Origin of the sequence: Castellaniella hirudinis (genome assembly GCF_047468865.1) — a bacterium.
In the GTDB taxonomy this organism is placed as follows: domain Bacteria; phylum Pseudomonadota; class Gammaproteobacteria; order Burkholderiales; family Burkholderiaceae_B; genus Castellaniella; species Castellaniella hirudinis_A.
In genome coordinates this window covers 55,211-110,696 of the sequence record NZ_JBLGTV010000009.1, presented here as the reverse complement: position 1 = coordinate 110,696, position 55,486 = coordinate 55,211, and the positions used below count along the sequence as shown (strand labels likewise).

Below are 55,486 nucleotides of genomic sequence, written 5' to 3'. Positions count from 1 at the left end.
TGCAGCGCACCCCGCGGGGCCGCATGGCCACCCGCCGCTGCTGGCAGCACCTGGGCCTGCAGGCGCCCTCCGGCGGGGCCGAAGGGCAGTTGTTCACCTGAAAAAATCCCCCGCGCGTTTTGCGGCGCGGGGGGTGTCCGGGCTCAGGTCTGCCGAAGAATCCGGCTGGCCTCGGCGGGCCAGCCGACGTGCAGCCAGACCCCGTCTTCCAGCGGCAGGCCGGCGCGTTCGCTGTGGGGGATTTGCGCTTGCACGTCCAGGCCGGTTTCCGTTCTCAGGTACAGGGTGATGAATGCCCCCACGAACTCCTCGCCCACGACGCGGCAGCGCAGTTGGTTGTCGCCGGGGTGCGCGTCGCCCGCCCGGGCGAAGCGCAGGTGTTCGGCGCCGACGCACACCGCCACGGCCTCGTTGCCGGACAGAGTCCGGCCGGGGGCGGCCTGGGCGGTGAAGCGTCCGTGCGGGGAATCGACCCGAACCTGGGTGCCCGAGATCTCGGCCACGTGGCCCTCGATGATGTTTTTCCCGCCGATGAACTCGGCCACGAAGCGGTTGCAGGGGGTGGTGTAGATTTCCTGCGGGCTGCCGACCTGCTCGACTTTCCCTTTGCTCATGATCACCACGCGATCCGCCATGGCGAAGGCTTCTGAATGGCTGTGGGTGACATAGACGAAGGTGATGCCGATTTCCTTCTGCAGGGCGGTCAGCACGCTTTGCATGTGGACTTTCAAGTTGGCGTCCAGGGCGCTGAGGGGCTCGTCCAGCAGGAGGATCGGCGGTTCGGTCACGAGGGACCGGGCCAGCGCGACCCGCTGGCGCTGGCCGCCGGACAATTGGGCGATGTTGCGGTGCGCGAATTCGCCGAGTTCGAGCTTGCCCAGCCAGTTCAGCGCCCGGCGGCGGCGTTCGGCCTTGCCGACGCCGCGCATGCGCAGGCCGAATTCCACGTTTTCCACCACGTTCAGGAAGGGAAAGAGGGCGAGGTTCTGCCAGACCAGCGGCGTGTCCCGCTCCCAGGTGCGCAAGGCGTTGATGGGCTCGCCGTTCAGGCGGATTTCCCCGCCGGTCGGCTGATCCAGCCCCGCCAGCATCCGCAGGGTCGTGGTCTTGCCGCACCCGCTGGAACCCATGATCGCCAGGAATTCGCCTTCCATGATGTTGAGATCCATGGATTGCACGGCGACGAAATCGTCGAAGCGTTTGGACACGCCGTCCAGTTCAACCAGAGGTCTGCTCATTGCTTGCTCCCGTCGGCCGAGGCCGGGTTTTGTTGTGGGCTGGGTTTCCCTCGCTTGAGCAGCAGCACTTGCGCCAGGATAACGAGGGTCATGGTGATGGTGAAGACGATGGAGCCGATGGCGTTGATGGTCGGGCTGACCCGGCCCTGCAGCGTCGTGAGGATGCTGACGGGGACGGTCGGATCCAGGCCGGAGACAAACCAGGCCACGGCGTATTCGTCGAAGGAGACCGCCATCGTCACGAACAGGGCGGCGCCGATGCTGGGGGCGGTGAAGGGCAGGATGATGTGCCACAGGGCGCGCCACTGGCCGGCCCCCAGGTTCCAGGCCGCCGCTTCCAGGTCTTCCGGCATCAGGGCCAGGCGCATGCGGATGACCGCCATCGCAAAGGGCGTGCACATCACGATGTGGCTGATCATGACGGCGCCGGTATCGCCCGACAGGCTGACCCGCGAGAGGAAGGCCAGCATCGCCAAGCCCATGATGATGACCGGAATCGTCGGCGGCAGCAGGGCCAGAACCAGGTAGACGGACTTGCCGAAGAAGCGGTAGCGGTAATCCGTATAGGCGGCGCAGAAGCCCAGCAGGGTCGAGGCGCAGGCCGCCGTCGTCCCCACCAGCAGGCTGTTGCGGAAGGCTTCCCAGACTTCCGGGTCGTCGAAGATGGCGCGATACCAGTCGAGGCTGAATTCGCCCAGCGGCAGCGTGGGGAAGCGGTCGGCGTTGAAGGAAAAGACGAAGCTGGCGACGATGGGCGTGAAGATGAACAGGAAGACCAGGCCCACGTAGCCGCGCAGGGTATTGTCGATCCAGCGGTTTTGGTTCATGTCGTTCTCCGGTAGGCCAGCCAGATGCCCGCGAGGGCCACCGCCAGCAGGGTCAGGATCATCGTCACGGCCACCACGGCGGCTTGCGGCCATTGCTGCCCGGACTTGACGGTGTCGATGATGACGGTGCTCAACATGGTCTGCAGTCCGCCGCCCAGATACAGGGGGCTGACGAAGTCGCCGAAGGTCAGGATGAAGCAGAACAAGGCGGCGATCACGATGCCGATCCGGGCCGAGGGGATGACCACGCGCCAGATGGTTTCAAGCCGGCCGCAGCCCAGGTTGTGGGCCGCTTCGATCAGGTTGCGGTCGACATAGATGAGACTGAGCAGCTGCAGCAGGGTGACCAGGGGCAGACACAGTGTGGCGTAGCCCACCAGCGTGCCGCCCAGGGTGTTCAGGATCGTCACGGCCGGCAGCCCGAACAGGCCCAGCACCGCGTTGATCACGCCGGAATCGGCCAGCACCACCTGCCAGGCGTAGATGCGCACCAGGTAGCTGGTGAAGAACGGCAGGATCAGCAGCAGAAAGGCCAGCTGCCGCGCGGCCGGCCGCAGCTTGAAGGCGATGGCGTAGGCGCAGGGAAAGGCCAGGCAGCTGATCACGGCCGTGGCCAGCGCGGCCAGCCCGAACGTCAGCAGGTAGGCATCCTGGAAATACGCCCGGCTGTAGATGAAGGCCCAGTTGGCCAGGGTGAAATCCGGCTTCAAGCGGAAGAATTCGACCGACCAGAAGGTGATGATGAACAGGAAGGCGACGGGCAGGACGAGAAACAGCAGTTGCCATATGAAAGGCGGCAGGCTGAGGAGGGCGGTATAGACGCGCCCGCCCAGGGCGGACGTGCGCTGGGGCTGCGGGAAAGCGCCGGCCCGGCCGCTTTCCTGGGGGATGAGAGTTTGTTTGGACACACGCATCTCGCTGATCATGGAAGTCTCCGGTAGCGGCGGCGGCCGGCCCGGCTCGCGCGTCGTGGCGCGGATCGGGCCAACCGCCGTCCTGGGCGGGGAATGGCGGGTGTATCGGCCCCCGTCCGTGGCGCCGGTTCACCCCTGGGGATGTGCCGATCAGGCGTTCTTGTATTGCTGCCAGAAGTTGTTCCAATCCTGCAGCGATTGCTGGATCGGCAGCTGGCGGTTGTGGATGCGGCCCTCCCGGATGACGTTCATCACGTTGTACTCGTCCAGCAGCATGTTCTGGTATTGCGCCGCGCCGTGGTTGACCTTGGCCAGCAGTTTCCAGCCTTCCTCGTTGGGGATCAGGGCCGGGTAGGCCCGCATGGTGGCGGCCCGAACCTGCCCCTCGGGCGACACCATGTACTGGAGGAATTTAGTGGCCAACTCGGCATTCTGGGTGTTCTTGCCGATGCACAGGCATTCGTTCCATTGCAGGCCGCCTTCTTTGGGGACGACGGTCTTGAACGGCCCGCCGCTGCGGGCCAGCAGGCCGGTGATCCAGTCGCCGATGCCCAGCATGGCATGGACTTGCTCGGTCTTCAGGGAGGACAGCGTGCCGCCGTAGCCGAAAAAGCCCGCGATTTGCGGCCGCAGGCTGGTGGTTCTTTCTTGCACCTTCTGCCAGGCGGCGGCGTCCAGATCGAAGGGGCTGGGGTTGCCGTTGAGCAGGCTGATCTGCCCGAGGTTGGGCAGGTGCCAGTCGAAGTGCGCCACTTTGCCCTTCAGTTTCTTGTCCCAGAACATCTCGTAGGAACTGGCTTGTTCGTCGGTGATGAACTTGGTGTTGAAGGACACGCCGAGAAAGCCGAAGCGCATCAGCAGCCCGTCCATGTCGTCGCCGTTCCAGAGGATCGGGAAACGTCGGAATTCGGGGAAAAAGTCGTTGAAGGGGTAATCCGCGGGGTTCAGTGTCTCGATGTAGCCGGCGGTGCGCAATTGCTGGACGTATTCACCGTCGGCCAGGATGATGTCGTAGGTGCCGGGCGGGGACTGGGAGATCAGCGCCAGCATCTCGTCGCCGCCGGTGTAGTATTTGGCGCGGATCTTCACGCCGTGCTGGCGCTCGAAGTCGCCGACCACTTCGGGCTCGGCAAAGCCGTTCCAGGTCAGCATGGTCAACCTGTCCTGCGCCCGGGCCGCCCCGAATGGCAGCAGGCTGGCCGCCGCCGCCAAGCTGGCGGCACCCCCCATTTTCTTGACGAATTCTCGACGGGATAGACTACTGCTCTTGCCAAAACCTTTTTGCATGGTTGTCTCCTGCGGGTTTTTCAAGCGCCCCGGGCGGTCGGCCTCTTGTCGATGGGCGCCTGCGATGAGGTCATCCCGAGCCCCGGCATGGCAGTCTCTGGATGACTATTTTGTCGTCGTGGCCATTTCCGTGTGGGCGGAAGGCCAGCAAGAACCAGTTTATGGAGTAAGCCGGGGGCGATATTGTCTGATAACGACCAAAAGCGTCGTAGAATCGACGTCAGCGCCGCCGGCGCGGCACGCGGTTTGCGGCGGACGGCTGCCCGCCCGGCTTGCCGGACTGGCCGGCGATCTACGCAAGAGGACGCCGCCGCGAGCCGGCCTCTCGGCGGCTTAGTCGCGGATCTGCTGCACGCAGTCGACCACATCCGCCCCGTAGGTTTCCAGCTTGCGCGCCCCCACGCCGCTGATCCCCGCCAGCGCCTGGACAGAATCCGGGTTGCGCAGGGCGATCTCGCGCAGGGTGGCGTCGTGGAAAATCACATAGGCCGGCACGCTGTGTTCGCGCGCCACCCGTCCCCGCCAGGCCCGCAGGTGCTCGAAGCGCGCCAGCGCATCCGGCGGCAGGGCATCCAGTTGGGCCGCCGTGGTGGTGCGTTGGCGGCTGGCCTTGGCTTTTTTCACCGCCAGGGGGCGCAGCATCAGCGTGCGTTCCCCTTTCAGCACCGCCCGGCTGGCTTCCGTCAGCGCCAGCGTGCCGTAGCCTTCCAGATCCACCGTCAGCAGCCCCAGCGCCAAGGCTTGGCGCAGGACGCTGCGCCAAGCCTCGACCGACAGGTTTTCCCCCACCCCGAACACGCTCAAGGTCTCGTGACCGTGCTGCTTCATCCGGTCGGTCGACTGGCCGCGCAGAATGTCGATGACGTGCCCGCCGCCGAAGCGCTGGCCGCGTTCGCGCCACAGGCGGTACACGGCGGACAGCAGTTTTTGCACGGCCACCGTGCCGTCCCAGGCGGCCGGGGGCTCCAGGCAGGTATCGCAGTTGCCGCACGGGGCGATGGCCTGGCCGAAATACGCCAGCAGATCCTGGCGCCGGCAAGTGACGGTTTCGCACAGGGCCAGCATGGCGTCCAGTTGGCGCACCTGGCGGCGCTGGTGCAGGGAATCCCCTTCCGAGGCGTCGATCATGCGGCGCTGCTGCACCACGTCCTGCAGGCCGTAGGCCAGCCAGGCGTCGGCGGGCAGCCCGTCGCGCCCGGCGCGCCCGGTTTCCTGGTAATAGCCCTCGATGGACTTGGGCAGGTCGATGTGCGCCACAAAGCGCACGTCGGGCTTGTTGACCCCCATGCCGAAGGCGATGGTGGCCACCATCACGATGCCGTCCTCGCGCAGGAAGCGGGCCTGGTTCTCGGCCCGTGTGTGGCTGTCCAGGCCCGCGTGGTAGGGCAGGGCCGTGATCCCGTGGCGCGCCAGGAATTCGGCCGTCTGCTCGACCCGGGTGCGCGACAGGGCGTACACGATGCCGCATTCGCCGCTGTGTTCGGCCTGGATGAAGTTCAGCAGCTGGCGGCGGACTTCCTGTTTTTCGACGATGCGGTAGCACAGGTTGGGCCGGTCGAAGCTGGCCACGAACTGCCGGGCGTCGTCCAGCGCCAGGCATTGGACGATGTCGCGCCGCGTGGCGTCTGTGGCGGTGGCCGTCAGGGCCACGCGGGGGACGTCGGGCCAGCGCTCGGCCAGCAGCCCCAGGCCCTGGTATTCCGGGCGGAAATCATGCCCCCATTGCGAAACGCAATGGGCTTCGTCGATGGCGAACAGGGCGATCCGGCCTTGATCCAGCAGATCCTGGCAGCGTGGCGTCAGCAGGCGCTCGGGCGCCACGTAGAGCAAGTCCAGCGCGCCTTGCAGGAAGGCGCGCTCTACCTCGCGCGCCTGGGACAGGGTCTGGCTGGAATTCAGGAAGGCGGCCCGCACCCCCAGTTCTTGCAGGGCGTCGACCTGATCCTGCATCAGGGCGATCAGCGGCGACACCACCACGCCCGTGCCGGCGCGCACCAGGGCCGGGATCTGGTAGCACAGGGATTTGCCCCCGCCCGTAGGCATCAGCACCAGCGCATTGCCGCCGGACACGATGTGCTCGATGATGGCTTGCTGTTCGCCCCGGAAGGCATCGTAGCCGAAGACGTCGCGCAGGGCGTCCAGGGCCGTGGCGTGGCGGCCGGACAGCGGTGCCGCGGCGGGATGCGCCGGGGCTGTCCGCGCCGGGGCGGCCGTGTCCGGCAGGGGTTCGCCGGTTTCGTCCCACAGGGGAATCGTCTGGTCGTGCATCGCGCCGCCCGCCTCAAGCCTTCGACAAGGCCTTCAGGGCCTGGCGGATGCTGTCCGATACGGTCAGGCCGTCCGGCAGGGCGGCCATGGCGCGGCGGGCCTCGGCGGTGGAATAGCCCAGGGCCTGCAGGGCGTTCAGGACGTCGCCCGAGCCGGCGGGGGCGGGGCTGCCGTCCGCGCGCGGGCCGCCCGCCAGGGCGGGCAGCTTGTCGCGCAGTTCCAGCAGCAGGCGCTCGGCCGTTTTCTTGCCGATGCCGGGCACCTTGATCAGGCGGCCGGATTCCTGCCGGTCGATGGCGTCGGCCAGGTCTTCGACGCTGAGGCCCGACAACACCGCCAGGGCCGTGCGCGCGCCGATGCCGGTGACCTTGATCAGCGCCCGGAACGCCAGGCGCTCGGCGGGCGAGGAAAATCCGTATAGAACATGGGCGTCTTCGCGGATCGCCAGGTGGGTGTGCAGGGTGACGGTCTGGCCGATGGCGGGCAGCTTGTACAGGGTGCTCATGGGGACGTCGAGCTCGTACCCCAGCCCGCCGGCCTGCACGCAGACGGTGGGGGGGCTCAGTTCGATCAGGGTCCCGGTGATGCGGCCGATCATGGCAGGCTCCGTGTGGTGGGTGGGGGAAAAACGGCGGGCATGTCCGAAAAAAGCGGGCGTGCCCGATCAGGATACCAGCCGGCCGGTGCGCAGACGCCGGCCCCGGGTTGAAAGTGTCCCGGGGGCCAGGGATTGCAGCCGGGCGGCCAGCGGGGCGCAGTGCGCGTGGCAGATGGCGCAGGCCAGGGCGTCGGCGGCGTCCGGGGCGGGGGTGCCGTCCAGGGTCAGCAGGTGACGCACCATGACCTGGATTTGTTCCTTGGACGCCCGTCCCGTGCCGACCACGGCTTTCTTGATCTGCAGCGCGGTGTATTCCTGCACGGCCAGGCCGCTGTCGGCCAGGGCGCACAGCGCGGCCCCCCGGGCCTGGCCCAGCAGCAGCGTCGAAGCCGGGTTGGTGTTGAGGAACACTTTTTCCAGTGCCGCCTGGTCGGGCTGCGCGTCGCGGGCGACCTCGCGCAGATTGTCCAGGATGACCTTGAGCCGGGCGTGCAGCGGCAGGCCGGGCGGCACCACGATAGTGCCGCTGGCGACATAGCGCAGGCGGCTGCCCTGGGCTTCGATAATGCCGAAGCCCGTGCGCCGCAGGCCCGGATCGACGCCCAGGATGCGCATCAGTGGCGGAAGTGCCGGGTGCCGGTGAAGACCATGGCGATCCCGCGCTCGTCGGCGGCGGCGATGACTTCATCATCGCGGATGCTGCCCCCGGGCTGGATGACGCAGGTGGCCCCGGCGTCGGCCACCACATCCAGGCCGTCGCGGAACGGGAAGAAGGCGTCTGACGCCACGGCGGACCCTTGCAGCGTCAGGCCGGCTTTTTCCGCCTTGATGGCGGCGATCCGGGCGGAATCAATGCGGCTCATCTGGCCCGCGCCCACGCCCAGCGTCATGCGCTGGCCGCAGAAGACGATGGCGTTGGATTTGACGTATTGGGCGACGTTCCAGGCGAACAGCAGGTCTTGCATCTGGGCGTCGGTGGGGGCTTGCTGGGTGACGACCCGGACGTCGGCGGCGTCGAGGGGACGGCCGTCGGGGTCTTGCACCAGCCAGCCGCCGCCCACGCGCTTCACGTCGTAGGCGTTGCGCGCCGTGCCGACGGGCAGCTGCAGCACCCGCACGTTTTTCTTGGCCGCCAGCACGGCCAGCGCCGCGCCGGTATAGGCGGGGGCGATCAGGACTTCGAGGAACTGCTGGCTGACGGCCTGGGCCGTGGCTTCGTCCACCGGGGCATTGAAGGCGATGATGCCGCCGAAGGCCGAGGTGGGGTCGGTCTTGAAGGCCTGCTGGTAGGCGGCCAGCGGATCGGCGCCCAGCGCCACGCCGCAGGGGTTGGCGTGCTTGACGATGACGCAGGCGGTGGCGTCGAAGCTGCGCACGCATTCCCAGGCTGCGTCAGCGTCGGCGATGTTGTTGTAGGACAGTGCTTTGCCCTGGATTTGCTGATAGCCTGCCAGCAGCCCTTCGCCGATGTCGCGGTCGTGGTAGAACGCGGCCCCTTGGTGCGGGTTTTCGCCGTAGCGCAAGGCTTGCTGGCGCTGCATCTGCACGGTCAGCACGCGGGGCCAGGGCTCGCGGGCGGGCACCTGGGCCGGGGCGGGTTCGGCGTCGGCCAGGCTGCTGAGGTATGTGGCGATGGCGCCGTCGTAGGCGGCCGTGTGGGCGTAGACCTTGGCGGCCAGTTCCAGGCGCAGGCCGTAGGCGGGCTGGCGGGCGGGGCCGTCCATGTCGGCCAGCACGCGGGGGTAGTCGGCGGGATCGATCACCACGGTGACGCCGCCCTGGGCCGAGCCGTGGTTCTTGGCGGCGGAGCGCAGCATGGCCGGCCCGCCGATGTCGATGTTCTCGATGGCGTCGGCCAGAATGCAGTCGGGCCGGGCGATGGTCTGCTGGAAGGGGTACAGATTGACCACCAGCAGGTCGATGGGCGGGATGTCCTGGTCTTTCAGGGTTTGCATGTGTTGCGGGTCGTCGCGGCGGGCCAGCAGGCCGCCGTGGATGCGCGGGTGCAGGGTCTTGACCCGGCCGTCCAGGATTTCCGGCGAGCCGGTGTGGGTGGCGACTTCGGTGACCGGCAGCCCGGCCTGCCGCAGCAGGCTGGCCGTGCCGCCGGTGGACAGGAGCGTCACGCCGCGCTGGGCCAGCGCCTGGGCGAATTCGACAATACCCGATTTATCGGACACGGAGAGCAATGCAGTCTGGATGGTCATGGTGGCAGTAGGGAAGTAAGAAATCAGGCGGACAGCTGGTGCAGCTGCAGTTTCTTGCGCAGGGTGCCGCGGGTGATGCCCAGCATTTCCGCGGCGCGGGTCTGGTTGCCGGCGGTGCGTTCCAGGGCAACCTGCAAGACGGTGCGCTCGACGCACGAATTGACCATGGACAGCATATCGCCCGGGATGGAGTCCCCGAGGTCTTCGAAGTATTGGTCCAGTTGGTCGCGGACGGCTTGTTCCAGAGGCGTGGTGGTAGACATGGGTGGCGGTTCAGGTAAAACGTCAGGAGAGTGTTGACAGGGCGGATGCCGTGATGGGGGCTTGCGCGGGCCGGGCATCCAGCCAGCGCTGCAGCGCCTGGGTTTGCTGCGCCGTGCTGTCCAGCGCCATCAGGGCGGGCATCAGGGCGTCGGCGCCGGGCAGGCCGGCCAGATACCAGCCGATATGCTTGCGGGCGGTGCGCACCCCGGTGTGCTCGCCGTAAAACGTGTAATGGTCTTCCAGGTGGCCCAGCAGGTGTTCGCGCAATTCGCCATAGGTGGGCGCGGGCAGGTGCTGGCCGTGCGCCAGATAATAGGCGATTTCGCGGAATATCCAGGGGCGCCCCTGGGCGGCGCGGCCGATCATGACGGCGTCGGCCCCAGTGTAATCCAGAACGTGCCGGGCTTTCTCGGGGCTGGCGATGTCGCCGTTGGCGATCAGGGGGATGCGGATGGCCTGGCGCACGGCGCGGATGGTGTCGTATTCGGCGTGGCCCTGGTACAGGTCGCAGCGGGTGCGCCCGTGCAGCGTCAGGGCGGCGATGCCGCAGTCTTCCGCCAGCTGGGCGATGCGCACGGCATTGCGGCTGTCGCGGTCCCAGCCGGTGCGGGTTTTCAGGGTGACGGGGATGCCCAGGGGGGCGCAGGCGGCCACCACGCGCCGCAGGATGCGCGCCACCAGGGCCTCGTCGCGCAGCAGGGCCGAGCCCGACGCCACCTGGCAGACTTTCTTGACCGGGCAGCCCATGTTGATGTCGATGATGTGCGCCCCCTTGCGGATATTGAAGACCGCGGCTTCGGCCAGCATGTCGGGGTCGGCCCCGGCGATCTGCACGGCGATGGGCTCGGCCTCGCCCGCGTGATCCAGCCGCCGGGATGTCTTGACGCTGTCCCACAGCCTGGGGTTGCTGGCCGCCATCTCGGAGACCGCATAGGCCGCCCCCAGGGCCTTGCACAGGCGCCGGTAGGGGCGGTCGGTGACGCCGGCCATGGGGGCGGCGAAAACCGGATGGGGGAGCGTCCAGGGCCCGATGCGCATGGGATGCCCGCGCCTACAGGCGCTGGCCCTGCAGCAGGTGGCGCGCCAGCGGGTTGCGCAGGGCCGGGATCAGATCCAGCGCCGCCAGCGCCAGGCCGCCCGCATGGCGCGCCAGCGGGTTGGCGGTGGCGAACAGGCGCGGCAGGGTGTCGGTGATGCCGATGGTCAGGCCGCGATCCAGGCGGCGCTGCCGGGCGTAGCGGATCAGCCGAGGCTGGGGGTCGGCCGCGGGGTCGGCCAGCCAGGGCTGCAGGGCGTGGGCCAGCTGCGCGGCATCGCGCAGCCCCAGGTTGAGTCCCTGGCCCGCCACCGGGTGCATGGTCTGGGCGGCGTTGCCCACTGCCACGACCCCCGGGCCTTGCAGGCTGGGGCCGGCGTGCAGAGACAGGGGGAAGGTGCTGGCGGGGCCGATGCGCCGCAGGGAGCCCAGCCGCTGTCCGAAGGCCTGTTGCAGCGCCTGGTCGAAGGCCGGGTCGGGCAGGGCGGCCAGGGCTTGGGCCTGGTCGGGGTGGAGACACCAGACCAGGCTGTAGAGATCCGTCCCCGCCGGGTGCGGCAGCAGCGCCAGGGGGCCGGTGCGGGTAAAGCGCTCGAAGGCGCGCCCGGCGATTGGATTGGCGGCCCGGATGGTGGCCAGAACCGCGCTTTGCCGGTATTGGCGCTGCAGTCCCTGGGGACGCGCGCCGTCGGAAATCAGGGCGATGCGGGCCTGGGCCGGGCCGTCGGCCAGCTGCAGGGTCACCGGCCGGCCGGGCAGGGGCCGGGGCGGGCGCTGCGGAATGCGCGTGACGCCGCTGGCCCGCACGGCCGCCTGCAGGGTGTCCAGCAAGTCGTCGTATGTCACGACGCAGCCCAGCCGGGGGACGGCCAGGTCGGCCTGGTCGATCAGGGTGCGCCCCAGGTGCCCCGCCTGGGAAACGTGCACCGTCAGGATGTCGGCCGCCTGGGCGGGCCAGGCGCCCAGGGGCTGCAGCATCTGCCGGCTGCCGTGGTTCAGCGCCAGGGCGCGGGGGTCGATGGATTGTCCCGGCCGGCGCGCCGCCGGGGCCGGGCCCATCAGGACGATGCGCCCGGGGTCGGGGGCGTGGCGGGCCAGGCTCAGGGCCAGCACGCAGCCGACCGGGCCGGAACCCAGAATCGCAATGTCGAAGGTCGGGGCGGACATGGAGGCGTGGAAAAATGGGAAAAGGGCATTTTAACGCGGCTGATCCATTACAATGGGCGGGTTTTCCGTGGCCATGCCGCATGGCCTTGTCTACGCCGGGCGGCGCCGATCCCCATGGGCGCGCCCCAGGCCGGCCGCCGGGCCGGTGTTTTGTGCCGATATGTTTCAACCCATCATGGATTTACTGGCCTGGCTGCAACCCTGGGAAGCCTCCCCCACACTGGTGCTGGCGTTCATCGCCACGGCCTGGCTGTTTGTGCGCGGCGCGGGCGCGCACCGGGTGGGCCGGCTGCGTCAGGGCCTGTTCTGGCTCGGCTGGCTGCTGTTGTACCTGTCCCTGCATACGCGCGTGGATTACTACGCCGAGCGCATGTTCTTCATCCATCGTATCCAGCATCTGGTGCTGCACCACCTGGGGCCTTTGCTGATCATGGCGGCCTATCCGGGCCAGGTGCTGCGGGCCGGGCTGCCGCTGGCCTGGCGGGCGCGGCTGGCCGGGGCGCGCCGCCGCGGGTTCGTGCGCGGGCTGGAACATCTGGCCACGCACCGCATCCTCATCCCCGTGCTGTTCGTGCTGCTGGTGCTGGTCTGGCTGGAACCCACCGTGCAGTTTTATTCCATGCTCGATTGGCGTATCTACCGTTTCATGAACTGGTCGGTCGTCATCAGCGGCCTGCTGTACTGGAATCTGATCCTGGATCGCCGGCCGCAGCCGCCCGCCGCGATGCGGCCCGGGGGGCGCATCGTTTCGCCCGTCCTGACCATGTTGCCGCAAATAGCGGCCGGCGTCTGGATTGCGTTTTCCAGCACAGACCTCTATCCCGTGTTTGATCTTTGCGGGCGCGCCCTGCCCGGCTTCAGCGCGTTGGACGACCAGGCCATCGGCGGGCTGGTGATGTGGGTGCCGGCGGCCCTGGTGGAAACCTTCGGGTTGCTGGTGGCGCTGGCCAGCTGGTTGCGATTATCATCCAAAGGGCGGCTGCCGCCGGCTCGCCGGCGGCAGCCGCGTGATGCCCGCCGCCTTGCCGGGGTGGCCTGAGGGCCGGCCCGCGTCCGTCGGCGCTTGTCCGCTGTTTTCATTCATCCGCTTGCTTATGGTTTCCATCCGACGCCGATCCATGGCCCAGGCCCTTTGCCTGGCTCTGGCCGTGTCCTGCGCCGGCCCCGCCCGGGCGCAGCCCGTGGGGCTGCCGTCCATGGGGGCGGCTTCGGCCGCCGAGCTCTCGCCGCAGGTGGAAGCCGCCCTGGGACAGGCCATCATGGCGCAAGGCCGCCACGACCCGACCTATATTGCCGACCTGGACATCAATCAGTATCTGACCGACCTGGGCCGCCGGCTGGCCGCCCAGGCCCCGCAGCCGCTGGCCCAGGCCATCACGGTCTTCGCGGTGCGCGATCCGTCCATCAATGCCTTCGCCCTGCCGGGGGGATACATCGGCATCCATAGCGGCCTGGTGCTGGCCGCGCAAAGCGAATCCGAGCTGGCCGGGGTGCTGGCGCACGAAATCGGCCACGTCATGCAGCGCCACATCGCCCGGGGGATTACGCAGCAGGCCCAGGGCACGGGCCTGATGGTGGCCAGTCTGATCGGGGCCTTGTTGGCCGCCCTGGCCGGGCAGGGCGACTTGGCCATGGGGGTGGCGACATTCGGCCAGGCCGCCACGATCGACCGTCAACTGGGGTTTTCGCGCGGGGCCGAGCAAGAAGCGGATCGCGCCGGTTTCCAGATGATGCGCCGCGCAGGGTTCGATCCCCGGGGCATGCCGGACATGTTCCGGCGCCTGATGAACGCTTCCCGCCTGAACGAGGGGACGGGGCGCGGTTATGCCGCCACCCACCCTTTGTCCATCCAGCGCCTGTCCGATCTCGAAAATCGCCTGGGGCCCGAGGCCGGCCCGGCGGCGGCCGCAGACCCCGAATTCTGGTTTGTCCGGGCGCGGTTGGCGCTGATTCAGGCGCGCAGCAACGAAGCCCTGCAGCGCCTGCGGCAGGCCTTTCGCAGCGATGTCCGCGAGGACCATGATCCTGGCCGCCGGGCCGCCGCTTTGTTTGGCCTGGCCTGGCTCGACTGGAAAGCCGGCGATCCCGCCGCGGCGCGGCGGCAGGCCGACCAGGCGCAGGCCATCCAGGGGTCGCCCCAGTTGGACATGCTGCTGATCCGCCTGGCGCAGCCGCAGGGCGCGGCGGCCGTCCTGGACGCTTCCGCGCAGGCCTGGAAACGCTGGCCCGAAAACCAGGGCGTTGCCGAGGCGCGGGCGCGGGCCTTGCAGGCGGCGGGGCAAAACCAGCCGGCGGTTGATTTTTTGCAGGCGGCCGTCCGGCAATGGCCGGACGTGCCGGAATTCCAGGAACTCCTGGCCAACGGCCTGGAGCGTCTGGGCGACAAGGTGCGGGCGCACGAGGCCATGGCGCAGTATTTCCAGCAGACCGGCGCGCTGCCGACCGCCATGGAACACCTGCAGCAGGCGCGCAGCCTGTCCCGGGACTTTTACGAGCAGTCGCGCCTGGATATGCAGATCCGCGAATTGCGGGATCAGCAGGAAAACCGCCGGGCGCTGCTTGAACCCTTCAGGAAATAAAGCCGGGCCGGGCGTCAGAGGCGGATGCCGGCCTGTTCGTGGCTGTGGGGGTGGTCGCCTTCGCGCAGCACGTATTCGGTGCCGCAATATTGGCACTTGGCCACGCCGCTTTTCAAGACTTCGATGTAGGTGCGCGGGTGGATGCGCCACAGCGGGGCATCCGGGCCGGGGCAGTAGACCGGCAGGTCGGCGGCGCTGACGACGATGCGCTCGGGGGTTTTGGAGGGGGTGGGTGTGCTGCTCATGATTTTCCTGTCAGACCTTAGAAAGCCAGTGATGATATTTTGGGGTTTTACCCGACACCGCGTCGAAGAAGGCTTTTTGCAGCTGGGCCGTGATCGGGCCGCGTTCGCCCGCGCCGATCTGGCGGCCGTCGATTTCGCGGATCGGGGTGACCTCGGCGGCCGTGCCGGTGAAGAAGGCTTCGTCGGCGATGTACAGGTCGTCGCGCGTCAGGCGGCGCGACACCACCGGGATGCCGAGGTCGGCGGCCAGTTGGTGGACGGACGCCCGGGTGATGCCGGTCAGGGCGCAGGCGATGTCGGGCTCGATCAGCGTGCCGTCGCGCACGATGAACAGGTTTTCGCCGGAGCCCTCGGCCACGAAGCCGCTGGTGTCCAGCAGAATGGCTTCGTCGTAGCCGTGATCCAGGGCTTCGGCGTTGGCCAGGATGGAATTGGCATATGTGCTGGCGATCTTGGCGCGCGGCATGGTGACGTTGACGTGCTGGCGCGCATAAGAGGAAATCTTGACGCGGATGCCCTGCTTGAGGGCTTCTTCGCCCAGGTAGGCGCCCCAGGGCCAGGCGGCGATGGCGACGTGCACCTGGGCGCCCTTGGGCGAGACCCCCATTTTTTCGGAACCGTAGAACACGATGGGCCGGATGTAGCAGGAATCCAACTGGTTGCGGCGCACGACCTCGATCTGGGCGTCGGAGATGGCCTCGCGGGTGTAGGGGATTTTGATCTGGTAGATATGCGCCGAATTGAATAGGCGGCGCGTGTGGTCTTCCAGGCGGAAGATGGCGGTGCCATGGTCGGTCTTGTAGGCGCGCACGCCCTCGAAGACCGACAAGCCGTAATGCAGGGAATGTGTCAGGACGTGGGTGGTGGCGTCGCGCCACGGCACGAGCTTGCCGTCGTACCAGATCACCCCATCGCGGTCAGCCATGGACATTGCCTTCTCCTGTATTGAGTAAGCCGATATTGTACCAATTGCCCGTCTTGCGGCGATGCACGGTAAAATGGTGGCTTCATCACGCGCAGGGCCAATTCGGGCACCTGTGTTGCCCTGGCTACGAATGACCCAATCCACCCCCATCGACCCCGCCACCGAACCCGCCGTCCAGTTCAGCCAATTCGGCTTGCATCCAGGCATCATGCAGGCCATCCAGGCCACTGGCTATGTGTCCGCCACGCCGATCCAGGCCAAGGCCATCCCCATCGCCCTGACCGGACGCGACGTCATGGGGGCGGCCCAGACCGGCACCGGCAAGACCGCCGCGTTTTCCCTGCCCATCCTGCACCGGCTGATGCCTTTTGCCAATACCAGCGCCTCGCCGGCCCGCCATCCGGTTCGGGCGCTCATCCTGACGCCCACCCGCGAGCTGGCCGACCAGATCCACGACAACGTCCAGCGCTACAGCCAGTTCGTGCCCTTGCGGGCGGCGGTGGTGTTCGGCGGGGTCGATATCCGCCCGCAAAAAGAACAGCTGCGCCAGGGGTGCGAAATCCTCATTGCGACGCCGGGCCGCCTGCTGGATCACGTCGAGCAGCGCAACGTCAATCTCGGCCAGGTGGGCATCCTGGTGCTGGACGAGGCCGACCGCATGCTGGACATGGGCTTCCTGCCCGACCTGGATCGCATCATGCGGCTGTTGCCGCCGGGCCGCCAGGGCCTGCTGTTTTCGGCCACCTTCAGCCCCGAGATCCGCAAATTGGGCCGCAGCTTCCTGCGCACGCCCGTCGAGGTCGAAGTCGCCCGGCCCAACGCCACCGCCGATACGGTCAGCCAGATCGCCTATTGCCTGGACACCGATGCCAAGCGCCGCGCCGTGGTGCATCTGGTCAAATCGCGCCAACTCAGCCAGGTGATCGTGTTTTCCAACACCAAGATCGGCTGCAGCCGCTTGGCGCGCCAGCTGGAACAAGACGGCGTGCGGGCTGAATCCATCCACGGCAACAAATCCCAGATCGAGCGCATGAAGGCGCTGGATGCCTTCAAAGCCGGCACGCTCGAAGTCCTGGTGGCCACCGATGTGGCGGCCCGGGGCCTGGACGTCGCCGGCATCCCCTGCGTCATCAACTACGATCTGCCGCGCAGCGCCGAAGACTACGTGCACCGCATCGGCCGCACGGGCCGGGCGGGCGCCCAGGGCGAAGCCATCGCCCTGTTCACGCCCGAAGAAGAACGCTACCTGCTGGATATCGAAAAGCTCATCAAGACCAAGATCCCGCGCGGCGAGCTCGATCTTCCCCGGCCCTCGCGCCGCCGTCCCGTGGGCAGCCCCCGTTCGGGGGGCGGCTGGCACGCGCCCGAACCGCCGCTGGATGACTTCTTCTCCAAGCCCTACGTGCCCGCCGCCCCGGCAAGCCAGCCGCCCGCCTCGGTGCGCCCCGCGGCGGCCTCGGCCAAGCGCGCCGTGGGCGTATTGCTGGGCGGCGGCCGCAAGCAGGCCTGACCCCTGCGCCGCCCGGGCCGGGCCTCGATAATCCTTATTTCGACAGCCTGACTGGACTGACCCCCGCGTCGCCGGGGCCGGGCACTGCGGGGCGTCTGTCAGGCGCTTGCCAATGCGTCCACCAGGCCGGGCCCGTCCGTTGTCACGGGCAGTTGCCCGGCGCCTTCCAGCAGGCGCCGCAGGTGCTCGGCATACGGCAGCTGCACGCCCCAGAACCGGGTGCCGCGGCGATCCTGCACCAGCACGGTGGGAAAATTCTCGATGTCCTCGTCGCCCAGCCATTGGGGGCTGTCCTCGACGTCGACCCAGATGAACGTCCACTCGGGCCACTGGGCGGCCAGGGCCTCCAGGGCGGGCCGGTAGGCATCGCAAGTGCGGCACCAGGCCGCGCAATAGCAGACCACGCGCTGGCCCTGATCCTGCCGCAGGCGGGCCAGCAAGGCGGGCAGCTGGGTGTGGGGGTTGTATAGTTCCATAGCCGCAATATAGTATGAAACTTCTCGCTATTCTGACAGGTGTGTGTTTCATGAGGCATCCAGTACCCGCCGTGCGGGACTCCCGGCATTCCAACGGGCTGGCCCTGGTCGGGCAGGCGTTTCGCCGCGCCCTGCGCAGCCAGCTGCACCCTCGGATGCTGGCGGCCCTGTTCTTGCCGTTCGTCATCGCCGCCCTGGGGGCGGTGCTGCTGTTGTGGTTTTTCTGGGCGCCCCTGACCGGCTGGCTGGATCAGGAAGCCTCGTCCTGGGGGGTGTTCAGCACCGTGGACGGCTGGCTGGTGGCCGCCGGGCTGTTTTCCTTGAAGCTCTGGCTGATCCCCTTGCTGGCCATCGGGCTGCTGCTGCCCATGGCGGGCATTCTGGGTCTGATCATCGCGGCGGTGTTTGTCATGCCGCTGGTGCTGAAGCACCTCGAACACCGCGATTACCAGGGGCTGGGCCGCCAGGGCCGGCATGCCACGGCCCTGGGCGCCTGGAACGCCGTCTGGGTGGGCATTCTGTTTTGCCTGGGCTGGGCGGTGACCATGCCCTTGTGGCTGATTCCCCCCATGCCCCTGATTCTGCCCGTGCTCTGGTGGGCGTTCGCCTTGAACCGCATGCTGCGGGTGGATGCCATGATCGAGCATGCCAGCCCGGCCGAGCGCCGCCTGCTGTGGCGCCGGCATGACCGCCAGTTGTGGCTGATCGCCGGTATCTTGTCGCTGGTCAACCTGATTCCCCTGTTCTGGCTGGTGATGCCGGTGTTCTCGGCATTGGTGTATGCCCATTTCTGCCTGTCGGCCATCGCGCGCCTGCGGGCCGAGACTGTGGTGGACGTCTAGTGTCGTCCCCGTCGCCCGTATCGCCGCGCCCGCGCCAGGGGCCGTCCAAGTCTTTCATGCCCGGAATGCCCTCATGACCGCTACGCCCCCCAACCACGCCTCGCCGTCCCGTTTCCCCCACCCGGAAGCCGCTTCAGCGTCCCCCGCGCCCGCCGCCGAATCGGCGGCCCATCCGGCGGCGGTCGTGCCCCGGGTGCGCCTGATCGCCATCGGCGATGAAATTCTCTCCGGGCGGCGCCAGGATCAGCATTTTTCCAAGCTGATCGACCTGCTTCAGGCGCGCGGCATGCGCCTGCATGCCGCCGAGTTCATCTCCGATGACGAGGACGATATCGTGGCCTGCCTGCAGCGCAGCTTCGCCACGCCGGATATCGTGTTCTGTTGCGGCGGCATCGGGGCCACCCCGGACGACCGCACCCGCCAGGCGGCGGCGCGGGCGCTGGGGCTGGGCCTGGCGCTGCACCCCGAAGCCGCCCGCCTGATCAGCGAACGCTGCGCCGAGACCGCCGCCAAGGGCCAGGGCAGCGCGGACATGTCCACCCCCGAGAACCAGCAGCGGCTGCAGATGGGGGTGTTTCCGGTGGGGGCGGAAATCATCCCCAACAGCTATAACCGGATTCCCGGGTTTTTCATTCAACGGCACAGCTTCATGCCGGGCTTCCCGGTGATGGCCCACGCCATGATGGCCTGGACCCTGGACACCCGCTATGCCCGCTGGCATCACCAGGAAATCCGCATCGAGCATTCTTTTCTGGTGTTCGGCCTGCCCGAATCCCGCATCACCCCCGCGCTGGAGTCCCTGGAACAGCGCTGGCCGGGCATTCGCGCCTTCAGCCTGCCCAATGTGGGTGACCGGGGCGGCCATCCGCACATCGAGCTTGGCGTCAAGGGCGAACCCCAGGCCGCCGCCCAGGCGCTGGCCTGGCTGCGCGACCAGGTGCTGTCCCTGGGCGGCGGCCTGAACCCTCCGGCATAAAAGGCTTGCCATACGGAATGATTTTTCATAATATGGAATTGTGGCAACGCAACAAAATCAAACCATGGCCCGTCTTCATAGCTCTCGCTCAACGCTGTCCTCCACCCCGCCGTCGCTCGGCGATGCGGTGGCCGAGTCCGGTTCCGTCACCATTCAGGTGCTGGATCGGGCCATGCGCATCCTGGATGCCCTGGCCGGGCAGCGCGATCCCATCGCCCTGAAAGACCTGGCCGCCGCCACCGGCCTGCACGCCTCCACCACCCACCGCATCCTGGCCGACCTGGCCGTGGGCCGCTATGTCGAGCGGGTGGACAGCGGCTTGTACCGCCTGGGGATGCGGTTGCTGGAACTCGGTTCCTTGGTCAAGGGGCGGCTGGATGTGCGCACCGCCTCGATCGGGCCCATGCGCGAACTGCACCGCCAGACGGGCCAGACGGTCAACCTGTCCCTGGCCCAGGGCGACGAGATCGTCTACATCGAGCGCGCCTGGAGCGAGCGCTCCGGCATGCAGGTGGTGCGCGCCATCGGGGGGCGGGCGCCTTTGCACCTGACCTCTACAGGCAAGCTTTTCCTGGCCACCTGGGACGCGCGCGCCGTGCGCAGCTACGCCATGCGCACGGGGCTGGCCGGCACCACGCGCAACAGCCTGACGCAGCTGGATCAGCTGGAGCGCGAGCTGGCGCTGGTGCGCCGTCACGGCTATTCGCGCGACAACGAAGAACTGGAACTCGGCGTGCGTTGCATCGCGGCCGGGGTGTATGACGATACCGGCACCTTGCTGGCGGGCCTGTCCCTGTCGGCGCCCGCCGAGCGCATGCGGGACGACTGGATTCCCCTGCTGCTGACCGCCACGGCCAGCATCTCCGAAGCCCTCGGCTACGAAGCGCAGCATTGATTTGTTGCGTCGCAGCAAATAATTCTTGACATCGCGGTTCAATACATTAAAATAGCATTTGTGCGATGCAGCAATTGTGCTGTCATCGGGAAGGCACCGGGCATCATGCCTCCAAGGCAGCCTTCAATCCACTGACTAGGAGTCACCATGACTGCAACCCCCCAAAACCTGCTGGCTTCGCAAAAAGCCGTCGTCGACAACTTCCTGGCCGTCCAGGGCACGATTTTCAACAGCTTTGAAAAACTGGTCGATCTCAACCTGAAGGCCACCAAAGCCGCCCTGGAAGACGTCGCCCAGAAATCCCAGGAAGCCACCGAACTCAAGGACGCCCAGGAACTCCTGGCCCTGACCGCCGCCTGGGTGCGCCCGGAACAGGCCGTGTCCTATGGCAAGGACGTCTACGAAATCCTGGCCGGCATGCAAGGCGAACTCAGCAAGCTGGCTGAAGCCCAACTGTCGCAAAACCAGGATCGCGTGGCCGAAGTCGTCGAACAGATCGCGCGCAACGCCCCCACCGGCTCCGAAGGCGCCGTGGCCATCCTGAAGTCCTCCTTGGCCACCGCCAACAACGCCTACGAGTCCGCCGCCAAGGCCGCCCGCCAGGCCGCCAGCGCCGCCGAGTCCAACATTGCGGCGGCGACCGACGCCACCCTGAAGGCCGCCGCGGATGTCTCCAAGGCCGCCAAGTCCTCCGGCGCCAAACGCACCGCCGCGAACTAAGCCGCGATCCCGTCGGCGTCCAGGCTTCGGCCTGGCCCGCCCGGCAAAAAAACAGGCCATGGCTTCCCAGGAAGCCATGGCCTGTTTTTTTGTGGTACGTCCAGCATGGGCCGCACGCCTGCGGATGCAAGTCGGTTTGCCAGGGATGGGCTTCCTGCCGATAATGGTTCTTTCCGCTGTTAGGCTTTTGCACGTCATGGCATCCCAGTTTTCTTCCCCGGCTTCTCAGCGCTCGGGGCATTTCGATCCCGCCGCACAACCCCTCTTGCCCGGGGTGCCCTTGCCCGCCTTGCCGGCGCAATGCCTGCAGCTGGACTACATCCGCGACGCCTTCCAGCGCCGCGTGTCCTGGCAGGTCGAACCCCTGTTTGCCCAGTCGTTCGTCCCCGGCGGGGCGGCGTATGCCGCCGCGCGGCAGGCGGCCGTGCTGATGCCCCTGGTGCAGCGCGACACCGGCCTGCAGGTGCTGTTTACCCGGCGGGCCGACCATCTGCACGACCACGCCGGACAAATCAGTTTTCCGGGGGGATGCATCGAACCCACCGATGCGGGGGTCATCGACACCGCCATCCGTGAAACCCAGGAAGAAATCGGCGTGGCGCGCCAATTCGTGCAGGTCATGGGGGTGCAGCCCAGTCTGCTGACCACCACGCAATTTCTGATGACCCCGGTGATCGGCGAGCTGCTGCCCGGGTTTCAATTGGCGGCGGATCAATCCGAGGTGGCCGAAATCTTCGAGGTGCCCCTGCATGTCCTGATGGATCCGGCGCAGCACCGCCTGCACCAGCTGCAGACCGCCTGGGGCCATGGGCGCTGTTATTTTTCGGTCAGCTGGCAGTCGTATTTCATCTGGGGCGCCACCGCCATCCTGCTGCGCAATTTTTACTATTTCCTGGCTGCTTCCGCGGGCCTGGACACCCGTTCGGTCTGATTGCTAATAACGGCTGGCGGCTTCGTTCTCGGCCAGGATGCGCTGGTACAGCGCGTGCCGCTCGGCGGCGATGCGGCCATCGGCCACGGCGGCCAGCACGCCACAGCCGGGCTCGTGCCGGTGCGTGCAGTTATAAAAGCGGCATTGGGCGATGGCCGGGGCGAATTCCGGGAAACCCTGCTCGATGTCGTGCGGGCTGAGATGCTGCAGGCCGAAGGCCTGGAAGCCCGGGGAGTCGATCAGGTCGCCCCCGCCCGGCAAAACATACAGCCGGGTATCCGTGGTGGTGTGGCGGCCGGCGCCCAGGGCTTCGGAATGGCTTTGCGTGGCCGCCCGGGCCTCGGGCGCCAGCGCGTTCAGCAGGGTGGACTTGCCCATCCCGCTTTGCCCCAGCAGCAAGGTGCAGCGGTTGCGCAGCAAGGGGGCCAGCTGGCGCTGAACCTGCGCGGCATCCAGCGCGCTGAGGGCCAGCACCGGCACACCCAGGGCTTCGGGGATGGCCAGGCGTTGCCGTGCCGCCGCCGTGCCGGGCAGGTCGGCTTTGTTCAGCACGATGCGGGCATCAATGCCCGCGCTGCCGGCGGCCACCAGGGCGCGCCCCAGCAAGTCGTCGGAAAACACGGGTTCGGCGGCCAGGATCAGCAGCAACTGGTCGATGTTGGCGGCAAACAGCTTGCTGCGCTGGGCATCGGAACGATAAAACAGGTTGCGGCGCGGCAGGGTCTGGGTGATGACGCCTTCTTGCTGGCCTTCGGGCAGCACCAGGACGCGGTCTCCCACGGCCAGGCCGGTTTTCTTGCCCCGGGTATAGCAATGGCGGGTTTGCCCCGTGGCGTCGAGCGCCACCCGATAGTGCCGGCCATGGGCGGCAACCACGCGCCCGGACAAGGTCTTGATGTCAGGCATGCTGGCGCAGGTGGGCGATGCGCACCACGGCGGGCGGATGGCTGTCGTACCAGGCTGAATGGAGCGGATCCGGGGTCAGGGTGGCGGCATTGTCGTCGTACAGTTTCACCAGGGCGCTGACCAGGGGCTCGGCCCCGCATTGCCGCACGGCATAGCGGTCGGCCTGGAATTCGTCGCGGCGCGACAGCAGGCTGGCGATGGGGGCCGCCCAGAAAGTAAAGACGGGCAGGGTCAGCATGAACAGCACCAGCGCCAGGCCATCGTTGGGCCGCCCCAGCTGGGGGATGACGCCCAGGTCGGTATAGAACCACAGCTGGCCCGATATCCAGGCCAGCAGTTGCAGGAACAGGCCGGCCGTGACGAAGCTGATGACGATGCGCCGCAGGATGTGGCGATGGGCGAAATGGCCCAGTTCGTGGGCCAGGACGGCCTCGACCTCGTCCGGGCCCAGCCGCGCCAGCAGGGTGTCGAAGAAGACGATGCGGCGGTGGCGCCCAAAGCCGGTGAAGTACGCGTTGCCGTGGGCCGACCGGCGCGAGCCGTCCATGACGAACAGGCCTTCCAGGCTGAAGCGGCAGCGCTGGGCCAGCCGGTGGATGCGCTGGCTGAGGTCGGGGTCGTCCAGCGGGGTGAAGCGGTTGAACAGGGGGGCGATGAAGCTGGGGTACAGCCAGAGCGTCAGCAGGTTGAAACCCACCCAGACGCCCCAGGCCCACCAGGCCCAGGCCGGCCCGGCCGAATCCATCAGCCACAGGATGGCGGCCAGCAGCGGGGTGCCCAGCACCAGGGTGACGGCCAGCATTTTCAGGGCGTCGCTGATGAACAGGCGGGGCGTCATGCGATTGAAGCCGAAGCGGGCCTCCAGCCGGAACGTGCGCCAGGCGGTAAAGGCCATGCCCACGGACCCCAGCAGGGCCAGCACACAGCCCACCAGGGCCAGCTGGCGCCAGAGTTCGGTGTCGATCAGGCGGCCCAGGGCCAGATCCAGCTGCTGCAGCCCGCCCATCAGCGTCAGGGCCAGCAGGATGGCGGCTTCGATGATGCGTTCGACCAGGGACAGCTGGCAGCGGGCGACCGTGTAGTCCGCGGCGCGCTGGTGGCTGCGCAGGGCAATGTGGTCGGCGAAGGCCGCGGGCACCGTGTCGCGGTGGGCTTGTACGTGGCGAATCTGGCGGCGCGCCAGCCAGAAGCGGATGCCAAGGTCACCGAGCAGGCAGGCGATGAAAAGGGGGGTCAGCATGTCGGGGTGGCCAATGTGCGAAAATCAAGGTTTTACAGTGAAGGATTATAGGTGATGGCCGCGAACGATCAGCGTCTGATCTGGCTGGACATGGAAATGTCCGGCCTGGACCCCGAAAAAGAGCGCATCCTGGAGATCGCCCTGATAGTGACTGAGCCCGACCTGACCGAGGTCGCCCAGGCGCCCGTCCTGGTGGTGCATCAGCCCGATGCCGTCCTGGACGGCATGGACAAATGGAACCAGTCCACCCATGGCAAAAGCGGCCTGATCGACCGCGTGCGGGCTTCCACCCTGGATGAATCCGGGGTCGAAGACATTCTGCTGGACTTTCTTGCGCCGCTGGTGCCGGCGGGCAAGTCGCCCATGTGCGGCAATACCATCGGCCAGGATCGCCGCTTCATGGTCAAGTACATGCCGCGCCTCGAAGCCTATTTCCATTACCGCAACCTGGACGTCAGCACCCTGAAGGAATTGTCCCTGCGCTGGAAACCCGAGGTCTACCGCAGCTTCACCAAGGCCAGCAAACACGAGGCCCTGGCGGACATCCAAGAGTCCATCAACGAGCTCAAGCATTATCGGGAACACTTCATCAAGCTTTGAATCCCAACTTGCCGGCCGCCCCAACGGGCGGGCAGGCGATGGGGCGCACAGGAGAACCGTCGTGTCCAGTATTGCCGGCATCGGCACCGACCTATTGCGGGTGGATCGCATCGCGCGCATCGTGGATCGCCACGGCGACCGCTTCGCCCAGCGCATCCTGGGGGCCGACGAGCAAACCGTCCATGCCCGCCGCGCCGCCCGCGATCCGCGCCGCGGGGTTTTGTACCTGGCCACCCGCTTCGCCGCCAAAGAGGCTTTCTCCAAGGCCATCGGCCTGGGCATCCATATGCCCATGACCTGGTCGCGTGTGCAAATCCTCAACCGTCGCGGCGGCGCCCCGGAAATCCACCTGTCCGGCCCCCTGAAGGACTGGTACGATGCGCGTTTCGGGGCCGCCCATGTCTCCATGACGGACGAATCCGATGTGGTGGCCGCCTTCGTCGTGGTCGAATCCCTTTCTTCCCAGTAAAGCCGATATGCCAGATTTTCTACCGCCCGGCCCCGTCATGGTGGACGTCGATGGCCTGGAACTGACCGAGCCTGAACGCCGGCGCCTGCGCCACCCCCAGGTGGGCGGCGTGATCCTGTTTGCCCGCAATTTCGCCGATCGCGGCCAGTTGGCCGCGTTGTGCGCCGCCATCCATGCGGCGCGCGACGAACCCCTGCTGATCGCGGTGGATCATGAAGGCGGGCGTGTGCAACGCTTTCGCACCGATGGCTTCACCCCCTTGCCCGCCATGCGCGACCTGGGACACTGGTACGACCGCGACCCCCAGGCCGCCTTGCATGGGGCGACGGAAACCGGCTTTGTGCTGGCATCCGAACTGCGCGCCTGCGGGGTGGATTTCAGCTTCACCCCGGTGCTGGATCTGGACTACGGCGTCAGTCAGGTGATCGGCAATCGCGCTTTTCACGCCGATCCGGCCGTGGTGGCGCTGCTGGCGCGCGCCCTGGTGCAGGGCCTGGCGCAGGCGGGCATGGCAGCCTGCGCCAAGCATTTCCCCGGGCATGGGGCGGTGGCGGCGGATTCCCACCACGCCATCCCGGTGGACGACCGTTCGCTGGACGAGATTCTGGCCGCGGATGCCGCGCCCTATGGCTGGCTGGGCGATCTGGTGGTGCCCGCCGTGATGCCCGCCCACGTCATCTATCCCCAGGTCGATCCGGCGCCGGCGGGTTTTTCGCGCCGCTGGGTCACCGGCGTGCTGCGCGAACAACTGGCCTACGACGGGGTGGTGTTCTCCGACGACCTGACCATGGAAGGGGCCAGCGTGGCGGGCGACATACGGGCCCGCGCCCGGGCGGCCCTCGCCGCCGGCTGCGACATGGTGCTGGTGTGCAACCGCCCCGACCTGGCCGATGAATTGCTGGCCGGCCTGGCGGGCCGCGCCATCGACCCCCAGGCGGTGCGTCGCATCCGCCGCCTGATGCCCCGCCTGCCCGCCCCGGCCTGGGCGGGCCTGTTGTCCGACCCCAGGTATTTGCGTGCCCGACGCCTTCGATCTGAAAACCTTCCTGGCTGATCTGCCGCACCTGCCCGGGGTGTACCGGCACCTGGATGCCGAGGGCGCCGTGCTGTACGTGGGCAAGGCGCGCGATCTCAAACGCCGGGTCAGCTCGTATTTCCAGAAAACCGGCCATGGCCCGCGCATCGCGCATATGCTGGCCCGCGTGGCGCGCACCGAAGTCACCATCACGCGCACCGAAGCCGAAGCCCTGATCCTGGAAAACAACCTGATCAAGCGCCTGAAGCCGCGCTACAACATCCTGTTCCGGGACGACAAATCCTACCCTTACTTGCACATCACCGATCACGAGGCCCCGCGCATCGTGTATTACCGGGGCAGCACCCAGGGCAAGGGGCATTTTTTCGGACCCTATCCCAATTCGTGGGCGGTGCGCGAAACCATCAACATCCTGCAAAAAGTCTTCAAGCTGCGCACCTGTGAAGACAGTGTGTACGCCCATCGCACGCGCCCCTGTCTGCTGTATCAGATCGGTCGTTGTTCCGCCCCCTGTGTGGGCAAGATTTCCCTGGAAGCCTACCGGGCGGACGTGGATCGCGCCATCCGTTTCCTGGAAGGGCGCACCACGGAGGTCATGGCGGACATCGAAAAACGCATGATGGCCGCCGCCGATGCGCAGGACTTTGAGCAGGCCGCCGTGCTGCGCGACCAGATGCGGGCCCTGGCCAAGGTGCTGCAGCAGCAGACCATGGAGCAAGTGGGCGACGACAGCGTCGACGTGATTGCAATCGAGTCCTCGGGCGGACGGGTGTGCGTCAATCTGGCCATGGTGCGCGCAGGCCGCCACTTGGGCGACAAGCCGCTGTTTCCCACCCAGATCCAGGACGAATCCGCCGAAGACGTGCTGGCCGCATTCCTGGCGCAGCACTATGCGGACAACCCCGCGCCGCCCGTGCTGGTGTGCAGCCACGCGGTGCCCGACCCCGATCTGGTCACCATGCTGGCCCAGCAGCATGGCCATAAAATCCGCGTCCTGACGCGTCCCCAGGGCGCGCGCCGCGCCTGGCTGGAGCAGGCCCAGCGCAATGCGCGCCTGGCCCTGGCCCAGCGCCTGACCGAATCCAGCGCCCGCGAGGCCCGCACCCGCGCGCTGGCGGTGGAACTGGACTTGGACACGGACGACGACGCCTTGGCCGCTTTGCACATCGAATGCTTCGATATCAGCCACACGGCGGGCGAAGCCACCCAGGCGTCCTGTGTGGTGTACCGGAACCATGCCATGCAGCATGCGCTGTACCGGCGCTTCAACATCGCCGGCATTCAGCCCGGCGACGACTACGCCGCCATGCGCCAGGCGCTGACCCGGCGCTACACCCGCGTGGCCGACGGCGAGGCGGCCATGCCCGATATCGTGCTGATCGACGGCGGCGAAGGCCAGGTGGGCGTGGCCCGCCAGGTGTTTGAAGAACTTGGCCTGGATGTCAGCCGCATCGTCGGGGTCAAGAAGGGCGACCACCGCAAGGTGGGCCTGGAAACCCTGGTCTTCGTGGATGGCCGGCCTTCGGTGGCGCTGGGGGTCGAGTCCGCCGCCTTGATGCTGGTGGCCGAAGTGCGCGACGAGGCCCACCGCTTTGCCATCACCGGCATGCGCGCGCGCCGCGCCAAGGCGCGCAATGTCTCGCGTCTGGAAGACATCGAGGGGGTGGGCCAGCACCGCCGCCGCAATCTGCTGGCGCGCTTTGGCGGCTTCACCGGCGTGGTCGACGCCAGCATCGACGAACTGGCCAGCGTGGATGGCATTTCGCGCCAGCTGGCCGAGCGCATTTATCACGCGCTGCGTTAGACCAGATCGGGTAGTATTACACCTATTATGCCGTTCAATATCCCGATCGCCCTGACATGGCTGCGCATCGCCATGATCCCCTTGCTGGTGTGCCTGTACTATCTGCCGGACGCCTGGACGGCCTCCGGCTGGCGCGATTGCGCGGCGGCCATTGCCTTCATCATCGCCGCCGTCACCGACTGGTTCGACGGCTACCTAGCCCGCCGCTGGAATCAGACCTCGGCCTTCGGCGCCTTCCTGGATCCGGTGGCCGACAAACTGATGGTCGTGGCCGCCTTGCTGATCCTGCTGAACCTGGGGCGGGTGGATATGCTGATCGCCCTGGTCATCATCGGGCGCGAGCTCACGATCTCGGCGTTGCGCGAATGGATGGCGAAAATCGGGGCTTCCAGCAGCGTGGCCGTGCATCGCCTGGGCAAGTTCAAGACCGCCGCCCAGATGATCGCCATTCCCTGCTTGCTGTACTGGCAGCCGATTCAAGGGCTGCCCATCCGCTGGGTGGGCGCTGTCCTGATCGTGGTGGCCGCCATCCTGACCGTCTGGTCCATGTGCTATTACCTGAAAAAAGCCTGGCCCGAAATCCGCAGCCGATCCTAGCGTCAGGGCCGCTCCATCTCATGGCAAGACGTCCTGCAAGCCCGGTGCGTCGCCAATTGCTGATTGCCGCCCTGATGGCCGGCGGCGGTCTGGTTGGGGGCTGCGCGGCGGGTGCTTCGTGGGCCGCCACTTTTTTTCAGCCCTGGAAGGCGCACCTGCGGATGCGGAGCGAAGACTGGCGCAAGATTGTCGTGGATATCCGGCAGCTTGGGTTTCGGCAAATCTATATCCAGTGGCTGGGATGGACGCATGGCGCGGATGATTGGGTTTTATCGGATCAAACCGTGCAAGACCTGCTGGATATGGCACAGCAGCTGGGGATGACGCTGGTCATCGGCTTGCCGCACGACGATCGCTGGCAAAAGCTGCTGGGCAGCGACAGTCTGCCGGACATCCTTCGGTTTTGCGCACAGACAGTGGCGGATGCCGGCGCACTGACCCAGCGGGTGGCCTGGGCCGGTCACCCTGCTTTCGGGGGGTGGTACATCCCTTACGAAATCGAGCAATATAGCTGGGACAGTGGGCGGAAAGTACGGCTGCTGGCCGATTGGCTGAAGGCTTTGGCAGCCGTTCTGTGGCGAAACAGCCGCATGATGCCGTCTATTTCCACCTATTGCAGCCAATTGGAGACTTCGCAGACGCTGGCCGCCGTCTGGGATGGCATTTTTCAGGGCGGTGCCCAGGTTCGTCCATTGATCCAGGATGGGGCGGGTGTCTACGGCCAGCCCGATCTGGACGAACTGGATCGGCTGCGGCTATTGCTGCAATCGCGGAAGGTCGAATTCGATCTGATCGTCGAGCTATTCCAGCAGCAGCGGCCCGCCAGTCTGGACGCCGGCGACTTCAGCGCGGTTACCGCCCCGCCGGACAGAATCCGGCAACAGATATGCCGCTTCGAGGCATCTGGCGCTCGCCGGATGATTGCCTTTGCCGCTTATCCCTGGCTGACCGACGAGACAGAAGCGGCCAGGACGCTGCGCGCCCACTGGAAGGCATTACGTTGTTCGTATGCCGTCTGACGGCGATTCGATGATTTCAATGAGGTTGCCATTCGGCAGCAGCAGGAATACGATGCGGCGGCCGCCGAATGCGATGGCGGGCGCCGGGTCGGCTGTCCTGCGGGCGCCGGTGGATTCCAGCGCAGTCAGGGCGGCGTCGAACCGCGGGGTGGTGAACGCCTGGTGGTACATCTTGGTTCGCCGCTTGAGAAAGCCGTCCACTGGAGAGTTTTCTCCGGCGGCGGCCAGAAGTTCCAGACGGGGGCCTGGACCTGTCAGGAATCGCCCTGTGATGTTCTGGATGGGATCTGTGAATTCCGGGGATTCCTGGCTATAACCCAGTTGTTCCCAGACCAGTTGCTCGCGGTCGAGGTTTTTGCAGGCAATCCCGATGTGGTGAAAAGCGCACTCAAGGCTTTGCAGGGATGTCTCGGCAGGCATGCTTGTCATAGGGGCTCGCTAAAACTGAAAATACAGGAACCGCGCGGTGGTATGCAGGTTGAACGCGGCATAGATCAGGATGGTCAGGGTCGGCAGCAGCCACGCGGCCGAAGGCCGCCAGCGCAGCCAGCGCGCGGCGCCGGGGATTTCGCCTTCCAGGGCGGGCGAATAAGCCCCCAGCAGTTGTACGGAGTTTGGCGCGAACCAGACGATCAGCAGCAACGTGGCGATCACGAAACCCTGGGCCCATCGTTCCAGCAGCAAATGCACCAAATCCAGGTTGCTCCAGCCTGCGGCGGGGTGCAGCATGAGCTGAATCGGATGCAGCAGCGGCGCCCATGGCTCTATCCCGTTGAGGCCCATCATGCCCTGAACCAGGGCCCAGGCATCGCCAGCGCTGTCGGCGCGAAAGAATAACAGGGCCACGACCGCGCATAAGAAAGTCAGCCCCACATAGGCTGCGCGCGACCAGCCGGCCGCCGCCGTGGCGCGCTTGGGGCCGAACTGGCGCCAGGCGTGGTTCACGCACAGGTAGAATCCATGCAGCAGGCCGAAAATCAGAAACTGCAGCCCGGCCCCGTGCCATACGCCAGCCAGGCCCATCGTGAACAAGGTGGGAAACAGAACCATCTCGGAGAAGCCCCTGGGCGTCTTGAGGCCCTTCTTGCCGACGGCAAGCCCTTTGCCGGCGCGCGCCCTGGTGACTGCCATGGCCACCGGGTTGTAAATGTAGGCGGTCAGGTAGCGGGTCAACGTCATGTGGAATCTCGTCCAGAACTCGATGATGCCGGTGGACTTGTAGGGCGAATTGAAATTAAGCGGAAAACGGATGCCGAACATTTTCCCCAGGCCCATGGCCATGTCGGAATACCCGGAAAAATCGAAATACAACTGCAGCGCATAGGCCAGGGCAACCCCCCAGGCGGCCAGGAACTGCAAATTGGCGGGGGCGTCGAAGCCGGCCTCGGCCCAGGGCGCGACGTTGTCCGCGATCAGGACTTTCTTGGCCAGTCCGATGACGAACAGGGTCATGCCGACGGAGATGTTTTCCGGGTTGAACCGGTAGATCCTGGCGTCCGCGAATTGCGGCATCATCTCTTTGTGGTGCAGGATCGGGCCGGCAATCAGGTGAGGAAAAAATGTGACGAACAGGACGTAGCTGACGAAGCTTTTCTCCCGGACGACGCCGGCCCGGCAGTCCAGCAGGAAACCCAGCTGGGTAAATGTGAAAAACGAAATGCCGAGGGGCAGGATGATGCTGTGCGCGCCGTGAGTGACCAGGCCGTATCCCGACAGGACGGAGAGCACCGCCATCATGTACTTGTAGTAGAACAACACGCCCAGGTTGACGACGACCCCTGTCACCAGGATGGCCAGCTGCCGCCGGGGATGGTCTTCCGTCGCCAATATCAGCCGCCCGATGCCGTAATTGAACAAGATCGACAACAGCAGCAGCAGGACGAAGGCCGGGTTCCACCAGCCGTAGAAAATCAATGAGGCGATGCAAAGCCATGCCGCTGCCCAGGATGGCCGGATATGCCCGGCCAAATAATACCCGCCCAGCGAGATGGGCAGGAAAAGCAGCAGGAATGGCAGTGAGTTAAAAAGCATGCCGGGGTGCCCGGTGCGTTCGACCAACCGGCATGATCATCCCTTGGCAAGCAGTTGCTTCTTGATCAGGGCGATCAATTCGCCGACGTTGCGCAGCCCTTCGACCTCCGAGGTGCGAAAACGCACGCCAAAGCGCATTTCCGCGGCCACGATCAGATTGACGTTGGCCAGGGAGTCCCATGAATCGTAGTCCGCGGCGCTGCTGTTCTCGGTGATGCGGATGTCATCGTCGTCCAGCACGTCGCGGAAAATATCGTTCAGTGCGGCAAGAATTTCTTGGTCGTTCATGTTGACTCCTTGATGGTCATCGGCACGGGGCCGTCGTTGAATTTTTCCAGGGGCAGGCACCATTGCGTGGCCGTGCCGTCGGTTTCCCGGATGCGGTCGAAGCCCAGGTCTTTGTAGTGGCTGGCAACCATGCCGTTTTTGGCGGTGGGCAGATATTCGCCAATCAGGTATTTCATGCCGGCGGCCCGGGCCAGCTGGATCAGCACGCGCAGCGTCGCGCGTTCTACCTGACGGCCCAGTACCCGGCAACTCATCAGCCAGGTGTCGATGCGCCAGGCGTCCGGCAGATCGGCGTGCGTGCGATCGGGCAGCGCCATGACGACAGCGATGATGCCGTTGTCGCCGAAACGGTCGACCAGGCGCAGACTCAGCAAGGCCCCCTGGCCGGCCCGCATCATCGAGTCGATGTCTTCCTCCGTATGGCGGCGGGTCGTCAGGTTGAACTGATTGGACTTGTGGATCAGCTGGACGATTCTCGGCAGATTGGTCGGATTGAAACGGCTCCATTCGAGCACCATGTCCAGGCTGTTCAGGTAGGCGCCCAGGTCGGTCTGGCTTTCAAGCAGCGCGGCGCGCTGCAGGTTGGCCTGGTATTGGACTGCGCGCTGGAGATCCTCCTGGGTCAAGGTCACGCTTTCGAAATAGCCCGACCGGGCCACGGTGTCGACATAAAAAGAAGGGTCTTCCGGCAGTTCGGGCACGCGAACCATGGGCAGCGCCTGCCGAACCAGGTTGCGTTCAAATGGGTTGTCATCGACGAACACCAGAGAATCCACGCCGATGTTCAGTGTTTTGGCGATATGCCGCAGATTTGTGGCTTTGTCCTGCCAGTTGGCGACGAAGCAGGCGATGTCTTCCAATCGCAACAGCATGTCGGGATGGGACTTGAACGGCTGCACGGCATTGGTCATGTCGTTTTTGGAACACACGGCCAGAATGACGCCTCTGCGCGACAGCGCCTGGACGTAGCGTTGAAAAGCCAGGTAAGCCTCGCCTTCGGCCGACCCTTGTCCCAGCACGATGCCCGCCAGCCCGTCATCCCCGATGACGCCGCCCCACAGGGTGTTGTCCAGATCCAGCACCAGGCACTTGGCACTGCCGCCACGCCGCGCCCTGATCAGGCGGGCAGCGTGCTCTCCGTAGCAAGGGCCCGCCAGGGGGGTGACATATTGTTTGGCCCGATGCCATAGGCGGATGTCGTGCCAGGCCGCCAGGCCGTCGCGTTCGGCCAGCATGTCCAGCGCAAGCACATCGACGCCGTGCGTGGGCGCGGATTCCCGGATCAGCCGGTTCAAGCGTTTGACAAGCCATAAAGCCGAATTGCTCATCAGGTGTTCGTTGTTCCCCATCAGGGGCGCCGGCGTCGGTAGAAAAGCCTGCTGGATCACTTGAGCGCCGAATTGTTCATGGGCTTTTTGCCAGAGCATGCGCAAGGTGTCCAGGGCCTCTTGCAGCCGGTCATCGGCCGCCTGGGGGGTGAGGGCGGTGGTGTCGTCGCCCAGCAGATGGAAGTGATCCAAGGCGCAAATCACGGCGTCGGGCCTGAACTGGTGCAGACCCGATGTCGCGTCCAGCGTTTCCTGGACGTATTGGCCATAGGCCGGCGTGTAGAACTCAGGCCAGAACCCATTGCGCACGGCGCCAACGCGCAGGCCCGGGATCAGGTGTTCCAGCGTGGCGCTTCCCAACAGCGCGATCTTGATGGCGGGCGGGGAATCGTCAGGGGCCCGGTGCGAAAACGCGGCGGACAGTTTCTTGTCGAAGCGCGCAATCTGGATGAAATCCAGGTCTTCATTGGCCAGGCGGATCAGGTCGGCCCACGCCGGCGGCTGACGCGTGAAGACGGCGTTCAGATCCCGGCTCCAGGTGCCGGATTTTGGCAACCAATCAAATTTCAGCATCATCGGTTCGGCTTGTCATACGGATGTTCTTGGAAATCATGGATTTGCAAGGGCGGTTTTTTCGTCCTCGGTCAGGGGCGCGTACAGGGACATTTCCGACATTTCCCAGATGACCAGTTCCAGGCTTTCTGGCCACTCCGCCTGGTCTTTCAGGGCAGCGGCCAGGGCATCGGCGAATTTCCCGCCATCGCGGCTCAGGTTCCAGATCGGCTGGCCCAGGTCGCGGCTGAGTTGTTCCGCGAAATTGCTGCGCCGTGAATTCGAGCTGCCGGCCAGCAGGATGCGGATCGGTGGGTCGTCCGCCAGCAGGCCGCCGCCGGCATCCGCGAGGGCAAAGGTTTCCGGGGTGTACCAGTCGGGCGCGGGCCGCCAGCCATCGGGGGCGTCGGCCAGGCCCGCGAGCGTCAATAAATCGCCCACGCGGGGTTCGGGATGCGGCGCCTGCGTGATCCGATAGGCGGTATCGCCCTGGCCGCCCGCCAGCGGTCGGGCCTGGGCCGCCACCGCCCGGGCCGCTCGGGCGGCGCCGGCCTGCGTCATGTGGACGTCCGTCCTGTAGTAGCTGTCGGCGGGTTCCGTGCCCAGGACATCGGTCAGCGGCGCGTAGGGAATGCCTTGCGCCATGACGGCCTGGCTCCAAAGGGGCAGGATGGCCTCGGTGCCGGGCGGGCGGTGAAGCCCGCACAATTGCCGGTGCAGAATCCGTGACTTGTCGGGTACGGCGACCACCAAGAGACCGATCCCTGCCGCGCGCAGGCGTTCCGCCAGCGATTGCATGAGCCGGATACGCTGCGCCAGGGCTTGCCGCGGATCGCCCAGCGGCGAACGCAGCCCGTCGGTGTAGAACAGCCAGCCCGGGCAGCCCTGTTGCACCTGCGGCCCCAACTGGCCGAGAACGCGATAGCGCCATGCGGCATCCCAAGTCTGGAATGTGTCGTAGCCGGGCAGCCGCAGCCGGTCATCCAGCTGTTTTTCCGCCGTGCCATCAAGCCAGGCAGCGGCCCCTTGGGCAAGCAGCCGTTGACCAGACACCTGGTAGACGCCGTAGACGAAGCCACACAGGATCAGGAGCAGGAAGCACAGGGAAACCCGCCTGTGCGCGGCCTGTTGCCCCGATGGCGCGGGATTCGGCGGGGTCGTCATGGCATCGGACATGCGGCGTTATTGCCGCAGGGCGTTCTTGACCCGGTCGCGCCATGCGGCGGGCGACATCAGAGAACTGGCGTCCCATTGCCCGCTGGCATCGGGGCCGTACAGCATCTGTGTTTCATTCAACTGCCAGACGATGACCTGGGGCGGCGCCTGCTTGAACTCGGGCGATTCCAGGTATTCCAGGAACACGGCCCAGGGCCCGAAGTTTCCGTATTTCCAGGTCAGGCCCACGGGACGATCCAGATCGGCGGACAGGGCTTGGGTAAATCCGAGATAAGGCTGCGCGAAGCTGTTGCCGATGACGTGAACCGGCGCTTGCTGGGTATCGAGCAAGCCGTTCGGTTGCGTGCCGGCCGTGCGGACGACGTATATCTGCGGCCCCACTTTTTTACGTTGATCCGCAGTCATCAACTGGGCAAAATCGGAGAAACGGCGTTCTTTGGTCCAGGCACCCAGTGTCTGGCCCGACCCGGCATTGCCTTGGAGGGTCCATTTTCCCAGGATGACTTTGGCTGTTTCGGCGGCTGCCGCCTCGGCGCTCCAGGCGGTCCAGTGCGAGTCTTTTTGCAGAAAGGCGGTTTGTCCGTCCTGCTGGACTTGTTGCAGCGGGGGCATGAGATCGGGCGCCGACAAACCTGCTGCGCCGAGGTTGCCGATGATTTTCGTGTAGCGGTCTTTCACGCCTGCCGCGATGGCGGTTCCGGCGGGCAGTTTGTCTTCGTGGAACCGGGCTTTCATGGGCGCCACCAGAATCACCAGGCCAATGTCCTTGGCCTGCAGGGCGTCGGCGGCCGATTTCATCAGGTTCACCGACTGGCTGATTTCGTTTTGACCCGCCTCCGTCATATTGTCGTGACCGTAGAATAGCCATGAATCCTGGCCGACCAGGACTGCCTGGGCATACGCCGACGGCGCGGCCGCGAGACCTGCGGAAAGGGCCGCCAAGGATAACCATTTCTTGAGTTGGTGAATCATCATTGTGCTAATCCTGTAGGGAAAAGAGCTGCATTACTGGCCGGACGGCATCACTTGGTTCAGGGCGCCGGCGAGGATGGGCGAGTGGGAGTCGCCCAGCAAGAATAGGCTGAAGTGGTCGCCGCCCTTTAATTCCGGCAGGATGAAAACGGGGGATTGTTCCGCCCCGCAGGCACCTGTCAGGCCCGTGCGGATGGGGTTGATGGCCCGTGCCTGTCTGCCTTGAAAAGCAACGTCGGTAAAGACCGCTTGCCCGCTTTCCAGCGAGATTTCGGCAGTGCATCCGGGGATGAGGTTGTAGATGGCCAGTTCGGCCTTCAAGCCGTCCGCGGCGACGCCTTTATCCACGATGGCTTGGGCCCGCAGGCCGTTTTCTCCGTCCGCCAGGACAAGCAGGGACACAAAGCCTGCGCCGGGTGGGGCCGGGTCGACGGAGAGGGCCTGCTGATTGGCGGTCAGGGAATAGGGCTGGTCGCCAGGGATCGGGTAGTATGCGGAAACCAGGGGTTCCCGGTCGGGGGGCAGTTGGATGTCCGCCTGTCCGGCCATCGAGATATCGAGGGCGTGGCGCGTGGCATTGACGACGCGGACATAGACCGATCCGGCGGGGGGCAAGGCATAGAGCCGCGCCATGTCGTCCGCCGGCGCCGCCTGGGTAAAGCCGGCGCCTGTGACCAGCAGCGCACAGGCGGCTGTCAGCGACGCTTTCAGCGCGTGGGTATGGATGCGGTGAATCATGTCGTTTTTCATGCAAACCTCAGTAGGCAAAATAGATGCCGGCGAATATGCCTTCCGACCGATCCCCGCCCAGAAGCTTGAATCGGTACTGTACGGTGAAATCCACAAACGAGCGTGGCGCGTGGTGGGTGTCTTCCCTGAACCATTGTCGGATCATCATGCCCGGCCCGGCCCCGACGGTGAGCCGGTCGGCCAGCAGATCGTCGTAGCCCGCATTGGCGGCAAGATAGGGGGTGACGACCAGATTCCCGGACAGTCCGTCCATCCGGTACGCCCGGCCATACCGGGCTTCCAGTGTGCCCAGCGTCTGGGGGTTTTCGACGAAATAATCGCCTTCGGCGTAGATGGACCAATAAGGCCAGTGCGCCTCGTCCACCCGCAGGCCGCCGCCTGTGCCTGCGGACCAGGCCGCCCGCAGCAAGGTGTCGGATCGGCTGTAGGTTCCCACCGGGAACAGGCGTTCGACGGCAAACACGAAATTCTCTCGCTTGAATGGCTTCCAGCGGGCGCCCACGGTGCCTTGCGAGGTGGACCATCCGGTCGCGCCGCCCGTCCCGTCGTACAGGGCCTGGTTCAGGCGGGCATAGACTTCGAATGTGCTGCCGTCGCGGTTGCCGATCACGGGGGGGCGCCAGTATATTTCCTCTGATGACTGCAGGGTTTTGCGGTCGTTGAGCGAGGGTGCGAAACTTGGATCCATCACGCCGACCGTGCCGTAGCCCAGGGCCAGGTTGACCCCCCAGCTGCGGTCGAGATCCGACACCGCCTGTCTGATGTTGAACTGCTGCTGGGGTGCCAGCTCGATTTCGCCCGTCTGCGCCGCGTCGATGGTTTGCATGAACCAATGCTTGGCTTGCTCGTTCTCGGACAGTCTCAGGGCGCTGTATGCCGCGCCCAGCAGGCTTTCCGGCGGGACTTGATCTGCGGCGATGGCTTGGTATAGGTCGCGTGCCCGGGATGTGTGCCCGGCGAGACCGAGGGCATTGCTTTCCAGCAGGCGGTAGGCGATGTTGTCGGGTTCGGCCTGGCTGGCTTCGTGGGCGGCCTGCACCGCTTCCTGGTAGTGCTGCAGGGCCAGTGCGGCATAGGCGCGGGATGCGGCTTCGTAGCCTGGCCCGCCACCGGCGGCGGTAAAACCCGCAGGCAGCAGGCCGCACAGGACGTCCCCACCGTTTTCCGTGCAAAACACGCCCGGCACCCGACCGGCGGCCGGGCCGTTGCGATTGCGCAAAGTATCCGCCGCGATTTTCTTGATGGTCGAGGTTTCCTGCGGGGTCAGCCAGTCCGCCGCAGTGGCGCGATCCAGGGCGGTGCGCGCTTCGGCCGCGCGTCCCAACTGCATCAGGGTGAACCCTTGCAGCGCAAGCGACATCGCGTTTTCGTCGTCCTGGTTGAGCGCATGATCGGCGGCATCCAACGCGGCCGTGAAGTTGCCTTCTTTGAGCAGAGCGCCGATCAGCAGGTAGGAATAGCTTTGGATATCCGGCGCTTCCTGGACGGCGGCACGGGCGTTGCGCGCCGCCAGGGGGTAGTTGCCGTCCTGGTAGGCTTGCCAGGCTTGGCGCGCGGGCTCGGGGGCCAGCAAGCGGTGCATCCGGTCTCGCAAGGCCCTGAGCGCCTGGTCTTCCGGGGCCAGACGGATGGCGGCATCCGCGGCGGCGGCGGCTTCCTTTGCCTTGCCCTGGCGCTCCAGCGCGTAGACCAGCAGGCCTTGCAGGCCGGGGTTTCCCGGTTTCAGGCGCAGGGATTGCCGGGCGCGGCTTTCCGCCACGTCGTATTGGCCTGCCTCGTAGGCTTTGTAGGCGGCGGCACCCGTTTGGTAAGCGGGCGAGGACATGGTTCCGGCTGTTTTTTGCGCCTGTGGCGCCCGGGCCGGATTGAGGAGTGCTTCGAGATTCTTTTTGGCGGCCAGAAGACCGTCGGTGCGATGTCCCCGGGCCAGGGCGTCGTTCGTGACATCCAGGGCCGCTTTGATTTTTCCGGCGTTTTGCAGGCCGTACACTTGCAGCAGCCAGATTTGCGCATTGTCCGGTTGCAGTTGGAGGGATCGGTGCGCCAGATCGGCTGCCTGTTGAAAGGCCTTTCGATCGTAGGCTTTGAAGGCTTGATCCGCCAGCGACCAGGCTTCGTCTTTCGCCGCGGCGGGATCCGGCGCTGCGGGCGCGGCGGTTTGAGCCCGCGCGGGGGAAGGCGTCTGGATCGCCGCCAGGCATGCCAGCGCTGCCAGGAAGCCGATAAAGGCCCGCTTCATGTTTCGGCTCCTGCTTGCTGGAAACGGACGGCTTCATCCAGCGTATCGTGGTCCAGCCAGCCCTTTTCCGTGAGGATTTCGCCCAGTCGGCGGCCTTCCCGGGCCTGGATGTCCAGGGCCTGGTTCAGCTTTTCACTGTCGATGGCCTGCCAGGACACCAGCAGATCGCCCAACAGCTGGCGCTGGGCGATCAGTTGGTCGGTAGAGGGGAAATCGTGCATGGTCTTGTCCCAGGCCAATCGCTTGCCGGTGATCAGGTGCCCGATATATAGGCGCCAGGCGCGTGCCGCCGCCATGGCGTTGACGAAATTCCCGACGATCAACCGGGGGATGGACAGCATGGCGTGCTCCCAGCCGTAAATGGCGTGGACGAAATAGCAGCGTTGAGCCATGCGCAGCAGCAAGACAATGGCGTTGGCCACCATGACGGGCACCAGCCAGCCGTTGGTAGAAAACATGGAAGGGTAGTACAGCGTCCAGGAGCCGGTTTCAAACAGGGTGAAAAACACCAGAAAATGGGCGAACAGCACATAGGCCAGCATGGTCACGAACGAGGTGAACAGCGCTTTGCGGTCTCGGTACAGCAGATACTTGACGCCCAGAGAGCCTTTCCAGCCGACCTGTTCCCATCCTTGGAATCCGATGCCCAGCAGCCAGCGCGCTTTCTGGCGATAGGCGGTGCGAAACGTATTGGGGAAATACTCGCGTACCCCCAGCGGCATGGACAGGGCTTTCGTGCGATCCAGATTGGGGTGGAACATCGAGCTGCGTTTGACCACATAGTCCACAGGAAACAGGGCGAAAATCTGTTTCATGTTCATTTTTCCCAGCCGAGCGCCAATGTCGTAGTCTTCTGTCAGGGTGTCGGAATTGAATGGTTGGTTGTTGGTCTGGGCAGCCAGCTCGGTGATGGCCCGGTGTGAAAAACAGGTGCCCACCCCCGCGGAGGGGACTTCACTGGCCAGGCTTTCGCGCACGACCAGATCCTTGGCGTGGGATTCGGCGAATTCGTCCATGTAGGTGCCCGCCACCATTTCATACCATTTGCGTTCCAGCGAGGTGACCGGCAATTGGATGAAATCCATGCGCGGCAGCAGGTAGTTGTAGTATTTCAGTTCCAGCGGGTGCAGGACATCTTCGCTGTCGTGCAGGATAAGGCCGGCGTATGGGCGGCCATTCTTTTTTTCATGGGCAAAAATCGCCTGCACCACCCAGTTCAGGCAGTCCGCCTTGCAAGTGGGGCCGTCGTGCGGCACTTCCACCCGCACCAGGTGCCGGTATCGCACCCGCATCCGTTCAACTTCGCGGATGGTTCGGGCGTCGTTGCGGTAGGTGCCGACGAAGATGCGGTATTCCTTGTAGTCCAGGGTGGACACCATGTTTTCCAGCATGGCGGCAATGACGTCGAATTCTTGCCAGGCGGGCACCATGATGGCCAGCGGCTGTTCAGGGTGGGCGCAGATCTGCTCGGTTGTCAGGGGCGCGTATTTACGCCGGACAGTGAAGTGGCGGTATATCCTGCGCGCCCAGTACCAGAGGTCGATGAATAAGTCGTCCAGACCCGACAGCAGGATGAGCACCCCGACGATCGCAGTGGCGATTTCGACACCGTGATAGTAGTCGGCGACCAGATAGGGCCAGTACAGTGACGTCATGGCGTCATCCGTCTGTCTATTCGGATCGCCGCTTGCCGCGCGCCCGATGCGCCATCAGCATGGTCAGCAGGATCAGGAACAGAATGAACGCCCCGACCGGAATGCCCCATGACAGATAGTTGCGCCATTCGAAGAAGGGGCTGCCTTCCGCGCCCGGCGGCAAGCTGGCCGATGGGTTGCTGCTGTCGATCCAGACTGCGGGGCCCGTGTTGCCGATCACGACCAGATCACCTCGGTTCAGGACGAAGGGCGGCTGGGCCGAATCGGCCTGCGTGCCCAGTGCATGCCAAAGTATCCCGGTGTGTTTCCCGGCTTTGGCGACTTCGGCGGCGCTGAGATTGTCCAGGCCGACCACGTCCAGCCAGGCGGTGGGCTTGCCGTTGATTTGCAGATGATCCTGATCCACCGTGATGCGGGGGGTTGCGCCGACGATGGAGACTTCCATCGACAGGAAGGGGCGTTCGGGCGCGATGGCCTCGCCGTCTTTCGCCACGATCAGACGGGTATTCCAGGGAGACAGCGCACTGGCGCTGGCCAGGCGGATGACGTGCGCCAGTGTGGCGGCGGCGTGCCGCAGGTATGTCTCGGGGATGATCAGGTCGGGGGCGTCGGCCATCTTGGGCAGGACGCCCGTAAAGGTGGTGTCATCACCGCCTTGCTTCAGGATGACGTGGCTGGTGGGCAGGACGTCCACCGGGAATCCTTGGGGAACCTCGTTGCAATCTACGGACACGGGCTGGCGCTGGAAAGAAACCCGCACTGAATTATTGACGCCCAGGACATACTCGGGCACTTGGGCAAGCAGGCGCTCCGGGTGGCCGGTCGCCTGCAGGCGTTGTGCGGATAGCAGGATGCCGTTCCAGAACACAGAGGCCACAGGCCGGGTCGAGGATGCGCCGGGGGCGGCCGAAACGTCGATGCGCAATTGGCTCGGGATGCGGCCATTGGCCACGACGGCGCCCAGCGGAAAGTTGGCGAACCAGTCTCCTTGGGCCACGACGTTGAAGCTGGCCGAGTCGCCGCCCAGGTTGCCCAATGGGATGCTGTGGCGGTCGTCGTTCATGGGGGCGCGCGCCAGGATGGCGTTCAGCCCGACGGTTTTCAACAAGCCCTTCCAGGCGGTATCGAACAAGCCCGCCGCTTGAGCGCCCGCGTCGGATTTCACAGCGATCACGCTGGTTGATCCCAGCAAAGCCACAGTGACGTTGCGGTTGGCCGCCTGGGCGGAGAAGGGCGGTTGCACGCGCTGTTTCATCCAGGCCCGGTATTGGGCAAGCGCGGCGGGATCCGCCTGCAACTGGGCTTCCAGCGCCGAGAGCATGGCCTGGATGCGATCCATGAATGCCGGGCTGATCAGTGTGACGTCGCCCACCACGGCGCGCGCCTGCAGAACCAGCAGCGCGGCAAGTTGCGCGTCGTCCTCGATGGTCAGGGTGCCGGATTGGCGCAGGGCATCGAAGGCCGGGATGCCCGCCAATGCCGGCGGCACGGGGACGTCTTCGACCTGTATCGGCGAACCGGTTCCGGGCAGGGTTTGCACCGTCACCTGGCGGCCGCTGCGTTCCAGGGCTGCGCCCAGGCGCCAAGCGCTGTCGTAGGCCGCCCGATCCAGCTGTCGCTCGGGTAGGGTCAGGATGACGTCATGCGGCAGGGTGTTCCAGGCGGATTCCAGCGATGGCGGGGTGTGCAGGTCGTAGCGGTAACGCAATTGCGTATCCGTTGCGATCGTCAGTGCATTGGTTCGGGCGCTATCGGCCTCGCAGACCTGCAAATCGGAGGTGAAGCTCCAATCGATGCCCAGGCGCACGAAACCGTTGCCGTGAGGGCCGGCCGGCACGGGCAGGCGGTTTTCCAGTTGACCGCTGTCATTGTCGATCCGCAGCCCTTGCATCGGCTGTCCATTCACCAGCATCGCCAGGCTGATCGTGCGCGCGGTGCCCTTCAGATAGGCCCCTTGAAAATCAATGTAGGCGTCCGACAGCTTGACTGTTCGCGGCACGGGGAAGAAGAATTCCTGGTGCGCAGCGTTGCTGCTGAGGGTGATCGGCTCAAGCAAGCCGACGTCTTGCAGCGTGATGGCGCGGTCGATCCAGATGTTTTCCCGGATCGCTTCCAGGGCCTCGCCGGCCGGGCTGGCCTGAACGGAGCCGGCTACCAGAATGGCGCAAGCCATGAGTGCGCCAGCGGCCAGGCGCTGTTGGAGGGGGACAAAAAGGCGTGAAAATGCGTGCATGGCTTTCCCATCAAAAAGTGGATGTGACAGTCATTGAGTCAGTCGTGTTTGGGCGGCTGGAATGTATTGACGGGTTCGCCAATGAGTGCGGAGACAATGCGGGCGCTGGCCATGCCGTCGCCATACGGGTTGATGCGGCGGCAGAAACTGGCATGGTGCGGCGCGTCGTCCAGCAGGCGGTTGACTTCGGACTGGATGCGCGCCGGGTCGGTGCCCACCAGGACGACCGTCCCGGCGCGCACGGCTTCCGGGCGCTCGGTGACTTCACGCATGACGAGCACCGGCTTGCCCAGGTAAGGCGCTTCTTCTTGGACGCCGCCGGAATCGGTCAGGATGATGTAGGCTTGTTGCATGAACCAGACAAAATCCAGATAGGACAGCGGGTCGATGAGTCGTATGGCGGGCCGCCCGTCCAGACGCGCCATGACCGTGTCGCGCACCTTGGGATTGAGATGGACAGGGTAGACGATTTGCACGTCCTGGCGGGCCGCCAGCGCCGTCAGCGCCGCGCAGATGCCGTCGAAGCCCTGGCCGAAATTTTCTCGGCGATGACCAGTCACCAGAATCAGCCGCTTGCCCGGCGCAAGCCAGGGATACTTGGCGCGCAGCGCCAGATCCCGCTCCGATCCCGGGGCCAGGGTGCCGCTGGTCCAGGCCAGGGCGTCGATGACGGTATTGCCGGTCACCAGCACCTGTCCGGGCGTGTTTTCCCGGGCCAGGTTGGCGGCGGACTGCGCCGTGGGGGCAAACAGCCATTGGCTGATGCCGTCGATGACCCGCCGATTCATTTCTTCGGGAAAAGGTTGGTTCAGATCGCCGGTGCGCAGGCCCGCCTCGACGTGCCCGACAGCGATGCGGCGGTGAAAGCTGGCCATGGCGGCGGCGCATGCCGTGGTGGTGTCGCCGTGCACCAGCACCAGATCGGGGGATTCGGCCGTCAAGACAGCGTCCAGGCGCTCCAGGGTGCGCCCGAACAGTCCGTTCAGGGTCTGGTTGGGGAGCATGACTTGCAAGTCGTGATCGGCCCGCAAACCGAACAGGGTGGTGACCTGATCCAGCATTTCCCGGTGCTGGCCAGTGATGCAGACGATGCTGTTCAGTGCTGGTGCACGTTCGATGGCTTGCACCAGCGGGGCCATTTTGATGGCTTCGGGGCGTGTGCCGAATATGGAAAGAACCTTCATGAAAGGGTCTGGCCTTTGGACTGGGTGTGTACACCCGAGCACAGATCGGAGCTACCAGCTTCTGGCTGGTATTCTTGAAGCATAAACCTGTACTTTCAATGCTTTCTTGTTCAGGACGTGTTCAGAACATATTCAGAACGGTTCGTATTGTATCGGCATGTATTTGGAATGCAAGGTCTTGACAGATGCCTGTCTGTATGCCTTTGGGCTGGGGCCTGCACCGCGGTTCCGATGCGCGGCCTTCGTATGCCGGCGCGGGGGTGTGTCGTGACATGGGCCGGGCCTTCACGTCCGAAGGACGGGATGCGAGTGTTGCCGGCCATGTTTTCTACTGCCGCAGCGTGCGCGTCTGCCCGATGTCCTTGGGTTGGAAATTGGCCCGCCAGGGGTTGATGTCGAGCCCGCCCCGGCGGGTGTAGCGCGCATACACCAGCAGTTCTTCGGGCTTGCAGCGCGCCATGATTTCCCCGTAGATTTTTTCCACGCAGAGTTCGTGGAATTCGCCGTGCTGGCGCAGCGACACGATAAAGCGCAGCAACCCGGCGCGGTCGAGACGCGGCCCGGCGTATTGGATTTGCAGGCTGGCCCAATCGGGCTGGCCGGTGACGGGACAGTTGGATTTCAGCAGTTCGGTGACCAGGGTTTCGCGCACGAACGGGGCGGGCTGCGACAGCGCCAGGGTGTCCGGCGCGGGGGCCGCCGCCGGGGCGAAGTCGATGTCCTGGTCGTCGATGCACGTGCCGCGCAGCGGGGCGCAACTGAGTTCAAAAGCCGGCCGCACCGACAGGATTTCCACGTGCACCGGCTTGCCGCAGGCGCGGCTGAGATCGGTATGCAGGCGCTGTTGCACGATTTCAGGGTATTCGAAGCGATCTTCGTTGAAGCTGTTCAGGTATAGCTTGAAGGACTTGGATTCGATCAGGTGCGGGCTGGCCGCCGAAAACGTGAACCGTCCCATGGCCACCACCGGACGGCCCCTGGCGTTCAGCCATGAGAGCTCGTAGGCGTTCCAGATGTCCGCCCCGTGGGGGGCCTGGGGCAGGTGCAGGCCCGCGCGGGTCTCGCTGCGGGCGATGGGAAACAGCAGGGCGGGGTCGTAGTGCGCCGATCCCTGGGTGGCGCGCCCCAGCGGGCTGTGTTCGAGAGCGGAGGTTTCCATGATGTCGACGGATGGGTTGAAGAATGCCACGGGCTTGCGGCCTGCATTGTACCGTTGCCTTGGGGGATATTTCATATGATGAAAGTATGGTTTTAAGATATGAAATGGAAATGCTGCAATGCGTTCAAGTTTGTTTCATGATCGGGAAATTAATTTCATAGCATGAAATTAATAATATAATCAATTGATATAAAAGAATAAAATTTATTGTCTTATATAAGACATGGTTACTATGTGCGGCGCAGCAATCGCGTAGACTGTTTCTCATCGAATCTTTTAATTGACGACACAGGAGCAACACCATGACCGCTCGAGAAACCGAAGTGCGCAACCTGCAACGCAGCTGGGCCGAAGACCCCCGCTGGCAAGGCATCAAACGGGGCTACAGCGCCGACGAAGTCGTGCGTCTGCGCGGCTCGGTGGTGGTGGAACACACCCTGGCCCGCCGGGGGGCCGAAAAACTGTGGGATCTGCTGCACAGCGAAGACTACGTCAATGCCCTGGGGGCGCTGACGGGCAACCAGGCCATGCAGCAGGTCAAGGCCGGCCTGAAAGCCATTTACCTGTCGGGCTGGCAGGTCGCGGGCGATGCCAACATCACCGGCGAAATGTACCCCGATCAATCCCTGTATCCCGCCAACTCGGTGCCCAGCGTCGTTACGCGCATCAATAATTCGCTGACCCGCTGTGATCAAATCCAGTGGATGGAGGGCAAGAATCCGGGCGACGAAGGTTATATCGACTATTACGCGCCGATCGTGGCCGATGCGGAAGCCGGCTTCGGCGGGGTGCTCAACGCCTTCGAACTGATGAAGTCCATGATCGTGGCCGGGGCCGCCGGGGTGCACTTCGAAGACCAGCTGGCATCTGTCAAGAAATGCGGCCACATGGGCGGCAAGGTGCTGGTGCCCACCCGCGAGGCCGTGGCCAAGCTGGTGTCCGCCCGTCTGGCGGCCGACGTGCTGAATGTCCCCACCTTGCTGGTGGCGCGCACCGACGCCGAGGCCGCCGACCTGCTCACCAGCAACATCGACGAAAACGATGCGCCGTTCGTCACCGGCGAGCGCACGGTCGAAGGCTTTTACCGCACGCGGGCCGGGCTGGATCAGGCCATTGCCCGGGGCTTGGCCTATGCGCCCTATGCCGACCTGATCTGGTGCGAGACCTCCACCCCCAATCTTGAATACGCCCGCCGGTTCGCCGAGGCCATCCACCGCCAGTTCCCGGGCAAGATGCTGGCTTACAACTGCTCGCCGTCGTTCAACTGGAAAAAGAACCTGGACGACGCCACGGTGGCCAAGTTCCAGCGCGAATTGGGGGCCATGGGCTATAAGTTCCAGTTCATCACGCTGGCGGGCTTCCATGCCCTGAACTACAGCATGTTCGAACTCGCCCACGGCTACGCCCGCACCCAAATGAGCGCTTTCGTCGAATTGCAGCAAAAAGAATTCGCCGCGGCGGACAAGGGCTTCACCGCCGTGAAGCACCAGCGCGAAGTCGGCGTGGGTTATTTCGATGCCGTGACCCAGGCCATCGAGGGTGGCCAGTCGTCCACCACGGCCTTGGCGGGCTCCACCGAGGAAGCCCAGTTCGACGCGGAAAAAGTGGCCTGAGCGGGCCGGGGCGGATGCCGGACGCATCCGCCTGGAAAGAACCGAGAGGACAGGGGATAAGCCAAGCGGCTTTGCAGGCCGCGCGGCGGATGGCAACAAGCCCGCCGTATTGGCTGGCCAGGGCGGCCCGGAGGGGCCTCCCTGAGCAGAGAGGGGTCCCCTGCGGTGTGTTTCGGGAAGGCATTGCCTTCCCGCTTTTTTTTGCGCCCAGCATGGGCGGCATGCGCCGATGTCAAGGGTCTCGCGGGCGACTGCAATCCTTGATCTGGGTCAAGGCTGGGTTGTGGGGAACTGGCTATAGTTCGCTAATGTCTACGCTATCTTTGCTGACGCCGCCCCCCTTCATGAGCGATGCCATGCGTCGTGCGCGCCGCCATATGCTGGCCCGCACCGGCTTGGCCTGGCTGGTCATGATGCAGGTCATGATGCTGGCTTTTCCGGGTTATCTGCGCCATGGCGTGCGTTCCGCCGAATCCCAGCAAGCGCTGGAGCAGGCCATCGTCCTGATGAACTGGATCAGCCTGGTGCTGTGCGTGCCGCTGGTGCTGTATTGCGCCTGGCCGGTGTGGCAGGGCGCGCTGGACAGCCTGCGCCGAGGACGGGTGGGCATGGACGTGCCGGTGGCCCTGGGCATTCTGGCCGCCTTCATCCCCAGCATATGGGCGACCTGGCACGATGCGGGCGAGGTCTATTTCGAGTCCGTGGCCATGTTCGTCGCCTTCCTGCTCAGTGCCCGGTTTCTGGAATTCTGCGCCCGCCAATCTTTCGATGCCCCCGATCCGTCAGCGGCGGCGGTTCAGGCGGCCTTGCCGGCGGCCGACGCCCAGTTGATGGCCCAGGCCGATCGTGTCGCCTTCTGGTTCGTCTGTGTCCAGATTGCCCTGGCCGCCCTGGTGGGCGCCTGGTGGTGGCAGGCCAGCCCCGATCATGCTTTGGCCGTGACCGTGGCGCTGCTGGTCATGAGCTGTCCCTGTGCCATGTCCATGTCGGTGCCGGCCGCCCTGGCGGCGCGCCGGGCCGCCAGCTTGCGCCTGGCGGCTCCGGCTTGCCCGGATGCTCTGCCGCTGGACGGGCCGTCCGCCCGGCAGGGCCGGGCGGATCTGGATCACGCCACCCGCCGCATCGCCCGCCAGAATCTGTATGGCTCCTTGATCTGGCATGTGCTGATGACGCCTCTGGCTGCCGTGGGCCTGGTGCAACCTTGGCTGGCGGCCATCACCATGCTGCTGTCTTCGCTGGCGGTGGCGGCCAATGCCTGGCGTCTGGCGCGGCACGCGCCGTCCGGCGGGCCGCGGGCGGCATTGGCCAGCCCGGTTTAGGCGAGGCGCGCCATGGATGGCCTGTTTTTGCTGTTGCCCATTTCTTTGTTGTTTGTCCTGTTGATCGGGGTGGCTTTGTGGTGGGCGATTTTCTCGGGGCAGTTCGACGATACCCAGGCGGCCGCCCAGTCCATTCTGGATGATGACGATCGCGGATGTTCGGATCAGGATTGATCTAAATCAAGGTTCTTTTGTGCTGCTTCAGGGAACATTCAGGTTTATAAAAATTTCGTTTTAACTTGTTTCGAGGGGAACACCTATGGGCACGACCGGGCGCTCCGGATCAACGGCCGAAACCTTCAATTATCGGATTGTCCGACAGTTCACGATTGCCACCGTCTTCTGGGGTGTCGTGGGCATGGCGTTGGGCGTTTTGATCGCCTCACAATTGATTTGGCCCGAACTCAATTTCAATACTCCGTGGTTCAGCTACGGCCGCCTGCGGCCTCTGCACACCAATGCCGTCATTTTCGCTTTTGGCGGCAGTGCTCTGTTTGCCACGTCCTATTACGTGGTGCAACGCACCTGTCAGGCCCGGCTGTTCTCCGATAAACTGGCGGCCTTCACCTTCTGGGGCTGGCAGGTTGTCCTGGTGGGGGCGGTGATCACCCTGCCCATGGGCTTTACCAGCACCAAGGAATACGCCGAACTCGAATGGCCGCTGGACATTCTGGTCACGCTGGTCTGGGTGGTGTATGCCATTGTGTTCTTCGGCACCATCGTCAGGCGCCGGGTCAAGCACATCTACGTGGCCAACTGGTTCTTCGGATCCTACATCCTGACCATTGCCATGTTGTATATATTCAACAACCTGGAACTCCCCGTGTCGGGCTGGAAATCCTATTCCATCTATCCCGGGGTGCAGGATGCCATGGTGCAGTGGTGGTACGGCCACAATGCCGTCGGGTTCTTCCTGACCACCAGCTTTCTGGGCATGATGTATTACTTCGTGCCCAAGCAGGCCGAGCGTCCCATTTATTCCTATCGCCTGTCGATCGTCCACTTCTGGGCCCTGGCCTTTACCTATATGTGGGCGGGCCCGCACCACCTGCTGTATACCTCGCTGCCCGACTGGACGCAGTCCCTGGGCATGGTGTTCTCCCTCATCCTGCTGGCCCCGTCGTGGGGGGGCATGATCAACGGCATCATGACCCTGTCGGGGGCTTGGCACAAGCTGCGCACCGATCCCATCCTGAAGTTCATGGTGGTGGCGCTGTCCTTTTATGGCATGTCCACCTTCGAAGGCTCGATGATGGCCATCCGCACGGTCAACGCCCTGTCGCACTACACCGACTGGACGGTGGGGCACGTGCATTCTGGGGCCTTGGGCTGGGTCGCCATGATCACCTTCGGGTCGCTGTACTACCTGATCCCGCGCCTGTATGGCCGCCAGTCCATGGCGCGCCCCGAACTGATCAATCTGCATTTCTGGCTGGCCACGCTGGGGGTGGTGCTGTACATCGCCGCCATGTGGATCGCCGGGGTGATGCAGGGTCTGATGTGGCGCGCCACCGGGGCCGACGGCATGCTGACCTACAGCTTCGTCGAAGTCGTCAAGGCCACCTATCCGTTCTATGCCATCCGCGCCCTGGGCGGGCTGTTCTTCCTGGCGGGCATGTGCCTGATGGCCTGGAACACCTGGCTGACCGTGCGGGGCCAGAAAGGCGTCAATCCGCCTGTTCCCCTGACGAACTCAGACCCCCGCGACGTCCCCCTCACTGCCGTGCCGGCGTCGGCCTAAGGAGTCCATCCCCATGTCTGGTACAAAAAAACGCTTTTCCCACGAATTGCTGGAGCGCAACATTGGCTTGCTGATCTTTTTCAGCATCCTGGTGGTGTCGTTCTCCGGCCTGGTGCAGATCATTCCGCTGTTTTATCAGCATTCCACCACTACGCCCATTGAAGGCGTCGCGCCTTACGAATCTCTCCGGCTGGTCGGGCGCGACATCTACATCCGCGAAGGCTGTGTGGGCTGTCACTCGCAGCAAATCCGCCAGTTGCAGTCCGAAGTCCAGCGCTATGGGCCGTACTCGGTGGCGGGCGAGTCCGTCTACGACCACCCTTTCCTGTGGGGATCCAAGCGCACAGGCCCCGATCTGGCCCGGGTCGGTCAGCGTTATTCCGACGAATGGCACCGCATTCACTTGCGCAACCCGCGCGACGTGGTCAAAGAGTCCAATATGCCGGCGTATCCCTGGCTGCAGCACAACACCGTCGAAGGGGCTGATGTGCAAGACCGCATGAAGGTGCTGCGCACCCTGGGCGTGCCTTACACCGATGCCGACATCGAGGCCGCGCCGCAGGCCCTGGTCGGCAAGACCGAGGAAGATGCCGTGGTGGCGTATCTGCAGGGGCTGGGGGTCGCCAGCCGGGCCGCCGCCGAAGCCATCATGCAGGCGGGCGGGGAGCACTGACATGTCCATAATCAACGCCGTGGTGACGGTGCTGGCAATGGTGACATTCATCGGGATTGTCTGGTGGGCCTGGTCGTCGCACCGCGCCGAGGCCAACCGCAAGTCCGCCCAATTGCCCTTCGATTTGCCCGAGGAATTCGAGATCGGCAAGTCCTCCAACGACAAGAAAGCCGGGGATACCCATGAGTGACTTTTTTACCAGTTTCTGGAGCTATTACATTTCCGTCATTGCGCTGGGCGGGATTGTCTGGTGTGTTTATCTGTTGTTTTCCCAGTGGCAGTGGCTGAAGCGGGACGTCGAGGTCAAGGGCAATACCGGCCACGTCTGGGACGAGGATCTGACCGAACTCAACAATCCGGTGCCGCGCTGGTGGACGGTGTTCTACCTGCTGCTGTGCGTTTTTGCCCTGGGCTACCTGGCGCTGTATCCGGGTCTGGGCAGTTTCCAGGGCACGCTGGGCTTTACCGCCGGCAAGCAAGTGCTGGAAGAACAGGCCGTGCTCAATGCCCAGATCGAGCCCGTGTATGCGCGCTTCCGCGAGATGCCGATCCCGGACATCGCCCACGACGACCAGGCGCGCGACATCGGCCAGCGTTTGTTTCTGAACAACTGTGCCCAGTGCCATGGGTCGGATGCCAAGGGGGGGCGCGGTTTTCCCAACCTGACCGACACCGATTGGCTGTGGGGGGGCGAACCCGAGCAGATCCTGGAAACCATCACCAAGGGGCGTCATGGCGTGATGCCGCCCTGGGGGGCGGTGATCAAGCCTGAAGATGCCTCCGCCATCGCCCAGTATGTGCGTTCGCTCTCCGGCCTGGCGCATGATCCCTTGCGGGTCAATGCGGGCAAGCGCGGCTTCGATACCTATTGCGTGGCCTGCCACGGGGCCGATGCCAAGGGCAATACCCTGCTGGGGGCCCCCAACCTGACCGATGACGTCTGGCTGTATGGCAGTTCCGAGGCCACCATCATCGAAACCATCAACAATGGGCGCGATAATCAGATGCCGGCCCAGGAAAACCACCTGACGCCAGAGCAGATCCGCCTCCTGGCCGCCTGGGTCTGGGGACAGTCCAACCCCTGATCCCGGCATGACGGGCCGCCGGCGTCCTGGACGTCTGGCGGCCTGACAAAAATTTTCCATTATTTTTCAAGGGCCTGTCATACAGACCACGCCAGCCAACAGAGGATATCATGCAGAAGCAACCCCCCGAACAGGCCGCCACGCCCCCTTCGCGTGACGACCCGGCCTGGAAGCCCGTGCGCCGTATCCGCAAGGGCTCGGGGGGCGGCGCATCACCTCAGGTCGAGAAGGCCCTGGCTGAGGTGCGTTCCAAGATATACCCGCGCTCGGCCCAGGGGCATTTTGCCCGGATTCGGGTGCTGATGGTGCTGCTGACCCAGGCCGTTTTCTATGGCCTGCCCTGGATTCAGTGGCATGACCGCCAGGCGGTGCTGTTTGACCTGGCCGCCCGCAAGTTCTATCTGTTCGGCATGGTGCTGTGGCCCCAGGACGTCATTTATCTGGCGGTGTTGCTGGTGCTGTCGGCGTTTGCCCTGTTTTTGTTCACCGCCATGGCCGGGCGGCTGTTCTGTGGCTATGCCTGTCCCCAGACCGTCTATACCGAGCTGTTCATGTGGATCGAGAAAAGGGTCGAAGGCGACCGCCTGGCCCGGATTCGCCTGGACGAACAGCCCTGGAACCGGCGCAAGCTGCGCCTGAAAGCCACCAAGCACAGCCTGTGGGTTCTGCTGGCCCTGTGGACGGGCTACACCTTCATCGGCTATTTCGCCCCGATCCGCGAACTGGGCAGCCATTTGCTGGCATTCGATCTGGGCCCCTGGCAGTGGTTCTGGATGCTGTTCTACGCCTTTGCCACCTGGGGCAATGCCGGGTTCATGCGCGAGGCCGTTTGCAAGTACATGTGCCCTTATGCGCGCTTCCAAAGCGTCATGGTGGATGACGACACCTTTGTCGTGACCTACGACCACGTCCGGGGCGAGCCGCGTGGCGGGCGCTCGCGCAAGATCGACCACAAAGAAGCCGGCATGGGCGATTGCGTGGATTGCAGCCTGTGCGTGCAGGTCTGTCCCACCGGCATCGACATCCGCGATGGCCTGCAGTACATGTGCATCGGCTGCGGCGCCTGTGTTGATGCCTGTGATTCCGTCATGGATAAAATGGGCTACGAGCGCGGCCTGATCCGCTACACTTCAGGCAATGCCATCACCCAGCGCCTGACTCAGCCGCAGGTGCGCAAGCGCATGCTGCGGCCCCGCGTGCTGGCGTATTCGGCCCTGCTGGGGATAATCGCGCTGGGCTTCGTGTTTTCCCTGGCCACCCGCACCACGCTGCGCGTAGACGTGATCCGGGATCGGGGCGCGCTGGGCCGCGAGGTCGCCGGGGGGCAGATCGAAAACGTCTACCGTCTGCAGATCATCAATTCGTCCGAAGCCCCCATCGACCTGGAGCTGTCCGCCAACGGCGTGCCGGGCCTGACCCTGCTGACGGCGGATCATGGGGCCAGCACCGTGCGGGTCGAAGGCTCGTCCAACCGTCTGGTGCCGATCGTGCTGCGCGCCCCGGTGGGCGACTTGAAGCCGGGCCTGTACGATATCCGCATCGAAACCGTGGGCATCCGCGGCCCTGACGACACCACGCAGGTGACAGAGCAATCCAGTTTTTATGTTCCCAATTAGCGCAAACCCGCCCGGCATGTCCGCCGCCTAGGTCTTTTGTTGAAAAGGACACCATGATGTCAGCCAGTCCACAAAACGTATCGCAGTTATCCGAAGGCCGCCCCTGGTGGCGGCACCGCTGGCCCTGGCTATTGCTGCTGGGCCCGGCGGTCGCGGTTGTGGGCTGTGCCATCACCATTTTTCTGGCGTTCCAGTCGTATGGCGACCAGGAAATCCGCGATGGCGGGGTCAAGCGGGGGCTGGTGGTCACCGCGCCCGAGGCGTCATCGGTGCGCCAGCCCTGATTGCCGGAGGCTTCTATGCTGCACACACGCGATCTGATGTGGATTCTGTGGCCTTCCTTCCTGATCGGCGGGGTCGCCAGCGGGCTGGTCTTTGCCTTGGTCGATCCCCTGGATTTGGTGTTTTTGGGCGAATGGCGCGCCAGCCGCCTGACGGTCTATACGCTGGGGTTTTTCCTGTTCTGGGCCATGGCGGCCTTGTCCAGCGCCCTGACCCTGCGCCTGGCCCCGCGCGGGGTCATGTTGGATGAATTCGGCGATCCGATTGATTGACCGCCGGCGCGTCCCCGGGCCTTGGCTATGCGCAGTCGGCGCCGGCCAGGGTTTGCAGGCCGACGACGTCCAGGATCTGCACTTCGCGCTGCTGGACGCGGATCAGGCCTTCGCGGGCAAAGCGCGAAAACAGGCGGCTGACGGTTTCCAGGGTCAGGCCCAGGAAATTGCCGATTTCTTCGCGGCTCATGCGCAGGATGAATTCGTAGGGTGAGTAGCCCAGCGTCTGCAGGCGCTGCGACAGATTCAGCAGGAAGGCCGCAACGCGTTGTTCGGATCGCAGGCTGCCCAGCGACAGCAACTGCTGATGGGAACGGCTGATTTCCTTGCTCATCAGGCGGCGCAGCTGCAGGTTCAGCGTGGGCAGCTGGGGGGCCAGGCGATCCATTTCGTCCAGGTGGATGACACAGACTTCGGTGTCTTCCAGGGCGATGGCGTGCGATGCCTGCTGGGCATGCATCAGGCCGTCCAGGCCCAGGATTTCGCCCGGCAGCAGGAAGCCGGTGATCTGCACTTGGCCGCTGGCATCTTCGATCTGGGTTTTCATCGAACCCGAGCGCAGGCCATAGATGGCGCTTGCGGCGTCGCCCTGGCGATACAGCGTGCCCCCTTTGGGCAGACGGATGCGTTCTTTGATGAGTTCGTCCATCTTGGCGACATCCTGGCGCGCCATGCCCAGCGGCAAGCAGATGGCATTGAGCATACAGGTGGAGCACCGCGTGGAGTCGGGCGCCACCGGCACGCGTCTGAGCATCGTGATCCGGGGGGGAGGGCCGGAGGAGGAGGTGTCAGCCAAAGTTAAGCAGCCTGCAAAAAAATAAGCAGCGGGAAGAAAAGCCCCCGTGCTTTCAAGGGGATTATAAGTTCGTTGCCGGGATATTTGTAGCTTGTAGCATTAATTGTCCTTATTTTTATCTGGCCGTCTTGCTTTTTGTCGTGAACGTCATCCAATTGGCCGCCTTACCCGGCCTGGCCGCGGTACAGTAGGCCGTGTGGCGCAAAGCCTATATTATCCAAATGGTAATATTTTTGATATCAATTAATTTCTGGGGGTAAGCATGCGATTGATTCGATATGTCCTGTCCGGTCTGCTGCTGGCGGCGGGCTTGGCATTTGGCCCGGCCTGGGCGGATCATGGCGCCGCCGGCCATGGCAGCCAGGACGTCAGCTACAAGCCGGATGTCACTTTTACCCTGCGCACCGCCATTGCCGATGGCAAATTGGTCTTCGTCGGGGATCGCGGCGATATCCAGGGCAAGGTCAACCCCGATCTGAAGGTTCCCGAAGGGGCCGTGGTGCAGATCAACCTGGTCAATGGCGACGGGGCCACGCACGATATCGCGGTGCCTGACTTCAAAGCGCAGTCGGATCATATTTCCGGCAAGAACGCCGCGACGGCCATTGTATTCCGGGCGGCGAAAAATGGCACTTTCGAGTACCTGTGCACCTTGCCGGGCCACAAGGCCGCCGGCATGGTGGGCCGGGTCATCGTGGGCGAGCCGTCGGATGAAATCAAGGTGCAGGCCCCGCAGATCGCGCACGACCCCGCCCAGGTGGGCACCCCCGTGGGCAAGCGCGGCCCCCAGGATGTGACGATCGACCTGCTGACCACCGAAATCGAAGGCCGTCTGGGCGATAACAGCACTTATCGGTTCTGGACCTTCAACAACAAAGTCCCCGGCCCCTTCGTGCGGGTGCGGGTGGGCGACACCGTGACCTTCAACATCACCAATGCGCCGGAC

Annotated in this window: 55 protein-coding genes (2 of these 55 cut by a window edge); 26 read left to right on the top strand and 29 right to left on the bottom strand. The window is 65.0% G+C overall.

The annotated features are described in order from the left end of the window. Positions 1-101 carry the end of a Holliday junction branch migration DNA helicase RuvB gene (gene ruvB / locus ACMHYJ_RS12000; protein WP_414246408.1) on the top strand. 964 nt of this gene lie to the left of the window's left edge, so 101 of the gene's 1,065 nt are visible here — the last part of the coding sequence; its start codon lies beyond the left edge, outside the window; it ends in the stop codon at positions 99-101. A gap of 42 nt (positions 102-143) precedes the next feature. On the opposite strand, the gene ACMHYJ_RS11995 is transcribed toward ruvB, so the two are convergent. The 11 genes from ACMHYJ_RS11995 to ACMHYJ_RS11945 all read right to left on the bottom strand — a co-directional run bounded on the left by ACMHYJ_RS11995 (position 144) and on the right by ACMHYJ_RS11945 (position 11,806). Then, positions 144-1,238, bottom strand: a complete 1,095-nt coding sequence (locus ACMHYJ_RS11995) for an ABC transporter ATP-binding protein (protein ID WP_414246407.1) — start codon at positions 1,236-1,238, stop codon at positions 144-146. Then, the gene (locus tag ACMHYJ_RS11990) at positions 1,235-2,065 is read right to left on the bottom strand and encodes an ABC transporter permease (RefSeq protein WP_414246406.1); all 831 of its coding nucleotides are present in this window, start codon (positions 2,063-2,065) and stop codon (positions 1,235-1,237) included. The genes ACMHYJ_RS11995 and ACMHYJ_RS11990 overlap by 4 nt, the downstream gene beginning before the upstream one ends. Continuing rightward, on the bottom strand, positions 2,062-2,973 hold the full coding sequence (locus tag ACMHYJ_RS11985; RefSeq protein WP_414246405.1) for an ABC transporter permease: 912 nt from the start codon (positions 2,971-2,973) through the stop codon (positions 2,062-2,064). The genes ACMHYJ_RS11990 and ACMHYJ_RS11985 overlap by 4 nt, the downstream gene beginning before the upstream one ends. Positions 2,974-3,129: 156 nt before the next feature. Continuing rightward, complete coding sequence (locus tag ACMHYJ_RS11980; RefSeq protein ID WP_414246404.1) at positions 3,130-4,266, bottom strand: spermidine/putrescine ABC transporter substrate-binding protein; 1,137 nt, start codon at positions 4,264-4,266, stop codon at positions 3,130-3,132. A gap of 333 nt (positions 4,267-4,599) precedes the next feature. After that, positions 4,600-6,534: a DNA helicase RecQ gene (gene recQ / locus ACMHYJ_RS11975; protein ID WP_414246403.1), complete on the bottom strand. Its 1,935-nt coding sequence runs from the start codon at positions 6,532-6,534 to the stop codon at positions 4,600-4,602. Between the two features lie 13 nt (positions 6,535-6,547). After that, complete coding sequence (ruvA, locus tag ACMHYJ_RS11970; RefSeq protein WP_414246402.1) at positions 6,548-7,132, bottom strand: Holliday junction branch migration protein RuvA; 585 nt, start codon at positions 7,130-7,132, stop codon at positions 6,548-6,550. Between the two features lie 66 nt (positions 7,133-7,198). After that, entirely contained in the window at positions 7,199-7,747 is a 549-nt protein-coding gene (gene ruvC / locus ACMHYJ_RS11965) for a crossover junction endodeoxyribonuclease RuvC (RefSeq protein ID WP_414246401.1), read from the bottom strand. Further along, a complete protein-coding gene (gene purH / locus ACMHYJ_RS11960; RefSeq protein ID WP_414246400.1) occupies positions 7,747-9,339 on the bottom strand; it encodes a bifunctional phosphoribosylaminoimidazolecarboxamide formyltransferase/IMP cyclohydrolase in 1,593 nt (530 codons plus the stop codon). Before purH ends, ruvC begins: the two co-directional genes overlap by 1 nt. Before the next feature lie 23 nt (positions 9,340-9,362). Beyond that, a complete protein-coding gene (locus tag ACMHYJ_RS11955; RefSeq protein WP_414246399.1) occupies positions 9,363-9,602 on the bottom strand; it encodes a helix-turn-helix domain-containing protein in 240 nt (79 codons plus the stop codon). A gap of 22 nt (positions 9,603-9,624) precedes the next feature. Beyond that, on the bottom strand, positions 9,625-10,641 hold the full coding sequence (dusB, locus tag ACMHYJ_RS11950) for a tRNA dihydrouridine synthase DusB (protein WP_414246398.1): 1,017 nt from the start codon (positions 10,639-10,641) through the stop codon (positions 9,625-9,627). A 13-nt stretch (positions 10,642-10,654) separates the two neighbouring features. Then, entirely contained in the window at positions 10,655-11,806 is a 1,152-nt protein-coding gene (locus ACMHYJ_RS11945; RefSeq protein ID WP_414246397.1) for an FAD-dependent monooxygenase, read from the bottom strand. 175 nt (positions 11,807-11,981) lie between these two features. On the opposite strand from ACMHYJ_RS11945, the gene ACMHYJ_RS11940 reads away from it, so the two are divergent. After that, positions 11,982-12,845 (top strand): cytochrome c oxidase assembly protein, encoded by an 864-nt coding sequence (locus ACMHYJ_RS11940; RefSeq protein WP_414246421.1) that lies wholly within the window; start codon positions 11,982-11,984, stop codon positions 12,843-12,845. 79 nt (positions 12,846-12,924) lie between these two features. Further along, on the top strand, positions 12,925-14,385 hold the full coding sequence (locus ACMHYJ_RS11935) for a M48 family metalloprotease (protein ID WP_414246396.1): 1,461 nt from the start codon (positions 12,925-12,927) through the stop codon (positions 14,383-14,385). 14 nt (positions 14,386-14,399) lie between these two features. Here ACMHYJ_RS11935 and ACMHYJ_RS11930 read toward each other — a convergent pair whose 3' ends face one another. Next, positions 14,400-14,630 (bottom strand): zinc-finger domain-containing protein, encoded by a 231-nt coding sequence (locus ACMHYJ_RS11930; RefSeq protein ID WP_414246395.1) that lies wholly within the window; start codon positions 14,628-14,630, stop codon positions 14,400-14,402. Between the two features lie 10 nt (positions 14,631-14,640). Next, complete coding sequence (locus ACMHYJ_RS11925; RefSeq protein WP_414246394.1) at positions 14,641-15,561, bottom strand: branched-chain amino acid transaminase; 921 nt, start codon at positions 15,559-15,561, stop codon at positions 14,641-14,643. 124 nt (positions 15,562-15,685) lie between these two features. Between ACMHYJ_RS11925 and ACMHYJ_RS11920 the strand changes: the two genes are divergently transcribed. Beyond that, positions 15,686-17,065 carry a DEAD/DEAH box helicase gene (locus ACMHYJ_RS11920; protein WP_414246392.1) on the top strand — a complete coding sequence of 460 codons (1,380 nt, stop codon included), beginning with the start codon at positions 15,686-15,688 and terminating at the stop codon, positions 17,063-17,065. 98 nt (positions 17,066-17,163) lie between these two features. On the opposite strand, the gene ACMHYJ_RS11915 is transcribed toward ACMHYJ_RS11920, so the two are convergent. Continuing rightward, positions 17,164-17,541 (bottom strand): thioredoxin family protein, encoded by a 378-nt coding sequence (locus ACMHYJ_RS11915; RefSeq protein WP_414246391.1) that lies wholly within the window; start codon positions 17,539-17,541, stop codon positions 17,164-17,166. Positions 17,542-17,591: 50 nt separating this feature from the next. Between ACMHYJ_RS11915 and ACMHYJ_RS11910 the strand changes: the two genes are divergently transcribed. The 5 genes from ACMHYJ_RS11910 to ACMHYJ_RS11890 all read left to right on the top strand — a co-directional run bounded on the left by ACMHYJ_RS11910 (position 17,592) and on the right by ACMHYJ_RS11890 (position 21,905). After that, entirely contained in the window at positions 17,592-18,383 is a 792-nt protein-coding gene (locus tag ACMHYJ_RS11910) for an EI24 domain-containing protein (protein WP_414246390.1), read from the top strand. A gap of 73 nt (positions 18,384-18,456) precedes the next feature. Next, entirely contained in the window at positions 18,457-19,359 is a 903-nt protein-coding gene (locus ACMHYJ_RS11905) for a competence/damage-inducible protein A (protein WP_414246389.1), read from the top strand. 172 nt (positions 19,360-19,531) lie between these two features. Beyond that, positions 19,532-20,254, top strand: a complete 723-nt coding sequence (locus ACMHYJ_RS11900; RefSeq protein WP_414246420.1) for an IclR family transcriptional regulator — start codon at positions 19,532-19,534, stop codon at positions 20,252-20,254. Positions 20,255-20,401: 147 nt separating this feature from the next. Then, a complete protein-coding gene (locus ACMHYJ_RS11895; RefSeq protein ID WP_414246388.1) occupies positions 20,402-20,974 on the top strand; it encodes a phasin family protein in 573 nt (190 codons plus the stop codon). A gap of 196 nt (positions 20,975-21,170) precedes the next feature. After that, positions 21,171-21,905, top strand: coding sequence for a CoA pyrophosphatase (locus tag ACMHYJ_RS11890; RefSeq protein ID WP_414246387.1), 735 nt, complete (start codon positions 21,171-21,173; stop codon positions 21,903-21,905). 3 nt (positions 21,906-21,908) lie between these two features. Here ACMHYJ_RS11890 and rsgA read toward each other — a convergent pair whose 3' ends face one another. Further along, positions 21,909-22,811: a ribosome small subunit-dependent GTPase A gene (gene rsgA, locus ACMHYJ_RS11885; protein ID WP_414246386.1), complete on the bottom strand. Its 903-nt coding sequence runs from the start codon at positions 22,809-22,811 to the stop codon at positions 21,909-21,911. Further along, entirely contained in the window at positions 22,804-24,051 is a 1,248-nt protein-coding gene (locus ACMHYJ_RS11880; protein ID WP_414246385.1) for a M48 family metallopeptidase, read from the bottom strand. Before ACMHYJ_RS11880 ends, rsgA begins: the two co-directional genes overlap by 8 nt. A 54-nt stretch (positions 24,052-24,105) precedes the next feature. Here ACMHYJ_RS11880 and orn point away from each other — a divergent pair, with 54 nt between their 5' ends. From orn to ACMHYJ_RS11850, 6 genes are all read left to right on the top strand, one after another. Further along, a complete protein-coding gene (gene orn / locus ACMHYJ_RS11875; RefSeq protein ID WP_414246384.1) occupies positions 24,106-24,651 on the top strand; it encodes an oligoribonuclease in 546 nt (181 codons plus the stop codon). Between the two features lie 61 nt (positions 24,652-24,712). After that, positions 24,713-25,120 carry a holo-ACP synthase gene (gene acpS, locus ACMHYJ_RS11870; RefSeq protein ID WP_414246383.1) on the top strand — a complete coding sequence of 136 codons (408 nt, stop codon included), beginning with the start codon at positions 24,713-24,715 and terminating at the stop codon, positions 25,118-25,120. A 7-nt stretch (positions 25,121-25,127) separates the two neighbouring features. Then, positions 25,128-26,174 (top strand): beta-N-acetylhexosaminidase, encoded by a 1,047-nt coding sequence (nagZ, locus tag ACMHYJ_RS11865; RefSeq protein ID WP_414246382.1) that lies wholly within the window; start codon positions 25,128-25,130, stop codon positions 26,172-26,174. Next, positions 26,137-27,960 carry an excinuclease ABC subunit UvrC gene (gene uvrC / locus ACMHYJ_RS11860; RefSeq protein WP_414246381.1) on the top strand — a complete coding sequence of 608 codons (1,824 nt, stop codon included), beginning with the start codon at positions 26,137-26,139 and terminating at the stop codon, positions 27,958-27,960. Before nagZ ends, uvrC begins: the two co-directional genes overlap by 38 nt. 27 nt (positions 27,961-27,987) lie before the next feature. After that, the gene (pgsA, locus tag ACMHYJ_RS11855) at positions 27,988-28,557 is read left to right on the top strand and encodes a CDP-diacylglycerol--glycerol-3-phosphate 3-phosphatidyltransferase (RefSeq protein ID WP_414246380.1); all 570 of its coding nucleotides are present in this window, start codon (positions 27,988-27,990) and stop codon (positions 28,555-28,557) included. 20 nt (positions 28,558-28,577) lie between these two features. Then, on the top strand, positions 28,578-29,576 hold the full coding sequence (locus ACMHYJ_RS11850; protein ID WP_414246379.1) for a DUF4434 domain-containing protein: 999 nt from the start codon (positions 28,578-28,580) through the stop codon (positions 29,574-29,576). On the opposite strand, the gene ACMHYJ_RS11845 is transcribed toward ACMHYJ_RS11850, so the two are convergent. From ACMHYJ_RS11845 to queF, 12 genes are all read right to left on the bottom strand, one after another. Further along, positions 29,553-30,005, bottom strand: a complete 453-nt coding sequence (locus ACMHYJ_RS11845; RefSeq protein WP_414246378.1) for a VOC family protein — start codon at positions 30,003-30,005, stop codon at positions 29,553-29,555. The genes ACMHYJ_RS11850 and ACMHYJ_RS11845 overlap by 24 nt on opposite strands. Positions 30,006-30,014: 9 nt before the next feature. Then, on the bottom strand, positions 30,015-31,607 hold the full coding sequence (locus ACMHYJ_RS11840; RefSeq protein WP_414246377.1) for an MBOAT family O-acyltransferase: 1,593 nt from the start codon (positions 31,605-31,607) through the stop codon (positions 30,015-30,017). 36 nt (positions 31,608-31,643) lie between these two features. Continuing rightward, positions 31,644-31,895 (bottom strand): acyl carrier protein, encoded by a 252-nt coding sequence (locus ACMHYJ_RS11835; protein WP_414246376.1) that lies wholly within the window; start codon positions 31,893-31,895, stop codon positions 31,644-31,646. Beyond that, positions 31,892-33,799, bottom strand: a complete 1,908-nt coding sequence (locus tag ACMHYJ_RS11830; RefSeq protein ID WP_414246375.1) for an HAD-IIIC family phosphatase — start codon at positions 33,797-33,799, stop codon at positions 31,892-31,894. The genes ACMHYJ_RS11835 and ACMHYJ_RS11830 overlap by 4 nt, the downstream gene beginning before the upstream one ends. 33 nt (positions 33,800-33,832) lie before the next feature. Continuing rightward, positions 33,833-34,939: an alginate O-acetyltransferase AlgX-related protein gene (locus tag ACMHYJ_RS11825; protein WP_414246374.1), complete on the bottom strand. Its 1,107-nt coding sequence runs from the start codon at positions 34,937-34,939 to the stop codon at positions 33,833-33,835. An 18-nt stretch (positions 34,940-34,957) separates the two neighbouring features. Further along, complete coding sequence (locus ACMHYJ_RS11820) at positions 34,958-35,926, bottom strand: alginate O-acetyltransferase AlgX-related protein (protein ID WP_414246373.1); 969 nt, start codon at positions 35,924-35,926, stop codon at positions 34,958-34,960. A gap of 30 nt (positions 35,927-35,956) precedes the next feature. Next, positions 35,957-36,661 carry a hypothetical protein gene (locus ACMHYJ_RS11815; RefSeq protein ID WP_414246372.1) on the bottom strand — a complete coding sequence of 235 codons (705 nt, stop codon included), beginning with the start codon at positions 36,659-36,661 and terminating at the stop codon, positions 35,957-35,959. Between the two features lie 19 nt (positions 36,662-36,680). Further along, positions 36,681-38,912: an NfrA family protein gene (locus tag ACMHYJ_RS11810; protein WP_414246371.1), complete on the bottom strand. Its 2,232-nt coding sequence runs from the start codon at positions 38,910-38,912 to the stop codon at positions 36,681-36,683. Further along, positions 38,909-40,567 carry a glycosyl transferase family protein gene (locus ACMHYJ_RS11805; RefSeq protein ID WP_414246370.1) on the bottom strand — a complete coding sequence of 553 codons (1,659 nt, stop codon included), beginning with the start codon at positions 40,565-40,567 and terminating at the stop codon, positions 38,909-38,911. The genes ACMHYJ_RS11810 and ACMHYJ_RS11805 overlap by 4 nt, the downstream gene beginning before the upstream one ends. 16 nt (positions 40,568-40,583) lie before the next feature. Then, a complete protein-coding gene (locus ACMHYJ_RS11800; protein ID WP_414246369.1) occupies positions 40,584-42,740 on the bottom strand; it encodes a hypothetical protein in 2,157 nt (718 codons plus the stop codon). Between the two features lie 98 nt (positions 42,741-42,838). Beyond that, positions 42,839-43,984, bottom strand: a complete 1,146-nt coding sequence (gene wecB, locus ACMHYJ_RS11795; RefSeq protein WP_414246368.1) for a non-hydrolyzing UDP-N-acetylglucosamine 2-epimerase — start codon at positions 43,982-43,984, stop codon at positions 42,839-42,841. Positions 43,985-44,312: 328 nt separating this feature from the next. Beyond that, positions 44,313-45,143, bottom strand: coding sequence for an NADPH-dependent 7-cyano-7-deazaguanine reductase QueF (gene queF / locus ACMHYJ_RS11790; protein WP_414246367.1), 831 nt, complete (start codon positions 45,141-45,143; stop codon positions 44,313-44,315). A 302-nt stretch (positions 45,144-45,445) separates the two neighbouring features. Between queF and aceA the strand changes: the two genes are divergently transcribed. The 10 genes from aceA to ACMHYJ_RS11740 all read left to right on the top strand — a co-directional run bounded on the left by aceA (position 45,446) and on the right by ACMHYJ_RS11740 (position 53,744). Further along, positions 45,446-46,756, top strand: a complete 1,311-nt coding sequence (gene aceA / locus ACMHYJ_RS11785) for an isocitrate lyase (protein WP_414246366.1) — start codon at positions 45,446-45,448, stop codon at positions 46,754-46,756. Between the two features lie 308 nt (positions 46,757-47,064). After that, entirely contained in the window at positions 47,065-48,075 is a 1,011-nt protein-coding gene (locus ACMHYJ_RS11780; protein WP_414246365.1) for a hypothetical protein, read from the top strand. Positions 48,076-48,087: 12 nt separating this feature from the next. Then, the gene (ccoS, locus tag ACMHYJ_RS11775; RefSeq protein WP_414246364.1) at positions 48,088-48,249 is read left to right on the top strand and encodes a cbb3-type cytochrome oxidase assembly protein CcoS; all 162 of its coding nucleotides are present in this window, start codon (positions 48,088-48,090) and stop codon (positions 48,247-48,249) included. Positions 48,250-48,334: 85 nt separating this feature from the next. After that, positions 48,335-49,816 (top strand): cytochrome-c oxidase, cbb3-type subunit I, encoded by a 1,482-nt coding sequence (gene ccoN / locus ACMHYJ_RS11770; RefSeq protein WP_414246363.1) that lies wholly within the window; start codon positions 48,335-48,337, stop codon positions 49,814-49,816. A gap of 13 nt (positions 49,817-49,829) precedes the next feature. Continuing rightward, the gene (gene ccoO, locus ACMHYJ_RS11765; RefSeq protein ID WP_414246362.1) at positions 49,830-50,489 is read left to right on the top strand and encodes a cytochrome-c oxidase, cbb3-type subunit II; all 660 of its coding nucleotides are present in this window, start codon (positions 49,830-49,832) and stop codon (positions 50,487-50,489) included. A 1-nt stretch (position 50,490) separates the two neighbouring features. Beyond that, a complete protein-coding gene (locus ACMHYJ_RS11760; RefSeq protein WP_414246361.1) occupies positions 50,491-50,679 on the top strand; it encodes a cbb3-type cytochrome oxidase subunit 3 in 189 nt (62 codons plus the stop codon). Beyond that, on the top strand, positions 50,672-51,574 hold the full coding sequence (gene ccoP / locus ACMHYJ_RS11755; RefSeq protein WP_414246360.1) for a cytochrome-c oxidase, cbb3-type subunit III: 903 nt from the start codon (positions 50,672-50,674) through the stop codon (positions 51,572-51,574). Before ACMHYJ_RS11760 ends, ccoP begins: the two co-directional genes overlap by 8 nt. Positions 51,575-51,684: 110 nt before the next feature. After that, entirely contained in the window at positions 51,685-53,190 is a 1,506-nt protein-coding gene (ccoG, locus tag ACMHYJ_RS11750) for a cytochrome c oxidase accessory protein CcoG (protein WP_414246359.1), read from the top strand. Between the two features lie 53 nt (positions 53,191-53,243). After that, positions 53,244-53,474, top strand: a complete 231-nt coding sequence (locus ACMHYJ_RS11745; protein WP_414246358.1) for a hypothetical protein — start codon at positions 53,244-53,246, stop codon at positions 53,472-53,474. Positions 53,475-53,489: 15 nt separating this feature from the next. Further along, a complete protein-coding gene (locus tag ACMHYJ_RS11740; protein WP_414246357.1) occupies positions 53,490-53,744 on the top strand; it encodes a hypothetical protein in 255 nt (84 codons plus the stop codon). 25 nt (positions 53,745-53,769) lie between these two features. Here the strand turns inward: ACMHYJ_RS11740 and ACMHYJ_RS11735 are convergent, their stop codons facing one another. Then, positions 53,770-54,498, bottom strand: coding sequence for a helix-turn-helix domain-containing protein (locus tag ACMHYJ_RS11735; RefSeq protein WP_414246356.1), 729 nt, complete (start codon positions 54,496-54,498; stop codon positions 53,770-53,772). A gap of 304 nt (positions 54,499-54,802) precedes the next feature. Between ACMHYJ_RS11735 and nirK the strand changes: the two genes are divergently transcribed. After that, positions 54,803-55,486 carry the 5' end (the start) of a copper-containing nitrite reductase gene (nirK, locus tag ACMHYJ_RS11730; RefSeq protein WP_414246355.1) on the top strand. 717 nt of this gene lie beyond the right edge of the window, so 684 of the gene's 1,401 nt are visible here — the first part of the coding sequence; it begins with the start codon at positions 54,803-54,805; its stop codon lies off the right edge, out of view.

Coding starts and splice junctions, on each gene's coding strand:
- ACMHYJ_RS11990 (WP_414246406.1), bottom strand. CDS start 2,065: ATGAACCAAAACCGCTGGATCGACAATACCCTGCGCGGCTACGTGGGC.
- ACMHYJ_RS11735 (WP_414246356.1), bottom strand. CDS start 54,498: ATGCTCAGACGCGTGCCGGTGGCGCCCGACTCCACGCGGTGCTCCACC.
- ACMHYJ_RS11905 (WP_414246389.1), top strand. CDS start 18,457: ATGACCGCTACGCCCCCCAACCACGCCTCGCCGTCCCGTTTCCCCCAC.
- ACMHYJ_RS11780 (WP_414246365.1), top strand. CDS start 47,065: ATGTCTACGCTATCTTTGCTGACGCCGCCCCCCTTCATGAGCGATGCC.
- ACMHYJ_RS11845 (WP_414246378.1), bottom strand. CDS start 30,005: ATGACAAGCATGCCTGCCGAGACATCCCTGCAAAGCCTTGAGTGCGCT.
- ACMHYJ_RS11930 (WP_414246395.1), bottom strand. CDS start 14,630: ATGAGCAGCACACCCACCCCCTCCAAAACCCCCGAGCGCATCGTCGTC.
- ccoS (WP_414246364.1), top strand. CDS start 48,088: ATGGATGGCCTGTTTTTGCTGTTGCCCATTTCTTTGTTGTTTGTCCTG.
- ACMHYJ_RS11940 (WP_414246421.1), top strand. CDS start 11,982: ATGGATTTACTGGCCTGGCTGCAACCCTGGGAAGCCTCCCCCACACTG.
- ACMHYJ_RS11880 (WP_414246385.1), bottom strand. CDS start 24,051: ATGCTGACCCCCCTTTTCATCGCCTGCCTGCTCGGTGACCTTGGCATC.
- ACMHYJ_RS11955 (WP_414246399.1), bottom strand. CDS start 9,602: ATGTCTACCACCACGCCTCTGGAACAAGCCGTCCGCGACCAACTGGAC.
- ACMHYJ_RS11815 (WP_414246372.1), bottom strand. CDS start 36,661: ATGATTCACCGCATCCATACCCACGCGCTGAAAGCGTCGCTGACAGCC.
- ruvA (WP_414246402.1), bottom strand. CDS start 7,132: ATGATCGGCCGCATCACCGGGACCCTGATCGAACTGAGCCCCCCCACC.
- ACMHYJ_RS11890 (WP_414246387.1), top strand. CDS start 21,171: ATGGCATCCCAGTTTTCTTCCCCGGCTTCTCAGCGCTCGGGGCATTTC.
- purH (WP_414246400.1), bottom strand. CDS start 9,339: ATGACCATCCAGACTGCATTGCTCTCCGTGTCCGATAAATCGGGTATT.
- ccoP (WP_414246360.1), top strand. CDS start 50,672: ATGAGTGACTTTTTTACCAGTTTCTGGAGCTATTACATTTCCGTCATT.
- pgsA (WP_414246380.1), top strand. CDS start 27,988: ATGCCGTTCAATATCCCGATCGCCCTGACATGGCTGCGCATCGCCATG.
- ACMHYJ_RS11995 (WP_414246407.1), bottom strand. CDS start 1,238: ATGAGCAGACCTCTGGTTGAACTGGACGGCGTGTCCAAACGCTTCGAC.
- ACMHYJ_RS11850 (WP_414246379.1), top strand. CDS start 28,578: ATGGCAAGACGTCCTGCAAGCCCGGTGCGTCGCCAATTGCTGATTGCC.
- ACMHYJ_RS11895 (WP_414246388.1), top strand. CDS start 20,402: ATGACTGCAACCCCCCAAAACCTGCTGGCTTCGCAAAAAGCCGTCGTC.
- queF (WP_414246367.1), bottom strand. CDS start 45,143: ATGGAAACCTCCGCTCTCGAACACAGCCCGCTGGGGCGCGCCACCCAG.
- ACMHYJ_RS11825 (WP_414246374.1), bottom strand. CDS start 34,939: ATGACGACCCCGCCGAATCCCGCGCCATCGGGGCAACAGGCCGCGCAC.
- rsgA (WP_414246386.1), bottom strand. CDS start 22,811: ATGCCTGACATCAAGACCTTGTCCGGGCGCGTGGTTGCCGCCCATGGC.
- ACMHYJ_RS11830 (WP_414246375.1), bottom strand. CDS start 33,799: ATGATGCTGAAATTTGATTGGTTGCCAAAATCCGGCACCTGGAGCCGG.
- ACMHYJ_RS11810 (WP_414246371.1), bottom strand. CDS start 38,912: ATGAAGCGGGCCTTTATCGGCTTCCTGGCAGCGCTGGCATGCCTGGCG.
- ACMHYJ_RS11820 (WP_414246373.1), bottom strand. CDS start 35,926: ATGATGATTCACCAACTCAAGAAATGGTTATCCTTGGCGGCCCTTTCC.
- ACMHYJ_RS11800 (WP_414246369.1), bottom strand. CDS start 42,740: ATGGCTTGCGCCATTCTGGTAGCCGGCTCCGTTCAGGCCAGCCCGGCC.
- orn (WP_414246384.1), top strand. CDS start 24,106: ATGGCCGCGAACGATCAGCGTCTGATCTGGCTGGACATGGAAATGTCC.
- ACMHYJ_RS11935 (WP_414246396.1), top strand. CDS start 12,925: ATGGCCCAGGCCCTTTGCCTGGCTCTGGCCGTGTCCTGCGCCGGCCCC.
- nagZ (WP_414246382.1), top strand. CDS start 25,128: ATGCCAGATTTTCTACCGCCCGGCCCCGTCATGGTGGACGTCGATGGC.
- ACMHYJ_RS11980 (WP_414246404.1), bottom strand. CDS start 4,266: ATGCAAAAAGGTTTTGGCAAGAGCAGTAGTCTATCCCGTCGAGAATTC.
- ccoG (WP_414246359.1), top strand. CDS start 51,685: ATGCAGAAGCAACCCCCCGAACAGGCCGCCACGCCCCCTTCGCGTGAC.
- ACMHYJ_RS11805 (WP_414246370.1), bottom strand. CDS start 40,567: ATGACGTCACTGTACTGGCCCTATCTGGTCGCCGACTACTATCACGGT.
- ACMHYJ_RS11760 (WP_414246361.1), top strand. CDS start 50,491: ATGTCCATAATCAACGCCGTGGTGACGGTGCTGGCAATGGTGACATTC.
- ccoO (WP_414246362.1), top strand. CDS start 49,830: ATGTCTGGTACAAAAAAACGCTTTTCCCACGAATTGCTGGAGCGCAAC.
- ccoN (WP_414246363.1), top strand. CDS start 48,335: ATGGGCACGACCGGGCGCTCCGGATCAACGGCCGAAACCTTCAATTAT.
- ACMHYJ_RS11920 (WP_414246392.1), top strand. CDS start 15,686: ATGACCCAATCCACCCCCATCGACCCCGCCACCGAACCCGCCGTCCAG.
- ACMHYJ_RS11740 (WP_414246357.1), top strand. CDS start 53,490: ATGCTGCACACACGCGATCTGATGTGGATTCTGTGGCCTTCCTTCCTG.
- ACMHYJ_RS11840 (WP_414246377.1), bottom strand. CDS start 31,607: ATGCTTTTTAACTCACTGCCATTCCTGCTGCTTTTCCTGCCCATCTCG.
- wecB (WP_414246368.1), bottom strand. CDS start 43,984: ATGAAGGTTCTTTCCATATTCGGCACACGCCCCGAAGCCATCAAAATG.
- ACMHYJ_RS11835 (WP_414246376.1), bottom strand. CDS start 31,895: ATGAACGACCAAGAAATTCTTGCCGCACTGAACGATATTTTCCGCGAC.
- ACMHYJ_RS11945 (WP_414246397.1), bottom strand. CDS start 11,806: ATGTCCGCCCCGACCTTCGACATTGCGATTCTGGGTTCCGGCCCGGTC.
- ACMHYJ_RS11910 (WP_414246390.1), top strand. CDS start 17,592: ATGAGGCATCCAGTACCCGCCGTGCGGGACTCCCGGCATTCCAACGGG.
- ruvC (WP_414246401.1), bottom strand. CDS start 7,747: ATGCGCATCCTGGGCGTCGATCCGGGCCTGCGGCGCACGGGCTTCGGC.
- ACMHYJ_RS11915 (WP_414246391.1), bottom strand. CDS start 17,541: ATGGAACTATACAACCCCCACACCCAGCTGCCCGCCTTGCTGGCCCGC.
- ACMHYJ_RS11745 (WP_414246358.1), top strand. CDS start 53,244: ATGATGTCAGCCAGTCCACAAAACGTATCGCAGTTATCCGAAGGCCGC.
- recQ (WP_414246403.1), bottom strand. CDS start 6,534: ATGCACGACCAGACGATTCCCCTGTGGGACGAAACCGGCGAACCCCTG.
- dusB (WP_414246398.1), bottom strand. CDS start 10,641: ATGCGCATCGGGCCCTGGACGCTCCCCCATCCGGTTTTCGCCGCCCCC.
- aceA (WP_414246366.1), top strand. CDS start 45,446: ATGACCGCTCGAGAAACCGAAGTGCGCAACCTGCAACGCAGCTGGGCC.
- ACMHYJ_RS11925 (WP_414246394.1), bottom strand. CDS start 15,561: ATGTCCATGGCTGACCGCGATGGGGTGATCTGGTACGACGGCAAGCTC.
- ACMHYJ_RS11900 (WP_414246420.1), top strand. CDS start 19,532: ATGCGCATCCTGGATGCCCTGGCCGGGCAGCGCGATCCCATCGCCCTG.